The 41682-nt window shown below is 72.0% G+C and carries 21 protein-coding genes (1 of these 21 only partly in view); 14 read left to right on the forward strand and 7 right to left on the reverse strand.

Annotated features, from left to right (window positions below; genetic code table 11):
• From ACWDEW_RS22210 to ACWDEW_RS22230, 5 genes are all read left to right on the forward strand, one after another.
• Positions 1-633, forward strand: partial view of an AfsR/SARP family transcriptional regulator gene (locus ACWDEW_RS22210; protein ID WP_450514673.1) — the 3' end only. Its footprint begins 1413 nt before the window's first position; only the last 633 of its 2046 coding nucleotides appear in the window; its start codon lies beyond the left edge, outside the window; its stop codon occupies positions 631-633.
• Positions 634-951: 318 nt separating this feature from the next.
• Positions 952-1506, forward strand: coding sequence for a right-handed parallel beta-helix repeat-containing protein (locus ACWDEW_RS22215; protein WP_450514674.1), 555 nt, complete (start codon positions 952-954; stop codon positions 1504-1506).
• A gap of 166 nt (positions 1507-1672) precedes the next feature.
• On the forward strand, positions 1673-2086 hold the full coding sequence (locus ACWDEW_RS22220; protein ID WP_450514675.1) for a CoA-binding protein: 414 nt from the start codon (positions 1673-1675) through the stop codon (positions 2084-2086).
• A 166-nt stretch (positions 2087-2252) separates the two neighbouring features.
• Positions 2253-3890, forward strand: coding sequence for an APC family permease (locus tag ACWDEW_RS22225; RefSeq protein WP_450514676.1), 1638 nt, complete (start codon positions 2253-2255; stop codon positions 3888-3890).
• Between the two features lie 88 nt (positions 3891-3978).
• Positions 3979-5202 carry a 4-hydroxybenzoate 3-monooxygenase gene (locus ACWDEW_RS22230; RefSeq protein ID WP_450514677.1) on the forward strand — a complete coding sequence of 408 codons (1224 nt, stop codon included), beginning with the start codon at positions 3979-3981 and terminating at the stop codon, positions 5200-5202.
• 7 nt (positions 5203-5209) lie between these two features.
• On the opposite strand, the gene ACWDEW_RS22235 is transcribed toward ACWDEW_RS22230, so the two are convergent.
• On the reverse strand, positions 5210-5569 hold the full coding sequence (locus tag ACWDEW_RS22235; RefSeq protein ID WP_450514678.1) for an ArsR/SmtB family transcription factor: 360 nt from the start codon (positions 5567-5569) through the stop codon (positions 5210-5212).
• A 59-nt stretch (positions 5570-5628) separates the two neighbouring features.
• Here ACWDEW_RS22235 and ACWDEW_RS22240 point away from each other — a divergent pair, with 59 nt between their 5' ends.
• On the forward strand, positions 5629-6699 hold the full coding sequence (locus tag ACWDEW_RS22240; protein WP_450514679.1) for a cation diffusion facilitator family transporter: 1071 nt from the start codon (positions 5629-5631) through the stop codon (positions 6697-6699).
• 2 nt (positions 6700-6701) lie between these two features.
• Here ACWDEW_RS22240 and ACWDEW_RS22245 read toward each other — a convergent pair whose 3' ends face one another.
• Positions 6702-7259 (reverse strand): YbaK/EbsC family protein, encoded by a 558-nt coding sequence (locus ACWDEW_RS22245; protein WP_450514680.1) that lies wholly within the window; start codon positions 7257-7259, stop codon positions 6702-6704.
• Positions 7260-7290: 31 nt separating this feature from the next.
• Entirely contained in the window at positions 7291-7875 is a 585-nt protein-coding gene (locus ACWDEW_RS22250) for a helix-turn-helix domain-containing protein (protein WP_450514681.1), read from the reverse strand.
• 105 nt (positions 7876-7980) lie between these two features.
• Between ACWDEW_RS22250 and ACWDEW_RS22255 the strand changes: the two genes are divergently transcribed.
• Positions 7981-8838, forward strand: a complete 858-nt coding sequence (locus ACWDEW_RS22255; RefSeq protein ID WP_450514682.1) for an EamA family transporter — start codon at positions 7981-7983, stop codon at positions 8836-8838.
• Positions 8839-8887: 49 nt separating this feature from the next.
• Here ACWDEW_RS22255 and ACWDEW_RS22260 read toward each other — a convergent pair whose 3' ends face one another.
• Entirely contained in the window at positions 8888-9685 is a 798-nt protein-coding gene (locus ACWDEW_RS22260) for an acyltransferase (protein ID WP_307783061.1), read from the reverse strand.
• Positions 9686-9794: 109 nt separating this feature from the next.
• On the opposite strand from ACWDEW_RS22260, the gene ACWDEW_RS22265 reads away from it, so the two are divergent.
• Positions 9795-10322 carry a gamma carbonic anhydrase family protein gene (locus tag ACWDEW_RS22265; protein ID WP_450514683.1) on the forward strand — a complete coding sequence of 176 codons (528 nt, stop codon included), beginning with the start codon at positions 9795-9797 and terminating at the stop codon, positions 10320-10322.
• A gap of 58 nt (positions 10323-10380) precedes the next feature.
• On the opposite strand, the gene ACWDEW_RS22270 is transcribed toward ACWDEW_RS22265, so the two are convergent.
• Positions 10381-11025 (reverse strand): DedA family protein, encoded by a 645-nt coding sequence (locus ACWDEW_RS22270; protein ID WP_450514684.1) that lies wholly within the window; start codon positions 11023-11025, stop codon positions 10381-10383.
• Between the two features lie 217 nt (positions 11026-11242).
• On the opposite strand from ACWDEW_RS22270, the gene ACWDEW_RS22275 reads away from it, so the two are divergent.
• The 3 genes from ACWDEW_RS22275 to ACWDEW_RS22285 are packed head-to-tail and all read left to right on the forward strand — an operon-like array spanning position 11243 to position 15903.
• Positions 11243-12952, forward strand: a complete 1710-nt coding sequence (locus ACWDEW_RS22275) for an ABC transporter ATP-binding protein (RefSeq protein WP_450514685.1) — start codon at positions 11243-11245, stop codon at positions 12950-12952.
• Positions 12949-14778, forward strand: a complete 1830-nt coding sequence (locus ACWDEW_RS22280; RefSeq protein ID WP_450514686.1) for an ABC transporter ATP-binding protein — start codon at positions 12949-12951, stop codon at positions 14776-14778. Before ACWDEW_RS22275 ends, ACWDEW_RS22280 begins: the two co-directional genes overlap by 4 nt.
• Before the next feature lie 48 nt (positions 14779-14826).
• Positions 14827-15903: an iron-siderophore ABC transporter substrate-binding protein gene (locus tag ACWDEW_RS22285; protein ID WP_450514687.1), complete on the forward strand. Its 1077-nt coding sequence runs from the start codon at positions 14827-14829 to the stop codon at positions 15901-15903.
• A 59-nt stretch (positions 15904-15962) separates the two neighbouring features.
• Here the strand turns inward: ACWDEW_RS22285 and ACWDEW_RS22290 are convergent, their stop codons facing one another.
• Positions 15963-16166 (reverse strand): MbtH family protein, encoded by a 204-nt coding sequence (locus ACWDEW_RS22290; RefSeq protein ID WP_403658450.1) that lies wholly within the window; start codon positions 16164-16166, stop codon positions 15963-15965.
• Between the two features lie 50 nt (positions 16167-16216).
• The gene (locus tag ACWDEW_RS22295; RefSeq protein WP_450514688.1) at positions 16217-38413 is read right to left on the reverse strand and encodes a non-ribosomal peptide synthase/polyketide synthase; all 22197 of its coding nucleotides are present in this window, start codon (positions 38411-38413) and stop codon (positions 16217-16219) included.
• Positions 38414-38640: 227 nt separating this feature from the next.
• Here ACWDEW_RS22295 and ACWDEW_RS22300 point away from each other — a divergent pair, with 227 nt between their 5' ends.
• From ACWDEW_RS22300 to ACWDEW_RS22310, 3 genes are read left to right on the forward strand one after another with little or no spacing between them, the layout of a single operon-like run.
• Positions 38641-39666 (forward strand): FecCD family ABC transporter permease, encoded by a 1026-nt coding sequence (locus tag ACWDEW_RS22300; protein ID WP_450514689.1) that lies wholly within the window; start codon positions 38641-38643, stop codon positions 39664-39666.
• Positions 39663-40730 (forward strand): FecCD family ABC transporter permease, encoded by a 1068-nt coding sequence (locus tag ACWDEW_RS22305; protein WP_450514690.1) that lies wholly within the window; start codon positions 39663-39665, stop codon positions 40728-40730. The genes ACWDEW_RS22300 and ACWDEW_RS22305 overlap by 4 nt, the downstream gene beginning before the upstream one ends.
• A 4-nt stretch (positions 40731-40734) precedes the next feature.
• A complete protein-coding gene (locus ACWDEW_RS22310) occupies positions 40735-41622 on the forward strand; it encodes an ABC transporter ATP-binding protein (protein WP_450514691.1) in 888 nt (295 codons plus the stop codon).
• Positions 41623-41682 lie beyond the last annotated feature (60 nt).

Consider the following 41682-nt stretch of genomic DNA (forward strand, 5'->3'; position numbering starts at 1 on the left):
CACGAGGTGCTCGGCCGTCTCGTCCGGCTCCAGGCCCGTAGCGCCCTCGCCGACTTCGGCGGAGCGGACCGGCACGCGGCAGCCGCCGAGGAGCTGGCGGAGCGTCATGAACTGCCGCTGGTGGGCGTGTTCACCCAGTGGTATCGGGTGCTGCGGCTCGCCGAGGCCGGGAGTGCGCGGCCCGTGGACGTGGAGGCGGCCTACCAGGATGCGGCGCGGCGGCTGGACGGAGCCGGAATGCCCGGGCTGGAGGACGGGCTGCTGCCGCTGGCCCTGCTGTGTCTGCGGGTGCGGTACGGGCGGCCCGCGCAGACCGGCGGGCACATCGACTGGGGGCCGTACGAACCGTGGGCCCGCCCGCTCGTGTCGCTGGCCCAGGGGCGGCCCGACGACGCCCGGGACGCGCTGCGTTCGCTTCCGGAGCCGCCGCGCGACCTGCTGTTCGAGGCACTGTGGTGCCTGGCCGCGCGGGCGGCGCTCGCCGTGGGCGACCGGGGCACGATGGAGCGGGCGAGGGACGAACTGGCGCCCGCCGCAGCCGAGTTGGCCGGGGCGGGCAGCGGTCTGCTCTCGCTGGGCCCCGTCGCGCGGTACCTCGACGATCTCGCCGACGCGCTACGGGGCCCTCGGTGAGCGGGAGTTCGCGTCAGTCGCCGACCTGCACGACCGTCGTCGCCCCGGCCCGGACCGTCGGTGTCGCGTAGGTGCAGGTCACGCCGTGGACCGTCTTCACCCGCACGTGCTGTGCGACGCCGTCGACCTTGATCTTCTTGTGGACGCCGGGGAAGCGGGCCTCCCAACTGTAGGAGCCCTTGCGGGAGTTGTTCGTCAGCTTGGTAGCCGGGCCCGAACACCCTCACCCTCGACTACGAGCACCCGTAGACCGCCGGGTTCCCACAGTTCGCCCCGGGCGACGAGGTCGAGTTCACCACCCAGCGCACGATGACCCCGGTGGCCGACCCGCACGCGAAGGTCACGGCCGTGGACGGCCCCAGCGGCATGGACCACGACAAGCCGCTCACCACGATGAACGTCACCTTCGACCGGCCGGTGCCCGCCGCGGTGCAGATCGGCGGCACGGTCGTCGAGAACATCACGGCCACCCCGTCGGTCGTCATCTCCGGCAACACCTTCCGCAACGTCCCGACCCGCGGCATCCTGGTCACCACCCGCAAGCCCGTCCTGATCAGCGGCAACCGCTTCGACGCGATGTCCATGGCGAGCATCTACGTCTCCGCCGACGCCTACCAGTGGTACGAGTCCGGCCCGGTCGCCGACCTGACGATCCGCGACAACACGTTCACCCGGCCCACCGGCCCGGTCATCTTCGTCGAACCGACCAACCAGGTCGTCGACCCGGCGAACCCGGTGCACCACGACATCAAGGTCGAGCACAACTCCTTCGACATCGGTGACGTGACGGTCGTCAACGCCAAGAGCGTCGGCGGCTTCACCTTCACCGGCAACACGGTCCGCCGCCTGGCCACCCCGGACGAGCCGCCGTAGACCTCCTCGCTCTTCGTCTTCCACGGCAGCACGGGGATCAAGATCGCCGACAACCACTACGACAAGGGCCGCAACACCTCGGTGGTCTCCGACCGAGGGAATCCCCGCCCGCCGTGCGCCGTTGTGCCACGCGTCAGACTCCGCACGCACACCAAGGAGGCCGAGCGTGTACGGCGACTCAGCAACGGTCCGCAAGATCCTCACCGAGTCCGGTGACACCTGGGCGGTCGTGGGCCTGTCCTCGAACCGGTCCCGTGCCGCTTACGGCGTGGCGGAGGTTCTGCAGATCTTCGGCAAGCGCGTCGTCCCCGTCCACCCCAAGGCGGAGACGGTGCACGGCGAGCAGGGGTACGCCTCGCTCGCGGACATCCCCTTCGAGGTCGACGTCGTCGACGTGTTCGTCAACAGCGACCTCGCCGGGGCGGTCGCGGACGAGGCGGTCACCCAGGGGGCGAAGGCCGTCTGGTTCCAGTTGGGCGTGATCGACGAGGCCGCGTACGAGCGGACCCGGGCAGCGGGCCTGGAGATGGTGATGGACCGCTGCCCGGCGATCGAGATCCCGAGGCTCGGCCGCGGCTGAGACCGGCACAGCATGAGGACACCGTAAGAAGCCTGTGGGCATGTCAAAGAAGACCTCGAAGACAAGTAAAATTTCAGGCAACGGACTTCTGTAAGAATTCATTCATTCCTAGCCTGAGGCCTCCCGTCCGTTAAGCATCCGTGCTGACTTCGAGAGGCCCCTTGACATGGTGAGTGTTGACAAACTCGTCCCGGAGGCCACCAGGGATCCGAGCGGTTTGCGGCGGGACGTCGGTCTGATCGGGCTGACGTGGGCATCGGTCGGCTCGATCATCGGCTCCGGGTGGCTGTACGGCGCGCACGACGCCGTCATCCAGGCCGGTCCCTCGGCGATCATCTCGTGGGTGATCGGCGCGGTCGCGATCGTGCTGCTGGCGCTGGTGCACGCCGAACTCGGCGGCATGTTCCCGGTCGCGGGCGGTACGGCCCGCTACCCGCACTACGCCTTCGGCGGCCTTGCGGGCATGTCCTTCGGCTGGTTCTCCTGGCTCCAGGCCGCGACCGTGGCGCCGATCGAGGTCGAGGCCATGATCGGCTACGCCGGCCACTGGTCGTGGGCGAAGCACTTCCAGCACGCCGACAAGACCCTGACGGCCAGCGGACTGCTGGTGGCGGTCGTGCTCATGGCCGTCTTCGTCGCGGTGAACTTCTTCGGCGTACGAGTGCTCGCGCACACCAACAGCGCCGCGACCTGGTGGAAGATCGCCGTTCCGCTGGGCGCGATCTTCATCGTCGCCGCGAGCAACTTCCACCCCGCCAACTTCCACTCGGAGGGCTTCGCGCCCTTCGGCGCCAAGGGCGTCCTCACCGCGATCAGCACCAGCGGCATCATCTTCGCGCTGCTCGGCTTCGAGCAGGCCATCCAGCTGGCGGGCGAGAGCCGCAACCCGAAGCGGGACCTGCCGCGCGCCACGCTCGGCTCGGTCGCGATCGGTGCCGTCATCTACGTCCTGCTCCAGGTGGTGTTCATCGCCGCACTGCCGCACAGCAGCTTCGCCAACGGCTGGGGCCACCTCGCGTTCAAGGGCGACAGCGGCCCGTGGGCCGGCCTGACGACTCTGATCGGTCTCGGCTGGCTGGCCTGGATCCTCTACCTGGACGCGATCATCTCCCCCGGCGGCACCGGCCTGATCTACACCACGGCCACCTCACGGGTCTCCTACGGCCTGGCGAAGAACGGCTACGCCCCCAAGCTCTTCACGAAGACCGACGCGCGCGGTGTGCCGTGGTTCGGCCTGATCATGTCCTTCATCACCGGCGTGATCTGCTTCCTGCCGTTCCCCAGCTGGCACAAGCTGGTCGGCTTCATCACCTCGGCGAGCGTGCTGATGTACGCGGGCGCTCCGCTGGCCTACGGCGTCTTCGCCGACAAGCTGCCGCGCCTGGAACGCCCGTACCGGCTGCCGGCCGGCAAGGTGCTCTCCCCGCTGTCGTTCGTGGTCGCCAACCTGATCATCTACTGGGCGGGCTGGGACACCCTGTGGCGGCTCGGCCTGGCGATCCTGCTCGGCTATCTGCTGCTCGGCGGCTACGCCTACTACGCCCACAGCAACAACCTGCCGGACGCGCCCCGATTGGACTTCAAGGCGGCGCAGTGGCTGCCGGTCTACCTGCTGGGCATGGGCCTGATCTCCTGGCAGGGCGGCTTCGGCGGCCAGGGCAACATCCCCTTGTGGTGGGACATCCTGGTCATCGCCGTCTTCTCCCTCGGCATCTACTACTGGGCCAAGGCGACGTCGTCCACGGTCGAGGACATCGAGCGCAGCATCGACGAGGTCGTGATCACGGACGCGCCCGCGCACTGATCCGTCCCTCCTCACCCGGCAACACGAATCCGGCCGCCTGGTCCAGGCGGCCGGATTCGTGTTGTCGGGACGCCGTCATACTGGGCCGGTGACTTCTGCCTCCCCCCACCCCAACTCGCCGTCCGCTCCCCGCTTTCCGGTCGTCGTCGTGGGTGCCGGTCCCGCCGGGCTCACCGTCGGCTGCATCCTGCGCGCGGCCGGAGTCGACTGTCTGGTCCTGGAGACCGAGACCAGGGAGTTCATCGAACAGCGGCCACGGGCCGGGGTGATCGAGGAGTGGGCCGTCCGCGGCCTTGAGCAACGGGGCCTCGCGCACAACCTGTTGGAGCGGGCGCAGCGGCACACCCAGTGCGAGTTCCGCTTCGGCGGGCAGCGGCACCGGTTCTCCTACACGGAGTTGACGGGGCATCACCACTACGTCTATCCGCAGCCGTTGCTGGTGACGGACCTGGTGCGGGAGTACGCGGACGTGCGCGGCGGCGAGATCCGCTTCGGCGTGCGGGACGTCGAGCTGCACGACCTGGACACCGACCGCCCGGCGGTCTCGTACACCGACCCCGAGTCCGGTCAACGGCAGCTCGTGCACGGGGACTTCGTCGCGGGCTGCGACGGTGCGCGCGGGGTGAGCCGGGCCGCGATACCCGCGGAGCGGGCCCGCACCGCGCGGCACGACTACGGCATCGGCTGGCTCGCGCTGCTCGCCGAGGCGCCGCCGTCCTCGGACTGCGTCCTGTTCGGTGTCCATCCGCGCGGCTTCGCCGGGCACATGGCGCGCAGCCCCGAGGTCACCCGCTACTACCTGGAGTGCCCGCCCGGCGACGACCCCGCCGACTGGCCGGACGAACGTGTCTGGTCCGAGCTGCAGCACCGGCTCGCCGCGACCGGCGCCCCGCCGCTGACCGAGGGCCGGCTGATCGAGAAGCGGGTGCTCGACATGCACAACTACGTTGTCGAGCCGATGGTGTTCGGCCGGCTCTACCTCGCGGGCGACGCGGCCCATCTCACCGCGCCCATCGCCGCGAAGGGCATGAACCTCGCCCTGCACGACGCCTTCCTGCTCGGCGACGCGCTCGTCGCCCACCTCACGAGGGGCGAATCGGCGGGCCTGGGCGGCTATTCCGAGGCCTGTCTGGGCCGGGTCTGGGAGTACCAGGAGTTCTCCCGGTGGCTCTCCGATGTGTACCACGGCGCCTCGTCCGGCGATCCGTACCTCGCGGGCACCACGCTCGCCCGGCTGCGCCGGGTCTTCCAGTCCCCTTCCGCGGGGCTCGCGTTCGCGGAGTCGTACCTCGGCAAGGACCCGGCCGGCTGACGGATCGTCAGTCGTGCGGCGGGCGGTCGCTCAGCCGGTGGTCCGCCACGTTCAGCGCCTCGTCGACGAGGCGTCGCAGATGGCCGTCGCTCAACGAGTAGATGACCCGGCGGCCCTCCTTGCGCGTGGTCACCAGTCCCGCGAGACGCAGTCGCGCCAGGTGCTGGCTGACGGCCGGGCGGGCCGCACCGCACGCCTCCGTGAGCGTGGTGACGTCGGACTCGCCCGCCGTCAGGGCATGGAGGAGGGTCAGGCGGGTGCGGTCGCCGAGCAGGGCCAGGAGTTCGGCGGCCAGCGCGAACTGTTCCTCGCCCGGGGTGCGCGGATGCGCATCGTGCGCAGGTGATAGGTGCATGCGTGCGCTCATACGCACATAATGGCCCTGTGGACGCCGTACGTCCACCAGCGCACCGGAAGGGGACGCACGTGAGCGACCAACACCACCACGGCCACAGTCACAGTCACAGTCACAGCCATGGACACGAGCACCACCATCACCACTCCCCCAAAGGTGTCCGGCACCGCCTCACCCATCTCCTCACCCCCCACTCCCACGAGACCGCCGACAAGCTCGACTCCGCCCTGGAGACCTCGGCCCGCGGCATGCGCGCGCTCTGGGTGTCGCTCGCGGTGCTCGGTGCGACGGCGCTGGTGCAAGGGGTCGTCGTGGTCGTCTCCGGGTCGGTAGCGCTGCTCGGCGACACGGTGCACAACGCGGCGGACGCGCTGACCGCCGTACCACTGGGCATCGCGTTCGTGCTCGGCCGCCGCGCCGCGACCCGGCGCTTCACCTACGGATACGGCCGGGCCGAGGACCTGGCCGGTATCGCGATCGTGCTGACGATCGCCGCGTCCGCCGCCTTCGCGGCCTGGGCGGCGGTGGACCGGCTGCTCGATCCCCGGCCCGTCACGCATGTCACGGCGGTCGCGGGAGCCGCGCTGGCCGGCTTCGTCGGCAACGAGTGGGTGGCCAGGTACCGGATCCGGGTCGGGCGGGAGATCGGGTCGGCCGCCCTGGTCGCCGACGGGCTGCATGCCCGTACGGACGGGTTCACGTCGTTGGCCGTGCTCATCGGGGCCGGCGGTTCGGCACTGGGGTGGCAACTCGCCGATCCCCTCGTGGGGTTGGCGATCACCGCCGCCATCGCGCTGGTACTGCGGGACGCGGCGCGCGAGGTGTTCCGGCGGGTGATGGACGCCGTGGATCCCGCACTCGTGGACCGGGCCGAGCACGCCGTCCGCGAGGTCGAAGGAGTGCGCGGGGTGAGCGAGTTGCGGCTGCGCTGGATCGGACACCGGCTGCGCGCCGAGGTGGCGGTGGTGGTGGACGGGGAGGCGACGGTACGGCAGGCCCACGCCGTCGCCGTAGCGGCGGAACACGCGCTGCTGCACGCGGTACCGAGGCTCACCGCGGCCCTGGTGCACGCCGACCCGGCACCGGTGCCGGGCGAGGCGGACCCGCACGGGGAGTTGGCCCACCACCACAGCATGGCCTGAAATCAGGCGACCCCGAGACCTTCGAGTACGACCGCGCCCGGAAGATCCGCGAACGCCTTGCCGGGGACGAGGAGTTTGCCGCGGCGGCGCCCGCTGCCGACCAGGACGTACGGGAGGTCGACGACGGCGGAGTCCACCAACACCGGCCAGTCGGCGGGGAGTCCGATGGGGGTGATGCCGCCGTACTCCATGCCGCTCTCGCCGGTCGCCGTGTCCATCGACGCGAACGAGGCCTTGCGGGCGCCGAGTTGGCGGCGGACCACGCCGTTGACGTCGGCGCGGGTGGTGGACAGCACCACACAGGCGGCGAGCGTCGTCCCACCGCCGCGCTTCCCGGCCACGACCACACAGTTCGCGGACTGCTCCAGCAACTCCCGGCCGTAGTGCTCGACGAAGGTGGCGGTGTCGGCCCACTCCGGGTCGGTGTCGACGTAGACGATCTGCTCGGCGGGGACGCTGCCGCGCCAGCCGCGCACGGCCTCGGCGACCGGGCGGGTCAGTTCGTCGAGGCAGTCGGGGGCGGGGGTGGCGTGGTCGAAGTGTCCGATGGGTGCGCGCATGACGGCACGCTAACAGTCGTGCGGCGGCCGTTCACGGGGTGTCGCGGTGCACCGGAGGGACGGACACCGCCATCACCATCTCCATCGGCACCTCGCCCCGATTCCCGTAGATGTGCGGGGTGTTGGCCTCGAAGGTGGCGCTGGCGCCGGCCGGGACGAGGTGGTCCTCGCCGTCCACGGTGAGGGTCAGCTCGCCGGCGGTGACATGGACGAGCTCGACGGTGCCGGTGGGGTGGGGCTCGGAGGGGCTGCTCTCCCCCGGCATCAGCCGCCAGTCCCACATCTCCAGCGGTCCGGGCGCCTCGGTGCCGGCGAGGAGGCGGTTGTAGCTGCCGGCCTCGGTGTGCCACAGCCGTACCGCGCGCTCGGCGGGGACGATGCGGACCTTCGGGCCCTGTTCGTAGTCGAGCAGGGTGGTGATGCTGACCCCAAGGGCGTCACCGATCTTGACGACCGTACCGATGCTGGGATTGGTGCGGGCCTGCTCGATCTGGATGAGCATGCCCCGGCTCACGGCGGCCCGAGCGGCCAGCACGTCCAGGGTGAAGCCGCGCACCGAGCGCCAGTGCTTGACGTTGCGCGCCAGGGACTGGTTCAGCAGGTCGAGGTCCGACACGTTCCGCCCATACCTTCAGTTCAATATTATGGATGACAGAGTTCACTTCACTGAACTACGGTGTGATGCACCGATCGTTCACCGAACTGTACTGCGAGGCACCCCGTGACAGCATTCTTCGCCCTGGCCACCAGCCTCCTGTGGGGGCTGGCCGACTTCGGCGGAGGCCTGCTGACCCGAAGGTCCCCGGCGCTGACGGTCGTCGTCGTGTCGCAGGGGATCGCGGCGGCCGTGCTCGGCGCGGTCGTGGTCGCCATCGGGGGCTGGAGCGAGGCCGGACCGCGCCTGTGGTTCGCGTTCGCGGCGGGCCTGGTGGGGCCGATCGCGCTCCTCTCCTTCTACAAGGCGCTCGCGCTGGGCCCGATGGGCGTCGTCTCGCCGCTCGCCACACTGAGCGTGGCCGTGCCGGTCGGTGTCGGGCTGTTCCTCGGGGAGCGTCCCGGGCTGACGCAGGTGGCGGGGATCGCGGTCGCCGTCACCGGGGTCGTGCTGGCGGGCGGGCCGCAGTTGCGCGGTGCGCCCGTGCAGCGGCAGACCATCCTGCTGACGCTGATCGCCGCGCTCGGCTTCGGCACGGTGTTCGCGCTGATCGCGGAGGCCTCCACCACTGTCACCGGCCTGTTCCTCGCCCTGTTCGTGCAGCGCCTGACGAACGTGGCCACGGGCGGGGCAGCCCTCTACGTCTCCGTGCGGCGGGGCGGGACCGCGCTCCCGGAGGGCGGGTTCCGCTGGGGTTCGCTGCCCGCGCTGGCCTTCGTGGGGCTGGCCGATGTGGCGGCCAACGGGACGTACTCGATCGCCGCCCAGCACGGTCCGGTGACCGTGGCGGCGGTGCTCGCGTCGTTGTACCCGGTGGTGACCTCGCTGGCCGCGCGCGGGTTCCTGAGCGAGCGGCTGCGGGCGGTGCAGGCGGCGGGGGCGGGGCTCGCGTTGGTGGGGACGTTGTTGCTGGCCACGGGGTGAGCGGCAGCGGAGGGCGGGGGCTGGTGCGGGCCTCCGCTCCGATGCGGGATCAGGCTTCCGCGTCCAGTTCGGCCAGCCGCGCGATCGTGTCGTCGTCGAGTTCGGCGAGCCGGGCCGCGGTCTCCTCGTCCAGGCCCGCGAGCGCGTTCAGCTGGTCCGGGGTGACCCCCTCGGGGATCGGCACCGGCGCCGGCGTCCGCAGCGGTGGCTGCCAGCCCTCCGCCGGAGTCCAGCGGCGTACGACCCGTGCGGGCGCCCCCGCCACCACGGCATGGTCGGGCACCGTGCCCCGGACCACCGCGCCGGCCGCCACCACCACGTTCCGGCCGATCCGCGCACCCGGCAGGATCACCGCGCCGGTGCCGATCCAGCAGCCCGGGCCGATCTCGACGGGTTCCATGCGCGGCCACTGCTTGCCGATGGGCTCGTGCGGGTCGTCGTAGGAATGGTTCGTGGAGGTCACGTAGACGTACGGCCCGAAGTAGCAGTCGCTGCCGATGGTCACCGTCGTGTCGGCGATGACGTGGCTGCCGCGGCCGAGGACCACACCGTCGCCGAGGCGCAGAATGGGATCGGGGCCGAGGTCGAGGTCGGGCATCAGGCCCGCGGTGAGGGTGACCTGTTCGCCGACGATGCAGTGGGCGCCGAGGTGGATCCACGGTTCGCCGAAGACGGTGCCCAGCGGGAAGGCGAGTCTGGTACCTGTTCCCATCGCGCCGAAGCGGAACCGCCCCGGGTGTGCGGCGGTCACGGAGCCCGTGCGCTGCACCCAGGCCCAGCCCGCGTGGACGGCGCGTTGCGCGAGGTGGCGCCGCCATTCTGAGAACGTGTTCTTGCGCTTGGGCACCCGCTCACGGTACTCAGCGTGAGCCGCACCCATGAGGTCCGGCCGCTGTGATCTTCGCCCTACCGCATGACATACGGTGCGGGTGTCTCCGACGGTTAGGGAGGGTCTTATGACGCACAGGGCGTTGATCGTGGGTATTGGTGGCAGGGAGCCGGAGGTCGATGAGTCGGCGTTCGTGGCTCCTACGGCGTCCGTGATCGGGGACGTGACGCTGTCTGCGGGAGCGAGCGTCTGGTACGGGGCCGTGTTGCGCGGTGACGTCGAGCGGATCGTCGTCGGGGCGAGCAGCAATATTCAGGACAACTGCACGCTGCACGCCGATCCCGGGTTTCCGGTGACTGTCGGGGAGCGGGTGTCCGTCGGGCACAACGCCGTTGTGCATGGGGCGACCGTTGAGGACGACTGTCTGATCGGGATGGGGGCAACGGTGCTCAACGGGGCGGTGATCGGGGCGGGTTCGCTGGTTGCCGCGCAGGCGCTGGTGCCGCAGGGGATGGTCGTGCCGGCGGGGTCACTGGTCGCGGGGGTGCCGGCGAAGGTGCGGCGGGAGCTCACCGGTGAGGAACGCGAGGGGTTGACCCTTAACGGGACCATGTATGCGGAGTTGGCCAAGGCGCACAAGGGGGTGCATGAGTAGACCGGCTGGCGGGTGCGGGTTGCCTGTGGCCCGTCGCGCAGTTCCCCGCGCCCTTGGATTACTCGGCGGCGTTGACTGGCTCGGGTTCCTTTTTCTCTGCTGACATCTTCTGGGCCTTGCGCCGGACGACGAGCATGGAGGCCAGGCCCACCAGCACCGCCGCCGCCAGGCCGAAGTACGAGAAGCGCTTGAGCCAGTCCTCGGCGACGATTCCCACGTAGTAGACGACTGCCGTGGTGCCGCCCGCCCAGATGACTCCGCCGAGGAGGTTGGCGGTCAGGAACTTCCAGTACGGCATGTGCAGTACGCCCGCGAGCGGGCCGGCGAAGATGCGGAGCAGGGCGATGAAGCGGCCGAAGAAGACGGCCCACATGCCCCACTTCTCGAAGGACCGCTCGGCGGTCGCGACATGGCCCTCGCTGAAGTGTCTGGGGAACTTGTTGCCGAGCCAGGCCAGCAGGGGACGTCCGCCCTTGCGGCCGATCGCGTAGCCGATGGAGTCGCCGATCACCGCGCCGAGGCTGGCGCAGGCGCCGAGGACGATCGGGTTGATGCCGGAGTGCTGGGAGGAGAGCAGTGCCGCCGAGACCAGAACGATCTCGCCCGGCAGCGGGATGCCCAGGCTCTCCACCCCGATGACCAGCGCCACCACGGCGTAGACGGCCACCGGGGGAACCGTGTCGAGCCATTCCTGGACGTGCAACGCCGGTCCTCCCGAATTCATGTACTGCCTTGCGGGCGTGCACCGCGCAAAAGGGCGCACTTGGGAAGCCTACCGCTCGGCGTCACGCGTCGACGCCCGCCGAACGGCCGCATCGGAACCGCTCCGTTACCTACTGCGCAGGCAGAAAGGGCTCTCACTTCCCACAGTTCACTTAAGGTAGCCTTGCCTAAGTTGGCCGGTTTCCGGAGGGTGGCTGGTGGGAGCAGGGGAACTGTCGGGGCGGGACGTCCTGGCGCGCTCGGTCAAGGGACAGCTACGAAGCGTCGCCCTCGGCTCGGCGCTCGGATGCGTGCACCAACTGGGGGAAGCCCTGGTGCCGGTGCTCATCGGTGTCGTCATCGACCAGGCCGTCGCCGGTCAGAAAGCGGGGCGGCTGGCGCTCTGGCTCGGCGTACTGGCCCTCATGTACGTGACGCTGTCGTGGAGTTTCCGGCTCGGCGCCAAGGCCGGTGAGCGTGGGGCCGAAGAGGCCGCGCACACACTCCGGTTGGCGATCGTGGGCAGAGTGCTCGATGCCCGGGGCGGCGCCGAGGAAGGGCGGCTGCCCGGTGAGCTCGCCAATGTCACCACCGAGGACGCCAAGCGGGTCGGCGCGGTCAACATGGCTTTGATGAGCGGGATTTGGGCGATCGCGGGCGTCGCCGTGAGCGCCGTCGCGCTGCTGCTGATCTCCGTGACGCTCGGGCTGATCGTGCTGCTGGGGACGCCTGTTCTGCTGTGGCTGGGGCATCTGCTGTCCAAGCCGTTGGAGCGGCGCAGCGAGGCCGAACAGGACCGGGCAGCCCATGCCTCGGGCGTGGCCGCCGACCTGGTGGCCGGGCTGCGGGTGCTCAAGGGGCTCGGCGCCCAGCAGGCCGCCGTCGAGCGGTATCGGCGTACGAGTCGTATCTCCCTTGCCGCCACGCTGCGTTCGGCGCGTGCCGAGTCCTGGCAGACCGGGCTCGTGCTCGCGCTCACGGGTGGGTTCATCGCGCTGATCGCCCTCGTGGGCGGTCGTCTCGCCCTCGACGGGTCTCTTACGTTGGGGCAGTTGGTGTCGGCGGTGGGGCTCGCGCTGTTCCTGCTGGGGCCGTTGGAGACGTTCGCGTGGGTCAACGCCGAGCTGGCGCAGGGCCGCGCCTCGGCCGCCCGGGTCGCGGAGGTGCTCGCCGCCGGGCCCGCCGTCGTGGACGGTGACGATGCCGTCGCCGAGCCCGTGCGCGGCGAACTGCGGCTGCGGGGTGTACGGCTCGGGAGCCTGGACGGTATTGATCTCGACCTGGCCGCCGGGCAGTTGACCGGCATCGCGGTGACGGATCCGGCCGGCGCCGAGGCCCTGTTGCGCTGCCTGGGCCGGGAGGCCGACCCCGAGTCGGGCTCGGTGGAGCTGGACGGCGTACCGCTGACTCGGCTGGATCCGACGGGACTTCGGGCGGCGGTACTGGTGGCCGCCCATGACGCGGCCCTGTTCGAGGGCTCGTTGGCGGCCAACGTGACTCCGGAGGAGGAGCCGGAGAGCGGGGAGACCGGCCTGCGCACCGAGCGCGCCATGGCCGCCGCCCGTGCCGACGAGGTCGCCGAGTCGCTGCCGTACGGCACCGCCACCGGTGTCGGTGAGGGCGGCCGTTCGCTGTCGGGCGGGCAGCGTCAACGCGTCCTGCTGGCCAGGGCGTTGAGGGCGGAGCCGCCGGTCCTGGTCGTGCACGATCCGACGACGGCGGTGGACACGGTGACCGAGGCGCGGATCGCGGAGGGGCTGCGCGAGTTCCGGCGGGGCCGCACCACGATCGTGGTGACCAACAGTCCGGCGCTTCTCGCCGTCACCGACCACGTGATCCTCCTCGACGCCGGGCGCGTCGGCGCCGAAGGGACCCACGCGGATCTGGTGCGGACCGACGCGACCTACCGGACGGCGGTGCTGGCATGACGACGGAAGACATCCGGACGGACACGAAGGGCACGCGGACGGACCCGGCAGACACCCCGACGGGCTCCGACCGTGCGCTGCTCCCCACTGCCACGCCCGCCCGGACCCGTGCCGCGGTCCGTGAACTCCTGCGTCCGCAGCGGGGGTTGGCCGTCGCCGGGTTCGGGCTGATGGTGGTCGCCACGGCCGTCGGACTGCTCACCCAGCCGCTGCTGGGCCATATCGTCGACGTGGTCACCGAGCGCCGCTCCCCCGACGCGCTCACGCTGCCCGTGGTCGCGCTGGCCGGGGTCGCCGTGGTCCAGGGGGTGACGACCGCGCTCGGTATGTCGCTGGTGTCCCGACTCGGGGAGACCGCGCTCGCCCGGCTGCGTGAACTGTTCATCGAGCGAGCGCTGTCGCTGCCCCTGGACCGGATCGAGAAGGCCGGGTCGGGTGACCTCAACTCCCGTGTGACGCGGGACGTTTCGCGGGTCGCGGACGCGGTGCGCGGTGCGCTGCCCGAGCTGGCGAGGTCAGCGTTGTCGATCGTGCTGACGCTGGGCGCGCTCGCCCTGCTGGACTGGCGCTTCCTGCTCGCCGCGCTGATCGCGGTGCCCGTGCAGGCGCACACCGCCCGCTGGTATGTGCGCAACGCCGTTCCCCTGTACGCCAAGGAGCGCATCGCGACCGGTACCCAGCAGCAGCAGTTGCTGGACACCATCGGCGGGGCGCGGACCGTACGGGCGTACCGCTTGCAGCGGGGGCACACCCGGCAGGTCACCGAACGCTCGCGCGTGGCTGTGGAGTTGACGATGAGCGGGGTGCGGCTGATGCTGCGCTTCTACAGTCGGTTGCACATCGCCGAGTATCTGGGGCTGTCCGCCGTCCTGGTCACCGGGTTCCTGCTGGTGCGCGACGGTTCCACCTCGGTCGGTACGGCCACCGCCGCCGCGCTGTACTTCCACAGTCTCTTCGGGCCGGTCAACACCGCGCTGGTGCTGCTGGACGACGCCCAGTCGGCGACTGCCGGGCTGGCCCGGCTCGTCGGGGTCGTGGACGAACCCGCGCCGGTGGCCGCCCGGCGCGCCGACGATCGTACGACCGCGGCCGGGCCCCCGTCCGTGACGCTCACCGGTGTCTCGCACGCGTATGTGCCGGGCCGGCCGGTGCTGCACGACGTCGACCTGGAGATCCGGCCCAAGGAGCGGGTCGCGCTGGTCGGGACGACCGGTGCGGGCAAGACGACGCTCGCCAAGCTGGTGGCGGGGCTGCACCGCCCGCAGGCGGGCCGGATCGACATAGGCGGCGAAGAGCCGGACGAGGCCGGGCAGTTGGTCGGGCTCGTCACGCAGGAGGTGCATGTCTTCGCCGGGCCGCTCGTCGACGATCTGCGGCTGGCCCGCCCGGACGCGCATGTCGGGGAACTGCGGGAGGCGCTCGACACGGTGGGCGCGCTCGGCTGGGCCGAGGCGCTGCCGGAGGGCCTGGACACGGTCGTAGGTGACGGCGGACATCGGCTGACCGCCGACCGCGCCCAGCAACTCGCCCTGGCCCGGCTGCTGTTGTCCGATCCGCCGGTCGTCGTGCTCGACGAGGCGACGGCGGAGGCGGGCAGTTCGGGCGCCCGTCAGCTCGACGAGGCCGCCGAACAGGCCCTGCGCGGCCGTACGGCCCTGGTCGTGGCGCACCGGCTGAGCCAGGCCGCCTCCGCGGACCGGGTGGTCGTCCTCAGTGACGGCCGGGTCGTGGAGAGCGGCACGCACGACGAACTCCTCGCCGCCCAGGGCCAGTACGCCGCCCTCTGGCAGGCCTGGTCCGGCAGCCGCGCCTCCACCGCCCCCTGAACCCGTCACCCCCCGCCGACCCATCGCGACGAACAGAAGGATCATCCGATGCCCCGCGCCACCAGAGCCTCCCGGCTGTCCGGCCTGCTCGCCTCCGTACTCCTGCTGGCCGTCACGGCGGTGGGCTGCGCTTCCTCCAACTCCGGTTCCGACGCGTCCTCTTCGCAGACGGCGGGTTCCGATGCGAAGGCCTCCGCCGACGCGTTCCCCGTGACGATCGCCCACAAGTTCGGCAGTACGACGATCAAGTCGGAGCCCAAGCGCATCGTCACCGTCGGCCTCACCGACCAGGACGCGGTCCTCGCCCTGGGCAAGGTGCCGGTCGGCACGACCGAGTGGCTCGGCGGCTACAAGGGCGCCATCGGCCCGTGGGCCCAGGACAAGTTGGGCGGTGCGGCCGCGCCGACCGTCCTGAAGGACACCGGCACCGGCCCGCAGGTGGAGAAGATCGCCGCCCTGAAGCCCGATCTGATCCTGGCCGTCTACTCGGGCCTGACCAAGGCCCAGTACCAGAGCCTGTCGCAGTTCGCGCCGGTCGTCGCGCAGCCGAAGGCCTACAACGACTACGGCGTGCCGTGGCAGCAGCAGACCGAGGAGATCGGCCAGGCGCTCGGCAAGTCCGCCGAGGCCAAAACCCTGGTGGCGGGCGTCCAAGCCAAGTTCGACGCGGCGAAGAAGGCCAATCCCGCGTTCGCCGGCGCCTCGGCCGTCATGGCGACCCCGTACGAGGGCGTGTTCGTCTACGGCAGCCAGGACCCGCGCTCCCGGCTCCTGTCCGACCTCGGCTTCTCGCTCCCCAAGGACCTCGACAAGGTCATCGGTGACACCTTCGGCGCCAACATCAGCAAGGAGCGCTACGACCTGCTCGACCAGAAGGTCGCCGTGTGGATCGTGCCGGACACCACCACGGCCGTCACCAAGCTGCACGACGACAAGATCTACGGTGACCTGAACGTGGTGAAGCAGGGCCGCGAGGTCTTCATCAAGGAGACCAGTGACTACGGCAACGCGGTATCCCTCTCTACCGTGTTGAGCATCCCCTACGTCCTGGACCGGCTGGTGCCGCAGCTCGCGGCGGCGGTGGACGGCAAGACGTCGACGAAGGTGGAGCAGCCCGCCTCCTGATACAAGTGAAGGGGGGCCGGCCCGAGTTCAGCACTCGGACCGGCCCCCCTTTCGCGTGCTCAGGCCCCGTCGACCAGGCTCTTGGGCCGCATGTCCGTCCAGTTGGCCTCGATGTGGTCGAGGCACTCCTGCCGGGCGGCGGGTCCGTGCGCGACCGTCCAGCCGGCCGGCACGTCCACGAAATCGGGCCACAGGCTGTACTGGCCCTCGTCGTTGACGAGGACGGAGTAGACGCCTTCGGGATTCTCGAACGGGTTGCTCATGTCGGGGGTTCCTTGCCTCTCGTGCATTGTGGTGGGTAAGTGCGTTTCGGTCAGGGCTTGTTGAGGGCGTCCGCCCGTCGTACGACGGCCTCCAGCGCCCGGAACCAGGTGCGGGCCAGGTCCTGGACCCGTTCCTCGGTGAGGAGTTCGGCCGCGTAGGCCCAGTGGGCACTGAGCTGCGGGCCCTCGGGACGGTTCTCGGTGATGGCGTTGAGGGTCAGGGCGTGGGACATCGGCTGGCCGGGATCGGCGTCGAGGTCGGCCGCGTCGTCCTCGGGGGCGTAGGACCAGTCCGCCGCCGCCGGGCGGTCGAAGCGGCCCATGTAGTTGAACTCGATCTGCGGCTCGGCCAGTTGGGCGAGGAGCGGGCCGGTCCCGGCGTTGAGGTGACGCAGCAGCCCGTGCCCGATGCCGGCCGCGGGCAGCGCGGTGAGGTGGGCGCGGACGCGGGCCAGGGCCGTGTCCAGTGCGGGCCCGCCCGCGAAGGCGTCCGCCAAGTCGGCCTCGCCCGGGTCGAGTCGTACGGGTACGACGCTGGTGAACCAGCCGACCGTACGGGACAGGTCGGCGTCGCCCGCGATTTGTTCCTCGCGGCCGTGGCCCTCCAGGTCGACCAGGACGGGCCCGCCTGCGTTCTGTGCGCCGAGTGCCCGGGTCCGCCAGTCCCCGACCGCCAGTGCGAACGCGGTGAGCAGGACGTCGTTTACGGTGGCGCCGAAGGCGGCCGGGGCGCGGCTCAGCAGCGGTTCGGTGAGGTCGGCGGGCAGGGTCAGGGAGAGGTGGCCGGTGGTGGCGACGGTGTCCCGGGCCGGGTCGAGCGGGCGGGCCAGCGGAAGCCCCGCGCCCTCGGCGAGGGCGGAGGTCCACCACGGCAGTTCGTCCTCGGTCGCCGGATCGCCGGCGCGGGCCCCGAGGAGCCGGGACCAGCGGGCGAACGACAGCTCCACGGGCGCGAGTTCGGCCGTACGACCGCCTCGGACCGCTGCCCAGGCGGTGGCCAGGTCGGGCAGCAGCACGCGCCAGGAGACGCCGTCGATCACCAGGTGGTGGACGAGGATCAGCAGCCGTCCGGGCTGTCCGGGTCCGGCGTCGAACCAGACCACCCGCACCATCGCCCCGCTGTCCGGGTCGAGCCCGGCGCGCGCGGTCCCGGCGTGACGGGATATGGCGGCGCGCAGTCCGGCCTCGTCCGTGCCGGCCACGTCGGCCCGGGTCAGCCAGGCGCTCACGTCGGTGTCCTGGGCGGCCGGCACCCGCAGACTCCGTTCCGGTGCGCGTACGAGCCGGGCCCGCAGCATGTCGTGCCGGTCGGCGAGTGCCTTGAGCACCGCCAGCAGGCCGGGTTCGGTGAGGTCGGCCGGGGTCTGGACCAGCGCCGCCTGGTGGTAGGCGGCGATGGGGCCACCGCGCTCCAGCAGGGCACGCATGATCGGGGTGAGCGGGACGGTACCGGTGCCGTCGTCGTGGACGGCGTGCCGTTCGCCGGTGCCCAGGGGGACGGCAACTGCGGCCAGGGCGGCCACGGTTCGGTGCTGGAAGACCTGGCGCGGGGTGACGCGCAGGCCTGCGGCCCGGGCGCGGGCGACTAGTTGCATCGCGACGATGCTGTCTCCGCCGAAGGTGAAGAAGTCGTCGCCGGTGCCGACCGCCTCGACGGGCAGCCCGAGGGCGTCCGCGAACAGGTCGCGCAGGGTGCGTTCGGTGTCGTTCGCCGGGGCCCGGCCGCCGCCCGTGGCGGTGAAGTCCGGGGCGGGCAGGGCGGATCGGTCGAGCTTGCCGTTGGACATCAGCGGCAGCCGGTCGAGGACCACCACGGCGGCCGGGACCATGTAGTCGGGCAGTACGGCGACGGCATGGGCGCGCAGGGCCGAACCGTCCGTCTCCTCGGCGACCACGTAGGCGATCAACTGCCTGATGCCGGGCCGGTGTTCGCGGGCCACGACGACCGTCTGGGCGACGGCCGGGTGGGTGTCCAACGCGGCCTCGATCTCCGCGAGTTCGATGCGGTAGCCGCGGATCTTGACCTGGTCGTCGGTGCGGCCGGCGAACTCCAGCCGGCCGTCCTCGGTCCAGCGGGCCAGGTCTCCGGTGCGGTACATGCGCGCGCCGGGCCGGGTGGCGTACGGGTCGGCGACGAAGCGTTCGGCGGTGAGGCCGGGGCGGTCGAGGTAGCCACGGGCCAGACCGGCGCCCGACAGGTACAACTCGCCCGTGACTCCGGGCGGTACGGGACGCAGGGCGGTGTCGAGGACGTAGGCGCGGGACTCGTGGACCGGGCGTCCGACGACCGGGGTGGCGCTGTCGCGGACCCGGCCGACGAGCGCGTCGACGGTGGCCTCGGTGGGGCCGTAGAGGTTGAACGCCTCGGTGTCCGGGAGCGCGGCGAGCCGCGTCCACAGCGACTCGGGTACGGCCTCGCCGCCGAAGCCGACCACGGCGAGCGGGCAGTCGCCCTCGGGGCCGATCAGTCCGCTGTCCGCCATCTGCGCGAGCAGCGACGGGGTGACCTCGATGAAGTCGATGCCCCGGCCCCGGATGAACTCGGCGAGGAGTTCGGGGTCGCGGCGGGTCTCGTCGTCCGCGATGTGCAGGGCGTGACCGTCCAGCAGCCACAACTGCGGCTGCCAGGAGGCGTCGAAGGAGAACGACCAGGCGTGGCCGACCCGCAGGCGGCGCAGTCCGGTGCGCTCCCTGGCCACCCGGTGCAGGTCGTGGCGGTGGCTGTGGAAGAGGTTGGCGATGCCTCGCTGGGTGACGACGACGCCCTTGGGGCGGCCGGTGGAGCCGGAGGTGTAGATGACGTAGGCGGGATGGTCGGGGCCGGGCGCGACGGGTTCCGCCTGCGGCAGTCCGTCGGCCGGGGCGTCAAGTCGCAGAACCGGTATGCCGGTTGGGGGCAGCTCGGTGACCGTCTCGGCCGTGGCCAGGATCAGCACGGGGCGGGCGTCGTCGAGCATGCCGGTCAGGCGGGAGGCGGGAAGGTCGGGGTCGAGGGGCAGATAGGCGGCGCCCGCCTTCATCACGGCGAGGATCGCGGCGATGTGGTCGACGGTGCGGGGCAGCGCGAGGGCCACGATCCGCTCGGGTCCGGCGCCGTGTCCGGCGAGGGTGCGCGCCAACTGATCGCTGCGGGCGTCGAGTTCGGCGAACGTGTAGGTCGTACGCCCGTCGGTGACGGCGATCGCGTCCGGTCCCGCGGCGGCCTGCGCGGCGAACAACTCGGGTACCGTGCCGAGGCGTTCGGCGTACGGGAGCGCGGTGTCGTTCCAGCTCTCCAGGACGGTGCGCAGATCGGCGGGGCCGAGCAGGTCGAGGCGTCCGACGGGGCGCTCGGGGTCGGCCGCCATCCCGGTGAGGAGGGTGGTGAGGGCGTCCGAGATCCGTCGAACGACGGCCGGCCGGAACAGGTCGGGGCGGAACTCGGCGGTCAGCCGCAGCCGTTCGGCGGGCTCGACGGCCCACGCGAACGGGTAGTGGGTGGAGTCCTCGTGGTCGAGGACGCTGACGCGCGGACCGTCGCCCGACTCCTCCGCGTCGGCCACGGGGTAGGACTCGAACACCACGAGGGTGTCGAAGAGTTCACCGAGTCCGGCGGCCCGCTGGATGTCGGCGAGACCGAGGTGCTGGTGGGCGATGAGGGCGGACTGCTCGTCCTGGAGCCGTGTGAGCAGTGCGGCCGTGCTCTCCTCCGGGCGGACGTTCACCCGTACCGGCACGGTGTTGATGAACAGGCCGATCATCGACTCGGCACCGGCCAGTTCGGGCGAGCGCCCCGCGACGGTGGCACCGAACACCACGTCGGTGCGGCCGGTGAGCCGGCCGAGGAGCACCCCCCAGGCGGCCTGGACAAGGGTGTTGACGGTGACGCCCCGACTCCGCGCGAACGCCTCCAGCTCCGCCGTGCGGTCCTGGTCCAACTCCACGGTGAGGGTGCTCGGTACGACGGCGGCCCGCTCGGGGTCGACGGGTGCGAGTCGAGTGGGTTCGGCCAGCCCGCCGAGGGCCTCCGCCCAGGCGGCAGCTGAGACAGCGGGGTCCTGGGCCGCGAGCAGCCGCAGGTGTGCGCGGTAGGGGGCGGCCGCAGCCGGAGTGCGGCCCTGGTAGCGCGCCCACAGTTCGGCGGTGAGCAGGGGCAGGGACCAGCCGTCCAGCAGGAGGTGCTGGTGGGACAGCACGAGCCGGTGCCGGTCCGGACCGAGACGGGCCAGCAACAGCCGCAGCAGCGGCGGGTGTTCGGGGTCGAAACGGCGCCGCTCCTGGACCAGCAGCCGCTCCCACTCCCCGGGGTCGCCGGTCAGGTCGAGCTGTCGCCACGGCAGTACGGCCGTCCGCGGTACGACGGCCACGGGCCGCCCGGAGGAGAGGTGCCGGAAGCCGCTGCGCAGGTTCTCGTGGGCGTCGAGCACGGACTGCGCGGCGGTGTGCAACCGGTCGGCGTCCAGGGGGCCTTCGAGGTCGTAGGAGACCTGAACGGTGTACACGTCCGGTCCGTCGTCGCCGGAGTCGAGGGCGGCGTGGAAGAGCAGGCCGGCCTGGAGCGGGGAGACGGGCAGGACCTCGGTTCCGGCGGGCAGGGCGGCGAGTTCGGCGCGCTCGTCGTCGGTGAGGTCGAGCAGCATGGTGTCGTCGGCACGCTCGGCGGTGACCGTGGTCGCGGTCACCGTGGCGAGCCCGGCCGCCGACTTGTGGCGGAAGACGTCACGCGGGCTGAAGGTGAGCCCGGCGGCACGTGCGCGGGCCACCAGTTGCATGGCCACGATGCTGTCTCCGCCGAGGGTGAAGAAGTCGTCCTCGACACCGACCCGTTCGAGACCCAGGACGTCCGCGACGAGCGCGCAGAGGGTCTCCTCCAGCGCAGTGCGCGGCCGGGTGTCGGTTACCTCGGCGGCGAAGTCGGGGGCGGGCAGGACGCGTCGGTCCAGTTTGCCGTTGGGGGTGAGCGGGAGGGCGGCCAGGGTGACGACCGCGGCCGGGACCATGTGGTCGGGCAGCGAACGGGCGGTGTGGGCGCGGAGTTCGGCGGATTCGGCAGGGGCGCCGGCCGGTACGACGTACGCCACGAGCCGTTCGTCCCGTAGGAGGACGGTGGCGTGCGCGACGCTCGGGTGGGCGGCCAACACGCTCTCGATCTCGCCGGGTTCGATCCGGAAGCCGCGCAGCTTGACCTGGTCGTCGGCGCGGCCGAGGTACTCCAGCTCCCCGTTCCGGGTCCAGCGGGCCAGGTCTCCGGTGCGGTACATACGGGCGCCGGGTTCGGTGGCGTGGGGGTCGGCGACGAAGCGTTCGGCGGTCAGGGCGGAACGGCGGAGGTAGCCGCGCGCCAACTGGACGCCCGACAGGTACAGTTCGCCGGCCACGCCCGGCGGTACCGGGTGCAGGGCGGCGTCGAGGACGTAGGTGCGGGTGTTCCACACCGGGCGGCCGATCGGCACGGCGGTCGGGTCGGCGGCGACCTCGTGGGCGGTGACGTCGACGGACGCCTCCGTGGGTCCGTAGAGGTTGTACAGGCGTGCGCTCGGCAGGACCTGGTGAAAGCGGGCGGCCAGCGGGGCGGGCAACGCCTCGCCGCTGCACATGACTTGACGCAGGTCGACGCATCCGGCCGCGGCGGGTTCGGCGAGGAAGGCGCGCAGCATCGACGGCACGAAGTGGGCGGTGGTGATGTGCTGACGCTTGATCAGTTCGGCGAGGTAGGCCGGATCCTGGTGACCTTCGGGGCGGGCCACGACGAGGGTGGCGCCGGTGATCAGCGGCCAGAAGAACTCCCACACCGACACGTCGAACCCGGCCGGGGTCTTCTGCAGCACGCGGTCCTCGGCATCGAGGCGGTAGGTGTCCTGCATCCACAACAGGCGGTTGGTGATGCCCCGGTGGGGGACGGTGACGCCCTTGGGGCGGCCGGTGGAGCCGGAGGTGTAGATGACGTAGGCGGGGTGGCGGGGGTCGTGGGCGGTGGGCAGGGGTGCGTGTGCCGAGTGGTCGGGGGTGCCGTCCGTGTCGACCGTGAGGGTGGGCACGTCGGTGTCCGGGAGGGGGACGTCCTCGGCCGTGACCAGGCAGACCGGGCGGGCGTCGGCGAGCATATGGGCGAGCCGGTCGGCCGGGTAGCCGGTGTCGAGGGGCAGATAGGCGGCGCCCGCGCGGTGGACCGCGAGGAGCGCGATCACGAGGGCGAGGGAGCGCGGCAGGGCGACGGCGACCACGGCCTCCGCCCGTGCGCCGTGCGCGGCGAGGGTGTGCGCCAACTTCTGCACGCGCAGGTCGAGTTCGGCGTAGGTGAGGGCGGTGTCCTCGAAGACGACCGCCGTGGCCCCGGGAGTGCGGGCGACCTGGCACCGGAACAGCTCGGGCAGGGTGAGGTCGGGAACGGTCCGGGTGGTGGCGTTCCAGTCGGTGAGGACGAGGGCGCGTTCGTCGGCGCGGAGGACGTCGAGCGTGGCGAGGCGTCGGTCCGGGTCCGTGGCGACCTGGGTGAGCAGTGACTCCAGGCGCTGGGCGAGGAGTTCGGCCGTCGGCTCGTCGAAGAGGTCGGCGCTGTACTCGATACAGCACCGCATGCCGTCCGCGCCCCGCTCGACGAAGTCGAAGCTGAGGTCGAACTTGGCTCCCTGCTGGCCGAGTTCCTCGCGGCGGGCGGTCAGGCCGGCCAGGCCGGGGGTGGTGCCCTCGTCGTCGAGGTGGACGACCATCACCTGGAACAGCGGGTGCCGGGCCAGTGAGCGAGCCGGGTTGATCGCCTCGACCAGGCGCTCGAAGGGCAGGTCCTGATGTTCGTAGGCGGCGAGGTCGGTGTCCCGGACACGGGCGAGCAGTTCGGCGAACGTGGGGTCGCCGGACAAGTCGGCGCGCAGGACGAGGGTGTTGACGAAGAACCCGACCAGGTCCTCCAGCTTTTCGTCGGCCCGACCGGAGATCGGTGCGCCGAGCGGGATGTCGTCCCCGGCGCCGAGCCGGTGCAGCAGTGCGGCGACGGCGGCCTGCGTGACCATGAACATACTGACGCCGTGACGACGGGCCACCGCGCGCAGTTGTCGCGTCCGTTGGGCGTCGAGGGTCAGCCCCACCGCGCCGCCCCGGTGACTGCTCTCCAGCGGGCGGGGGCGGTCGGTGGGCAGGGCGAGTTCGTCCGGGAGGCCCGCCAAGGTGTGCTGCCAGTAGGCGAGTTGACGGGACTGGCGGCTGTCCGGGTCGTCGGCGCCGCCGAGTGCCTCGCGGTGCCAGAAGGCGTAGTCGCCGTACTGCACGGGCAGCGGGGTCCACGCCGGGGCCCGTCCCTCGCAACGGGCTTCGTAGGCGGTGGCCAGGTCCCGCCACAGCGGTCCGTCGGACCACTGGTCGCCGGCGATGTGGTGCAGCACCAGCAGCAGGACGTGCTGGTCCTCGGCCAGCTCGAACACATGGGCACGCAGCGGGAGTTCACGGTCGATGTCGAAGCCGAGCGCGGCGGCGTCGGCGAGCCGGTCGGGCAGTTCGCTCTCCGCCACCCGGCTGTGGTGAAGGGGCACCGAGGCCTGTTCCAGCACGACCTGGTGGGGGCGTCCGTCCCGCTCGGGGAAGACCGTGCGCAGGCTCTCGTGCCGTACGGCCACGTCGTCCAGGGCGGCGGCGAGCGCGTCCCGGTCGAGCGTGCCGGTCAGTCGCCAGGCGGCCGGGATGTTGTACGTGGCTCCCGGACCCTCGATGCGGTGCAGTAGCCAGAGGCGCTGCTGGGCGAAGGAGAGCGGGAGTTCGTCAGGGCGGTCGGCGGGGGCGAGGGCGGGCAGACCGCCGCCCCGGACGTCGAGGCGGGCCGCGAGCCGTGCGGGAGTCGAGGCCTCGAAGACGGCACGGACGGTGAGGTCGGCGCCAAGTGCCGTACGGACGCGGCTGACCAGGCGCATGGCGAGCAGGGAGTGGCCGCCGAGGGTGAAGAAGTCGTCGTCGGCGCCGACGCGTTCGAGGCCAAGGATGTCGCCGAAGAGTCCGGCGAGGATCTCCTCCCGCGGGCTGCGCGGTGACGTGCCCGCGTCGGTGCCGGTAGCCGTCGTGAAGTCGGGGGCGGGCAGGGCGGCGCGGTCGAGCTTGCCGTTGGGGGTCAGCGGCAGCGCGCCCAGCGTGACGAAGGCTGCGGGGACCATGTGGGCGGGGAGCGCGGCGGCGGTGTGCGCGCGAAGGGCGGTCACGTCCAGCGGCCGTGCGGCCGTGCGGGCACGGTCTGCCGTCCCGCCCTGCGACCCGGCCGCGAGGCCAGCGCCCGACACGCTTCCGTCCGCCCGCACACCGGCCCCACCGGCCCGAAGCACCGGAGCCTCCACCGGCACGGCGGCCGTGTGGGCGCGGCTTGCCGTCCCGCCCTGTGGTCCGGCCGCGGGGCGAGCGCCTGACGCGGTTTCGTCCAGGGGGGCGGCGGTCGTAGTGGGGCGGATTGCCTCCGCGCTCGTCGGTTCGGCGTCCCCGGCCGGGACCACGTATGCCACCAGGCGCTGTTCGCGGACCACCACGACGGCGTGGGCGACGGACGGGTGTGTGGTCAACACGCCCTGGATCTCGCCGGGTTCGACACGGAAGCCGCGCACCTTCACCTGGTCGTCGGTGCGGCCCAGGTACTCGATCGTCCCGTCGGCGTTCCAGCGGGCCAGGTCGCCGGTTCGATACATCCGGGTGCCGGGGGCGCCGTACGGGTCGGCGACGAAGCGCTCGGCGGTCAGGCCGGGCCGGTCGAGGTAGCCGCGCGCGAGCTGGACGCCCGCGAGGTAGAGCTCGCCCGGGACGCCGGGCGGCACGGGGCGCAGGCCGGCGTCAAGGACGTAGGTGCGGGTGTTCCACACCGGACGGCCGATCGGCGCGCTCTGCGCGTCCGGTCCGATCTCGACGGCCGTCACGTCGACCGAGGCCTCGGTCGGGCCGTAGAGGTTGTGGAGTTCGGTGGTGGCCAGGGTCTCGTGGAAGCGGTGGGTGAGGGCGACGGGCAGGGCCTCGCCGCTGCACATCACTCGGCGCAGGCCGGTGCAGTCGGCTGCCGCCGGTTCCTCCAGGAAGAGTTGGAGCATGGAGGGCACGAAGTGGACGGTGGTGACGCCCTGTTCGCGGATCAGCCGGGCGAGGTAGGCCGGGTCCCGGTGGCCCTCGGGACGGGCCACGACCAGGGTCGCGCCGGTGATCAGGGGCCAGAAGAACTCCCACACCGACACGTCGAAGCTGGACGGCGTCTTCTGCAACACCCTGTCGGCGGCATTGAGTTCGTACGCGTTCTGCATCCACAGCAGCCGGTTGACGATGCCCTCGTGCGGCACGACGACGCCCTTGGGGCGGCCGGTCGAGCCGGAGGTGTAGATGACGTACGCCGGGCTCGACGGGGCGTAGGACGTGGGGAGTTCACCCTCGGGACCGGTCGGCAGGCTGTCGCGGATGAGATGCACCGGGCGGGCGTCCTCGACCATGAGGGCGAGGCGGTCCTCCGGGTAGTCGGGGTCGAGCGGGAGGTAGGCGGCGCCGGCGCGGTGGACGGCGAGCAGGGCGACGACGAGTTCGAGTGAGCGTGGGAGGGCTACGGCCACGGTCTCCTCGGGGCCCGCGCCCAGCGCGGCCAACACCCGTGCCGTGCGCTCCACTCGGGCGTCCAGCTCCGCGTACGTCAGCCGTTGCCCCTCGAAGACGAGCGCCGTGGCATCGGGGGTGCGGGCCGCCTGGGCGCGGAAGAGTTCCGGCAGGGTCGTGGCGGGCACGGAGTGCTCGGTGGCGTTCCACTCCCCCAGGACCAGGGCGCGCTCGGTGCCCTCCAGGAGGTCGACGTCCCTTACCGCGCGGTCCGGTTCGGCCGCCGCCCGGTCCAGCAGGCGGCCCATGCGGCCGGCGATGCGTTCGGCGGACGAGGCGTCGAAGAGGTCGGTCGCGTACTCCAGGAGCAGGACGACACGGTCGCGGTGGGTCTCGTCGACGAAGGTGAAGTGGAGGTCGAACTTGGCCATGCCGGTGTCCATGTCGAACCACTCGGTCGCGAGGCCGAGCACGTCCGGGTCGCCGTCGGGGCGGTGGTGGTAGCCGAGCATGACCTGGAAGAGCGGGTTGCGGCCGGCCGCGCGGGGCGGGTTGAGGGCCTCCACGACCCGGTCGAAGGGCAGGTCCTGGTACTCGAAGGCCGCGAGGGACGACTCCCTCACCCGGCGCAGGAGTTCACGGAACGTCAGATCTTCGCCGGACACATCGGTGCGCAGGACCAGGGTGTTGACGAAGAAGCCCACCAGGTCGGCGAGGGCTTCGTCGGTGCGGCCGGCGATGGGGGCGCCGAGCGGGATGTCGTCGCCCGCGCCGAGCCGGTTCAGGAGTGCGGCGGTGGCTGCCTGGAACAGCATGAACATGCTGGTCCCGGTCGCGGTGGTGAGATCGCGCAGGGCGTGGCCGGTGGCGGTGGGCAGTTCCAGGCGGACCTTGCCGCCGCGCCCGGTCGGCTCGGTGGGGCGCGGCCGGTCGGCGGGCAGGGGGAGTTCGTCGGGCAGGCCGCGCAAGGCGTCTGCCCAGTGGGCGAGTTGGGCCTCGCCGGTGCGGGCGAGGAGGCCGTCCTGCCAGAGCGTGTAGTCGGCGTACTGCACCGGCAGAGGGGCCCAGCCCGGTGCCTGTCCCTCGCGGCGGGCCGCGTAGGCGGTGTCGAGGTCGGCGAGGAAGGGGCGGTCGGACCACTCGTCGGTGGTGATGTGGTGCAGGACGACGGCCACCACGTGCTCGTCCGGGCCGAGCCTGAACACCTCGCAGCGCAGCGGGAGTTCGGTGGTGAGGTCGAAGGGGCGGCGCTGTGCCGCCTCGATCAGCGCGGGCAGTTCGCCCTCGGCGCAGTCGACGACCGTGCAGGCCGGGGCCGCTTCCTCGGCCGGGACGATGCGCTGGTACGGCTCTCCCCCGTGCGCCGGGAACACCGTCCGCAGCGCCTCGTGCCGGCCGGCCACGTCCCGCAGCGCGGCGGTCAGGGCATCGGTGTCGAGGGCGCCGCGCAGCCGGAAGACGAGCGGGAAGTTGTAGGCGACACCGCTGCCGGTGATCTGCTCGACGAGCAGCAGCCGTCGTTGGGCGGCCGACAGCGGGATGCGGGCGGGCCGGTCGGCGACGGGCGTGACCGCCGGACGGGCCGGGCTCGCCGCGTCGGCGCGGCCCGCGAGCAGAGCGGGAGTCGGGGCCTCGAAGAGGTCACGGATGGCGAGTTCGGCGCCGAGTTCGGTGCGGGCTCGGCTGACCAGCCGGGTGGCGAGGAGCGAATGGCCGCCCAGGTCGAAGAAGTTGTCTTCCGCGCCGACCTCGGGCAGACCCAGCACTTCGGCGAACAGGCGGCACAGCACCTCTTCCCGCGGGGTGCGCGGGCCGCGTCCGCCGCCGAGGGCGACGGCGGGTTCGGCGTCGGGCAGGGCGCGGACGTCGAGCTTGCCGTTGGCGTTCATGGGCAGGCCGTCGACGGTGACGAAGGCCGACGGGACCATGTAGTCGGGCAGTTCGCGGCCCAGGTCCTCGCGCAGCCGGCGTACGAGCGCGCTCGCCTCGCGGGCGGCGGTGGGGTCGTTGGCGTAGGGGTGGGTGCCGCCGCCGGGCTTGAACAGGCCGCCGGTCAGGCGGAGTTCGGATGCCTTCAGGAATACGGCGTCGTACGTCCCCCGCTGCTCCGACCAGGTGGTCAGCACCCGGTATCCGGCCGCCGTGCCCAGCTCGTGCAGATGCTCGGGGTCGACGCCCGTCTCGGTCGTACGGCCGTCGGGGACGCCGGTGAAGCGGAGCGCCTCGGGGCTTTCGCCGCGGGGGCGTTCCGCGGTGGCGCCGGTCGCGGACCAGCCACCGCGCAGGAGTTCACCGATCGCCTCGGCGGATGTCCAGTCTCCGCGCAGGAGTTCGCCGATGGTGTTGCCGGTGGCCCAGTCGACGGACGGGACGGTGTCCAGGCGGACGTCCGGGTCGTCGGCGTAGAGGACGACGTCGTAGCGGTGCCGGGACAGCTCGTTGTGGTGCTCGGCGCGCTTGGTACGGAGGTCGACGCCGTAACCGAGGGTGGTGAAGTAGTCGGGGTCTACGAGGAGTTCCTTCTCCAGGCGCAGGCCGCGCTCCACCGCCCGCTCCAGGTCCGCCTCGGCGGTGCCCCGGGCACGCTGGATCTCGGTGTGGAAGGTGCCGGCGAGCCGCAGGTTGCGGACGTCGCCGACGAACAGGGCGCCGCCGGGTGCGAGCAGGTCCATCAGGCCGTGCAGCACGGTGGTGAGGTGGTCGATGCTCGGGAAGTACTGGATGACGGAGTTGATGACGATCGTGTCGAAGTAGGCAAACGGCAGCCCGCTCAGGTCCTCGGCCGGGCGGCAGCGGAGTTCGACCTTGGCGGCGAGCGCGGGGTCGCGCCGCACCTCCTCGCCGATCTTGCGGATGACGGGGGCGGCGAAGTCGGTGGCCCAGTAGGCCTCCGCCTCCGGGGCGAGCCGGGACAGCAACAGGCCTGATCCGACGCCGATTTCGAGGATGCGGCGGGGCTTGAGGGCGCCGATGCGGGCGAGGGTGGCCTCGCGCCACTCGTGCATCTCCGCGAAGGGGATGGGCGCTCCGTCGTAGGAGCTGTCCCAGCCGTCGTACTGCTCGGTGAAGACGGCGGTGCCGATCTCCTCGTACTCGTCGGAGTAGATCTCCTGCCACTCCCCCACCTGTGCGGCCTCGGCGGCGGTGCGCTCGGACGGGTCGGCTCCGGAGGGGACGACGTAGCCGACGAGGCGTTCGTCGCGGACGACCACGGCGGCCTGGGAGACGAGCGGGTGGCGGCTGAGGGCGGTCTCGATCTCGCCGGGTTCGATGCGGTAGCCGCGGATCTTGACCTGGTCGTCGGTGCGGCCGAGGAAGTCGAGGTTGCCGTCGGGGCCCCGGCGGACCAGGTCGCCGGTGCGGTACATGCGCTCGCCGGGCTCGCCGAACGGGTCGGCGACGAAACGCTCGGAGGTCAGCGCGGGCCGGTCCAAGTAGCCGCGGGCCAGGCCGATTCCGGCGATGTACAGCTCACCGGGGACACCGTCCGGCACCGGGCGCAGCCAGGCGTCGAGGATGTGGGCGCGGGTGCCGCGGATGGGCTTGCCGACGGTGGGGGTGTCGCTGTCGAGCGTGCCGCCGCCGAGGGTGTTGATGGTGTACTCGGTCGGCCCGTACAGGTTGTAGCCGTACGTCCCGTCGGTGTCGCGAAGTGCCGTCCAGACCGTCTCCGGGACGGCCTCGCCGCCGAGGAGTACGAGTGGTGGGACGTGGCCTTCCAGCAGACCCTGTTCGATCAACAGCCGCGCATACGTGGGCGTGACGTTGACGACGTCGACGCGGTGCCGCTGGCAGTAGGCGACCAGCGCCTCGGCGTCGCGCCGCAACTCCTCGTCACAGACGTGCACTTCGTGGCCCTCGACGAGCCATAGCAGCTCCTCCCACGACATGTCGAAGGCGAAGGACACGGTGTGCGCGATCCGCAGCCGCCGGCCGCCGGCCGAGGCGATGGCGGGTTCGAAGATCTGCTTCTGGTGGTTCAACTGCATGTTCGTCAGCCCCCGGTAAGGGGTGACGACACCCTTGGGGCGGCCGGCGGAGCCGGAGGTGTAGATGACGTAGGCGGGGTGTTCGAGGCTGAAGCGGCGGCGCACGGGGGTGTCCGGCTGATCGGCCAACTCCCCCTTGACCGCCGGGTCGTCGAGCAGGACGCGCGCCATCTCGCCGTCCAGCGTGGCCGATACGGCCGTGGTGCTCAGCAGGAGGAGTGGGCGGGCGTCGGCCAGCATCAGGGACAGGCGGTCGGCCGGGTGGTCCAACTCCAGGGGCAGATAGGCCGCTCCGGTGCGCAGCACCGCGAAGAGGGCGACCACCATGTCGAGGGAGCGCGGCAGGGCGAGGGCGACCACCTGCTCGGGGCCCGCGCCCCGGTCGATCAGCAGCCGGGCCGTCCGGTTGACGGCCGCGTCGAGTTCGGCGTACGTCATGTTGTGCTCGCCGAAGACCAGGGCCCGCTCGTCCGGGGTCCGTTCGGCCTGCGCGGCCAGCAGATCGGCGATGGTGTCCTCAGGGTCGGGGACACGGCTGGCCGCCGACTCCCGTCGTAGCGCGTCGACTTCAGCGGGCAGAAGGGCGTCCAGGGAGCCCACCGGTGCCGTGAGGTCGGCGGTGAGGCGGTCGACGAGCAGCGCGAAGCGGTCGAGGAGGGCCTGCGCCCGGGCAGTCGGGACGAGGTCGGGGCGGTGGGTGAGGGTGACGGCGATCTCGCGGCCGGGAGTGATGACGAGGTTGGCCGGGTAGTGGGTGGCGTCGACGTTGGCGACGGCCGTGGCGCCGTGCCGCGTCTTCAGGTCGGCGAGCCGTTCCTCGGTGTCGTTGTTGCGCAGCACGAACAGCGTGTCGAAGAGCTTGCGGTGCCCGGTCTCGGCCTGGAGCACACCGAGGCCGAGGTGCTCGTACGGCATCAGGTCGAGGCGTTCGCCCTGGACGCGGCGGAGCAGGTCGAGGACCGGTTCGGCGGGGTCGAGGGCGATACGGGTCGGGACGGTGTTGAGGAACAGGCCGATGATGTTGCCGACGTCCGGGACCTCGCTGGGGCGACCGGCGACGGTGGTACCGAACACGACGTCGGGCCGGCCGGTGGCGGAGGCGAGGGTGAGGCCCCAGGCCGCGTTGAGGATGGTGTTGAGGGTCAGCCCGTGCGCTGGGGCCAACTCGCGCAGGCGGTCGCCGAGTTCGGCGGGGAGGCGGGTGTCGAGCTGGTCGGGGATGACCGGTTCGAGGCCGTCGGCGGCGGTGGGCGCGAGCAGCGTCGGCTCGTCGAGACCGGCCAGCGCGGTGCGCCAGGCGGCCGTGGCGGCCGAGTCGTCCTGCTCCTCCAGCCAGGTCAGGTAGTCGCGGTAACTGCCGGGCACGGGAAGGGTGTTGGCGTCGCCGCCCGTCTCGTAGAGCGCGAACAGCTCGTCGAGGAACAACCAGGCCGACCAGCCGTCCCAGAGGATCAGATGGCGGCCGATGACGAGCCGGTCGCCGCGCTCCGCACCGAGGCGCAGCAGAAGCAGCCGGAAGAGCGGGGGTGCGGAGAGGTCGAAGCGGCGGTTGCGCTCGGCGTCCGTCAACTCCCGCAGGAGAACGTCCTGTTCGGCGGCAGACAGGAGGGAGAGGTCCACCTCTTCGAGGGGGATCTCCGGGTCCTCGACGATGAACTGCACCGGCTGGTCCAGGCCGTCGCTGGTGAAGCCCGCGCGCAGGCCCGGGTTGCGGTCGAGGAGCGTGCGGACGGCGGCGCGTAGCCGGGTGGTGTCGAGGCGGGTGGCGAAGTCGAAGGTCTCGTGGACGGTGTAGACGTCCAACGCGCCCTCGTCGTACGCCGAGTGGAAGAACAGGCCCTCCTGGAGGGGGGCCAGCGGCCAGAGGTCGGCGACCTCTGCCGGGGCGGCCACGGCACGGACCCGGGCGTGTTCGGCCTCGGTCAGGGTGAGCGCCTCAACACGGTGTGCGGCTACGGCCGTTGCGGTGCCGGCCGCCAGCGCGAGGGCGGCCGGCGTGCGGTGTGTGAACACGTCGCGCGGGCTCAGGTCCAGGCCCGCCGCGCGGGCTCGGCTCGCGACGCCGATGGAGCTGATGCTGTCGCCGCCGAGGCGGAAGAAGTCGTCGTCGGGGCCGGCGTCCTCGATACCGAGGACGGCCGCGAAGATCTCGGTGAGCCGCTGCTCCAACGGCCCTGTGGGCGCCCGGCGTTCGGCGCGGTCGGCCTCGGGCGCCGGCAGCGCGGCCTGGTCGAGCTTGCCGCTGGGGGTGAGCGGGAGGTCGGCGAGGACGACGTACGCCTCCGGGACCAGGGGGGCGGGCAGCGCGTCGGCCAGGGCGGCGCGCAGTTCGGCGGGGTCTGCGTCCGCTCCGGCCGCCGGGACCGCGTAGGCGACGAGCCGCTGGTCGCGGATGACGACCGCGCCCCGGACCACAGCGGGGATGCGGGTCAACTCGGCCTCGATCTCGCCGAGTTCGACTCGGTTTCCGCGCAGCTTGACCTGGCGGTCGGTGCGGCCGAGGTAGTCGATCGTGCCGTCGGGGCGGCGGCGCACCAGGTCGCCGGTGCGGTACATACGGGCGCCGGGCTCGGTGGCGTACGGGTCGGCCACGAAGCGGTCGGCGGTGAGCGCGGGGCGCCGGTGGTAGCCGCGGGCCAGCTGGACGCCGGTGAGGTACAGCTCGCCCGGGACGCCGTCCGGAACCGGGCGCAGGCAGGAGTCGAGGACGCGCAGCCCGGTGTTCCACACGGGTCGGCCGATGGGCACGGTGGTGTCGGGCGTGCCGTCGTAGGGGTGGTACGTGACGTCGACGGCGGCCTCGGTGGGGCCGTAGAGGTTGTGCAGCGGGACGCCGGTCAGTTCGTGCCAGCGGTGGGCGGCGGAACCGGACAGGGCCTCGCCGCTGCTGAAGACGCGGCGCAGGCTGCCCGCCCATGCCGGGTCGGCGGTGACCTCGTCGGAGGCGAGGAACGCGTCCAGCATCGAGGGTACGAAGTGCATCGTGGTGATTCCCTCGGTCTGGATCAGGCGGGCCAGATAGGCAGGGTCGCGGTGACCGTCCGGTGCGGCGAGGACGACGGCGGCGCCCTCGCGCAGCGCCCAGAAGAACTCCCAGACGCTCACGTCGAAGCTGGACGGCGTCTTCTGCAACACCCGGTCGTCGGTGGTGAGTTGATACGCGCCCTGCATCCAGGCCAGCCGGTTGCCGATGGCGCGGTGGGTGACGACGACGCCCTTGGGGCGGCCGGTGGAGCCGGAGGTGTAGATGAGGTAGGCGGGGTCGTCGGGGTGGGCGAGGTCCTCGGGGTGGGCGAGGTCCTCGGCTCCGCCGAACAGGGCCTCCTCGTCCTCCGCGTCCACCCTCAGCACGTCCAGGCCCTCGGCCGAGGGGAGCCGGTTCGCGTCCCGTTCCGTCGTGACGACCGTGGTCGCGCCCGAGTCGGCCAGCATGTAGGCGAGGCGTTCGGCCGGATAGTCCAGGTCGAGGGGCAGATAGGCGGCCCCCGACTTCAGGACGCCGAGCAGCGCCACCATCAGCTCCGCCGAGCGGGGTACGGCGACGGCGACGAACCTCTCCCGGCCCGCGCCCTTGGCCCGCAGTCGGGCGGCCAACTCTTCGGCCCGTGCGTCCAGTTCGGCATAGGTGAGCGTGGCCGTGCTGTCGTACACGACAGCCGTCGCGTCCGGCGTGCGCGCGGCCTGTGCGGCGAACGCGGCGGCGAGGGTGGTGGCCGGGACCGGCTGGGTCTCCCCCGCGGGATGGGCGGTGGTCAGCTCGTCCGGGGTGAGCAGGTCGAGGTCGGCGACGCGGGTGTCGGGGTCGTCGGCCAAGGCGTGCAGGACGAGGGTGAGCCGGTCGGCGAGGGACTGCACGGCGTCGGCGTCGAGCCGCCCGGTGTGGTGCTTGAGGCGCAGGTCGAGGCGGCGTCCGGGCTTGACGACGAGGGCGAGGGGGTAGTGCACGGCGTCGTGGAAGGCGTGGCCGGCGACGGCGATCGTGCCGGTGGGGTCGGTGATTTCGGGGGCGCCCTCGCCGCCGGGGTAGTTCTCGAACACCACGAGGGTGTCGAAGAGTTCACCGTCGCCCGCGTGGCCGGTGGCGCGCTGGATGTCGGCGAGGCCGAGGTGCTGGTGGTCGAGGAGCGCGCCCTGTTCGTCCTGGAGCCGGTCGAGGAGCCCGCCCAGAGTATCTCCGGGGGCCCAACGCAGGCGGGTGGGAAGGGTGTTGATGAACAGGCCGATCATCGACTCGATTCCGTCGACGGCGGCGTCACGTCCAGCAACCGTCGTACCGAACAAGACGTCCTGGCGGCCCGTCATCCGGCCGACCAGCAGGCCCCAGGCGCCCTGGACGAGCGTACCGAGGGTGACTCCGCGTTCGCGGGCGCGGGCGGTGAGCCGTGAGGTGATCCGCTCGGTCAACTCGACGCGGATCTGGGCGGGTTCGAGCGGTCCTGCGGGCGCGGGGGTGGCGACGAGACGGGTGGGCTCGTAGACGCCGGCGAGCGCGGTGCGCCAGGCTGCGCGGGCCGCTTCGCGGTCGGCTCCGGCGACCCGGCGAAGGTAGCCGCGGTACGGGGCGACTTCGGGGAGGCGGGTGGGGTTCTCGCCGTAGAGGGCGAGGAGTTCGTGGTGCAGGACGGGCAGGGACCAGCCGTCCGCGACGATGTGGTGGAAGGTCAGAACCAGTCGGCTGCGGTCCTCGCCGAAGCGGATGAGGGCGCAGCGGATCAGCGGCGGGTGGGCGAGGTCGAAGCGGTGGGCGCGCTCGTCGGCGGCGACGGCCTCGGCGAGGGCGCGGCGGACCGTGGGGTCGTCCTGCGCCGCCAAGTCGACTTCGTGCCAGGGCAGTTCGAGGCCGGTGGCGATGAGCTGGACGGGGCGGCCGTCGGGCGTCTGACGGAAGCAGGCGCGCAGCGGGGCGTGCCGGTCGACGAGTCGCTGTGCGGCCGTACGCAGCAGGGTGCCGTCGACCGGGCCGGACAGTTCGACGACCTGCTGCACGACATAGGCGTCGTGTTCGGCACCGTCCACCAGGGCGTGGAAGAAGAAGCCCTCCTGGAGCGGGCCGAGGGGCAGTATCTCCTCGACGGTGACGGGGAACTCGCCCTGCACTGCGTCGAGTTCGGTTTCGCTCAGGGACTGCCACGGGGTGGTGGTCGCGTTGTCGGCCGTGCCGGTGCGGGCGACCGTGGCGAGTTCGGCGACCGTGCGGTGCCGGAACACGTCCCGCGGGGTCAGTTCCAGGCCCGCCCGGCGGGCGAGGACGAGGAGTTGGACGGCGACGATGCTGTCGCCGCCGAGCGCGAAGAAGTCGTCGTCGACGCCGACCGAGAGGACCTTGAGGGCCCGGGCGTAGAGGTCGCAGAGCAGTTGTTCGCGAGGGGTCTCGGGCGCCCGGCCCGCGCCGAGCTGCCGGGTGAGGTCCGGGACCGGCAGTGCGGCGGCGTCGAGCTTGCCGCTGGGGGTGACGGGCAGCCGGTCCAGCGGGACGAAGGCGGCCGGGACCATGTAGTCGGGCAGGTACTCGGTGGCGTGCGTCCGCAGGGTCGACATCAGGGCGTTGACGTTGCGGAAGGGGGCGGGGCGGTTGGTGAGCGGGTGGCCGCCTCCGGGGCGGTACGGCGCCCGTGCCTCCTCGCCGAGGGCGAACACGGCATCCAGGCTGCCGTCCTCGGCGTCCCCGTTCCAGGTGAGCGCCAGCTCGTAGCCGTGTCGGGCGGCGATCTCGTACAGGGCCTCGGGGTCCACGCCGTACGGTCCGGCGGCCGGCCTGCTGCTGTCGTCGAGGGCGTCGAGCGCGGCCAGGTCGTCGGCGAGGCGGGAGTTGGGGATGCCGGTGATCCGCAGTCGGTCCGGCCGACCCGCGAGCAGTCCGTCGAGCGCCTGCGCCGAACCGAACGCGGGCCAGGGCGAGTCGGGGATCTCCTCGGGTGCGTCCGACTGGGGTCGCAGCACAACGTCGTAGCGGTAGCGGGTGAGTTCGTTGTGGTGGGTGCCGCGCTTGACGCGGATGTCGGCGGTGAGGCCGTCGAGGGTGGTGAAGTAGTCGGGGTCGACGAGGAGTTCGCCCTCCCAGGCGACGGCGCGGTCCACCGCGGCGCGCAGGGCTTCCTTGTCGTCGTCCGCCCGTCCGCCTTCGACGGCGGCGCTCAGGGTGCGCAGGAGTCGCAGGTTGCGGACGTCGCCGACGAACACCGCGCCGCCGGGGGCGAGGAGTTCGGCGGCGTTGCGGAGGACGTCGGTGAGGTAGTCGCCGCCGGGGAAGTACTGGATGACGGAGTTGACGACGATCGTGTCGAAGCGGCCCTCGGGCAGTCCGGTCAGGTCGTGTGCGGGGCGGGCCGACAGGGTGACGCGGTCGGCGAGTTCGGGGATCGCGGAGACCTGGGCGTCCAGGGCGCGTACGGCTTCCTCGGAGAGGTCGGTGCCCCAGTACTCGGCGCAGTCGGGGGCGAGCCGGGACAGCAGCAGGCCGGAGCCGACGCCGATCTCCAGGATGCGGCGGGGCCGTAGCGCGCGGATGCGGTCGAGGGTGGCCTCGCGCCACTCGCGCATGTCCGCGAGCGGGATGGGGAGACCGTCGTACATGCTGTTCCAGCCGGCGAAGTTCTCCTCGAAGCCGTCCGATCCGGCGGCGGAGTAGAGGAGTTCGTGCAGGTCCCTCCAGTCGGCGACGCCCTCGTCGGGGGTGGCCTCGGCGTCCAGCGAGGGCACGACGTAGGCGGCGAGGCGGCGTTCGCCGGGGCGGTCCTCACGGACGACGACGGCGGCCTGGTCGACGGCCGGGTGGGAGCGCAGGACGGACTCGATCTCGCCGGGTTCGATGCGGAAGCCGCGGATCTTGACCTGGGTGTCGACGCGGCCGTGGAACTCCAGTCGTCCGTCGGTCTTCCAGCGCACCAAGTCGCCTGTGCGGTAGAGGCGTTCACCGGGTACGGCGGCCAGGTCGGCCGGGGCGGCGACGAAGCGTTCGGCGGTCAGGGCGGGGCGGCCGAGGTAGCCGCGGGCCAGGCCGTCGCCCGCGAGGTAGAGCTCTCCCGTGACCCCCGCGGGGACGGGACGCAGCCGGTCGTCGAGGACGTAGGCGCGGGTGCCGGGGTCGGGGACGCCGATGGGCACGATGGTGCCGGCCGGGGTGTCCGGGTCGCAGAGGCCGAGGGTGGAGTTGGTGGTGGCCTCGGTCGGGCCGTAGGCGTTGAACATCATCCGGCCGCGCGCGTAGCGGCCGACCAGCTCGGGCGAGACGCGTTCGGTGCCCGCCAACAGGGTTGCGGTGGGTGGGAGTTGGACGTCGTCGGGCATGGCCGCGAGGAGGGCCGGCGGGAGGATCATGAAGGTGATGCCGTGCTCGTTGGCGTAGTCCGCGAGGGGTGCGCCGGGGACGCGGCGGTCGGCGGGGACGACGACGAGACGGCCGCCGGAGAGGAGGCCGAGGCACAGGTCCCAGAAGGCGACGTCGAAGCTGGGTGAGGCGAACTGGAGTACCCGGCTGTGCCGGCCGATTCCGAATCGCTCCTGCTGGGTGGCGACCAGTTTGGCGACACCCGCGTGGGACAGCACGGTGCCCTTGGGGCGGCCGGTGGAGCCGGAGGTGTAGATGACGTAGGCCGCGTGCGCGGTCGTCAACTCGTCGGCGGTGGAAGGGCCTTGGGCCGGGTGGGCGGCCAGTTCGGCGACCGTCCCGGGGGCGTCGAGGATCAGCAGGTCGACGCCCGGCGGGAGGTCGGGGGCGATCTCCGCGGTGGTGACGAGGCAGACCGGGCGGGCGTCGGCGAGCATGTACGCGATGCGGTCGGCCGGATAGTCGGTGTCGACGGGCAGATAGGCGGCGCCCGCCTTCAGAACGGCGACCTCGGCCACGATCATGTCGGCGGAGCGCGGTACGGCGAGCGCGACGACCTGTTCGGGACCGGCGCCCCGGGCCACCAGCGCGTGCGCCAACTTGGCCGCGCGGGCGTCGAGTTCGGCGTAGGTGAGGCGGACGTCCCCGTGGATGAGGGCGACCTCGTGCGGGCGGGCGGCGACCTGGTCGGCGAACATGCGGGGCCAGGTGAGCGCGGGCACGTCGTGCGCGGTGTCGTTCCAGCCGTGCAGGATGCGGTGCCGCTCGTCGGCGCCGAGGAGTTCGAGGTCGGCGACCGGGGCGTCGGGGCGGGCGAGGGCGTCGGCGAGGAGGGTGCCGTAGTGGCCGAGGACCAGGTCGACGGTGGCGGGTGCGAAGAGGTCGGTGCGGTAGTCCGCCGTCACCTTCCCGTCGGTCACCGTGAGCGCCAGGTCCAGTGGGCCGCTCTCGTCCCAGGGGTCGGCGCCGAAGCCCGTGGCGCACAACAGGCCGCCGCCGCGGAAGGGTTCGGGAGCGAGGAGTCGCAGCAGATCGGTGGTCGGCAGGGGGTGGGCGGCGGCCTCCGTGTGTACGGCGGTCATCTGGTCGCGGAGTCGGGTGAACGGGGTGTCGCCGTCGACGGTGACGCGCAGCGGGAGTCCCTCGTGGGCGACCGCGGTCTCGGTGGCCGTGGTGCCGCCGTAGCGGTGCAACAGGGCTACGAACGCGGTGAGTTGGGTCGCCGTGTCGGCCGTGCTGTCGAGTACGGCCGTGCGGCGCGCGCGGGACACCGGGCCGTCCTGGCGTGGCGGACGGGGGAAGTCCAGCGGCAGTGCCGTCTCCGGTACCGGAGAGGCGAAGCGCCGTCGCCAGAAGTCGTTCGTCGCCGTCGCCGTTGCCGTTGCCTGTGCCGAAGAAAGCGTGTTGCCCGCCACAGCTGCCCGTGCCTCCCAATGCGTGCGGAACGGCTCAGCGGAGCCGCGACCGCTCGCATAGTAAGGTAAGCATTGCCTTACTTGATAGCCCCTCCCTGGAGGCGCGGGCTCATGTCACAGCCACTGAGGTTATGCTCACCTAAGCTGCTGGCCGGGCCGTCCGGTGGTCCGCCAACAGGCCTCCAGAGCACGGAAGACGACCCGGAAGACGACATGGAGACCGGCACGTGGCTTCAGGCAGAAGGCTTCGCACCACGGTGCTGGTGACCCTCGTCGTCGCCCTCCTCGTCCTGCTGTCCCTGCTGTCCGTCGCGCTGGGCGCGCTCAGCGTCCCGCTCGATCAGGTCGTGCGCTCGGTGCTGGGCCATCCGCCCAGCCGGCTGATCGACAACGTCATCTGGTCGGTACGCGTGCCGCGCACCCTGCTCGGCCTGACGACGGGTGCCGCGCTCGGCCTGTCCGGCGCGCTGATGCAGGCCCTGACCCGCAATCCGCTCGCCGACCCCGGGATCCTCGGGGTGAGCGCGGGCGCGTCCTTCGCGATCGTCCTGGCGGTCGGCGTGCTCGGAGCCAACTCGCTGTACGGCTATGTGTGGTTCGCGTTCGGCGGGGCGCTGGTCGCGAGTGTCGTGGTCTTCTTCCTCGGGCGGCTCGGCAGGTCCGGGGCGACTCCGGTCAAACTGGCGCTCGCCGGGGTCGCCGTCACCTCGCTGCTGCAGTCGTTCACCAGCGCCATCGTGCTGACCGACCAGGACGCGCTGGACCGCTACCGCTTCTGGTCGGCCGGCAGCCTGGCCGACCAGGACTCCGGCGACCTGGTGCGCATCCTGCCCTTCCTCGCCGTCGGCGCCGTACTGGCACTGTCCTGCGCGCCCGCCCTCAACAGCATGGCGCTGGGCGACGACGTGGCCGCCTCCCTGGGGCGGCGGCTCGGACTGGTACGACTCCAAGGGGTCACCGCCGTCGTGCTGTTGACCGGCGCGTCCGTCGCCGTCATCGGCCCTGTCGTCTTCCTGGGGCTGGTCGTCCCGCACATCGCCCGGGTTCTCGCCCAATGGGTCGGCATCGGTCCCGACTACCGGTGGCTGCTGCCGCTGTCCGCCGTGCTCGCGCCCGTACTGCTGCTGTCCGCCGACATCCTGGGCCGGATGGTGGACCGCCCGACCGAGATCCAGGCCGGCGTTCTCGTCGCCTTCCTCGGCGGCCCGTTCTTCGTCGTCCTGGTCCGCCGCCGGAAGCTCGCGGAGGTATGAGCGTGTCCGCACCACCAGCCGCCCTGCGCAACCGGCCGTTCCGGCTCGCCCTCCCCCCGGTGTCCGGCGTACTGCGTCCACGCCTGCTGCTGACCGGAGTCGGCGTCGCGGTCGGCGCGTTCCTGCTGTTCTGCTGGGGTCTGACCATCGGTGACTATCCGGTCGCGTTCACCGACGTCATCAGGGCGCTGTGGGGTTCGGGCGACGCGGGCACGGTCATCGTCGTACAGGATCTGCGGCTGCCGCGCGCGCTGGTCGGGCTGCTGGTCGGGATCGCGTTCGGGGTCTCCGGGGCCGTGTTCCAGACGATGACCCGCAATCCGCTGGCCAGCCCCGACATGATCGGGCTCACCGAGGGCGCCGGAACCGCCGTGGTGGCGGCGGTCGTTCTGGGCTGGACCGGTGGACTCGGGCTGTCGACGCTGGGGTTGCTCGGGGCACTGGTGACCGCGCTGCTCGTGTACGCGCTGGCGTGGAAGGGCGGGGCCACCGGGTACCGCATCATCCTCGTCGGCATCGGGGTGTCCTGGATCTGCTCCAGTGCCACCAACTTCCTTCTGGCGCGCGGCAATCGCTTCGAGGCGGAAGCGGCCCTCGGCTGGCTGGTCGGCAACCTCAACGGCCGGACCTGGGGCCAGGTCGACTCGCTGGCCCTCGCCCTGGCCGTGCTGCTGCCGGTCACGCTGGGCATGGGCCGCTGGATGCGCACGCTGATGCTCGGCGACGACGTGGCCGCCGGGCTCGGCACACCCGTCCAACTCGTCCGGCTGGCACTGCTGTTGGCCGGGGTGGGCCTGGTCGCGTTCGGTACGGCGGCGGCCGGTCCGGTGGCGTTCGTCGCACTGGCCTGTCCGCAGATCGCCCAGCGGCTGGCGGGCACCTCATCGCCACCCCCGCTCGTCTCCGGTCTCACCGGCGCTTTCGTCGTCCTCGGCTCGGACCTCCTCGCCCGCGAGGCGATCCCGGGGACGGAACTGCCGGTCGGTATCGTCACCGGCGCCCTGGGCGCGCCGGTCCTGCTGTGGCTGCTCATCCGCGTCAACCGCGCGGGTTCTGGAGGCTGATCGCATGTCGACCACTGACCCGCGCGCCCCGCGGCCGTCCGAATCACCCTTGCCGGGGCCCGAGTTGCGCGCTCGGAATCTCCAACTCGCGTACGACGGTCGGGTGGTCGTCGAGAACCTCGATCTCTCCGTGCCGACCGGACGGATCACGGCCATCGTCGGCGCCAACGCCTGCGGGAAATCGACCCTGTTGCGGGCGCTCGCCCGGCTGCTGGCCCCGCGCCAGGGTGTGGTGGAGCTGGACGGTGTCGCGCTGCGTTCCGTGCCGACACGTGAACTCGCCCGGAAACTCGGCATCCTGCCGCAGACGCCGGTGACGCCGGAGGGGCTGACCGTCCTCGACCTGGTGGGCCGGGGCCGCTCCCCGCACCAGACCTGGTGGCGGCAGTGGTCCACGGCCGACGAGGAGGCCGTGCACGCGGCCCTTGAGGCGACGAATCTCTCCGAGCTGGCCGAGCGTCCGGTCGACGAGCTCTCCGGCGGCCAGCGGCAACGCGCCTGGATAGCCATGGCAGTTGCCCAGGGGACCCCGGTCCTGCTCCTCGACGAGCCGACGACCTATCTCGACCTCGCCCACCAGATCGACGTACTCGACCTGATCACGGACCTCAACCGGCGCGAGGGCCGCACGATCGTGATGGTCCTGCACGACCTCAACCAGGCCTGCCGGTACGCCGATCACGTCATCGCCATGAAGGGCGGCCGTATCGTCGCCGAGGGCGCGCCCGCCGACGTCGTCACCGAGGCCACCGTCGAGGACGTCTTCGACCTGCGCTGCCGGATCACTCCCGACCCGGTCAGCGGCACGCCGCTGGTGATCCCGCTGGGACGGCACCACCACGACGGCACCGCTCCGGCCGACAAGTCCCAGAACACCGTCACGACCGGTTGAGGGCTCCGCCGGGGTAGGGGGTTCAAAAAAGTGTGTCACTTCCCGCGGGAAGTGACACAC

This window comes from Streptomyces sp. NPDC001100 (genome assembly GCF_053598575.1).

What these genes read in the sequence shown, in the direction of transcription:
- ACWDEW_RS22225 (WP_450514676.1), top strand. Translation starts at nt 2,253, where the DNA reads ATGGTGAGTGTTGACAAACTCGTCCCGGAGGCCACCAGGGATCCGAGC.
- ACWDEW_RS22235 (WP_450514678.1), bottom strand. Translation starts at nt 5,569, where the DNA reads ATGAGCGCACGCATGCACCTATCACCTGCGCACGATGCGCATCCGCGC.
- ACWDEW_RS22245 (WP_450514680.1), bottom strand. Translation starts at nt 7,259, where the DNA reads ATGCGCGCACCCATCGGACACTTCGACCACGCCACCCCCGCCCCCGAC.
- ACWDEW_RS22265 (WP_450514683.1), top strand. Translation starts at nt 9,795, where the DNA reads ATGACGCACAGGGCGTTGATCGTGGGTATTGGTGGCAGGGAGCCGGAG.
- ACWDEW_RS22280 (WP_450514686.1), top strand. Translation starts at nt 12,949, where the DNA reads ATGACGACGGAAGACATCCGGACGGACACGAAGGGCACGCGGACGGAC.
- ACWDEW_RS22285 (WP_450514687.1), top strand. Translation starts at nt 14,827, where the DNA reads ATGCCCCGCGCCACCAGAGCCTCCCGGCTGTCCGGCCTGCTCGCCTCC.
- ACWDEW_RS22290 (WP_403658450.1), bottom strand. Translation starts at nt 16,166, where the DNA reads ATGAGCAACCCGTTCGAGAATCCCGAAGGCGTCTACTCCGTCCTCGTC.
- ACWDEW_RS22305 (WP_450514690.1), top strand. Translation starts at nt 39,663, where the DNA reads ATGAGCGTGTCCGCACCACCAGCCGCCCTGCGCAACCGGCCGTTCCGG.
- ACWDEW_RS22310 (WP_450514691.1), top strand. Translation starts at nt 40,735, where the DNA reads ATGTCGACCACTGACCCGCGCGCCCCGCGGCCGTCCGAATCACCCTTG.